Genomic DNA, 56,211 nt, shown 5'->3' on the forward strand with positions numbered 1-56,211 from the left:
AAGAACGCGGACGCCTTGCCGTCTTCGCCGTGCTTGTACGTGATGTCGTTGACGACAGTGCCAACAACGGTGATCACGGTGGAATTCCAGGACATCGGGTTCGCCTCCAGGTCGCGGGTTCGTGGTCCAGGTTGCTCCGGGGGCAGATGGCCGGGGTGGGGTGGCGGCGGATCTGTGGACAACTCGCGGGTTGTGGACAGGTCGAGATCTTGAACGGTCTCGGACCCCGGAATTGTCGGGGGCGCGTGCTAGGGCGGGACTCGACCGGAACCGAGTGAGTGAGCGCCCACTCATTGACATGAGTGAGGACTCACTCATACAGTTGCGGACGTGTCAGAGGAACCTCGCCGCCGCCGCGCCCCCGCGATGAGCCCGGAGGATCGCCGCGAAGCGATCGTCCAGGCCACGCTGCCGCTCGTCGTGAAGGCCGGCGCGAACGTCACCACCAGCCAGATCGCCGCCGCGGCCGGGATCGCGGAAGGCACGGTGTTCCGCGTCTTCAAGGACAAGGCGGAGCTGCTCGACGCGTGCATCCAGCGCGCGTTGCACTCCGACGAGGAGGTCGCACGCCTCGCGGCGATCCCGGCGGACGTGCCGCTCGAGGAGCGGCTCACCGCGGGCGTCGCGACGTTCAGCGGCTACCTCGACCGCATGTGGGGTGTCATCGGCGCGCTGCGCGAGTCCGGCTACCACCCCCGCGACGAGGACCACAAGAAGCACAAGGGCCCGCCGATCGGCATGCAACAGCTGTCCGAGGAGGTCGCCGGTCTCTTCGGCGACGCCGACCTGCGCGTCAGCCCCGACCTCGCCGGGCGGATGTTGCTCGGCGCGGTCTTCACGAACCGCATGGGCTCGGGTTTCGGCCAGACCGAGGCCGAACCCGCCGCCATCGTCGAACTTTTCCTGCACGGCGCACTCAAGGGGGAGACAAATGAGTGAGCTCATGATCGAAGCCCACGAGGTGAGCAAGAAGTTCGGCGACGTGAACGCACTCGACGGCGTGAGCGTCACCGCGAAGAAGGGCACCGTTCTCGGCCTCCTCGGCCACAACGGCGCCGGCAAGACCACGCTGGTCAACCTCCTCACCACGATGCTGCCGCCGTCCGGCGGCACCGCGAGGGTCGCGGGGTTCGACGTCGTGAAGCAGAGCCACGAGGTCCGCAGCCGCATCGGCCTGACCGGCCAGTTCGCCGCCGTCGACGAGCAGCTCAGCGGCCACGACAACCTGGTCCTGATCGCCCGCCTGCTCGGCGCGAGCCGCAGGCAGGCCCATCAGCGCGCGGACGACCTGCTGGAGCAGTTCGACCTCACCGACGCCGCCAAGCGCAACGCCAAGACCTACTCCGGCGGCATGCGGCGGCGCCTCGACCTGGCCGCGTCGCTGGTCGGCAACCCCGAGGTGCTGTTCCTGGACGAGCCGACCACCGGCCTCGACCCGGCCAGCCGCCTCGCGATGTGGGAGATCGTCGAGAAGCTCGTCGCGGACGGCACGACCGTGCTGCTCACGACCCAGTACCTGGACGAGGCCGACCGGCTCGCCGACCAGATCACCGTGCTGTCCCACGGCAAGGTCGTCGCGTCCGGCACCTCGGCCGAGCTCAAGGCCCAGGTCGGCCAGCGCACGGTCACGGTCACGCTCGACTCGGTGTCCGAAGTGGACCTCGCGTTGAAGGCCGTCGGCTCCGTGGGGCTCCATCCCGTCGCGGAGGGCCTCACGCTCACGACTCCCGTCAGCGCGTCACGCGACCTTGCGACGGTCGTGCGCGCGTTGGACGACAACGGCTTGGAGGCGCACGAAATCGGCCTCAAGGAGCCCACCTTGGACGACGTCTACCTCACGCTCGCCGCGAACTAGGGGGAAATCATGGCGACTCTGACCTGGCACGGCAGCAGCTACCCAACGCAAGTCCTCGTTCTGACCGGCCGTTCACTGCGCGCACTGCTGCGCACGCCCGCACTCGTCTTCTTCAGCATCCTGCAGCCGTTGATCATGCTGACGCTGTTCAGCCAGATCTTCGGCACCATCACGTCCACGGCGAACTTCCCGCCGGGCATGAGTTACATCAACTTCCTGCTGCCCGCGATCCTCGTGAACACCGCGATGCAGTCCTCTCTCGCGTCCGGCATCGGGCTCGTGCAGGACATGTCGAACGGTGTGCTCGCACGGTTCCGTTCGCTGCCCATCCGCCCAAGCACGGTTCTGTTGGCGCGTAACCTTTCCGACGCGGTCCGCACCGCGTTCCAGCTGGTGCTGATGATCGCGTTCGGCATCTTGGTGTTCGGCTTCCGCCCGGACGGCGGCATGCTCGGCACCCTCGCCGCGCTGGGCCTGGCACTGGTGGTCGGATGGGCGCTGAGCTGGGTGTTCATCGCGATCGCCGCCTGGGTGCGCAAGGCCGAGCTCATGCAGACCGTCGGCTTCCTGGCGATGTTCCCGCTGATGTTCGCGTCCAGCGCGTTCGTGCCGATCAACGGCCTGCCGGGCTGGTTGCAGGCGATCGCGAAGGTCAACCCGCTGACCTACGCGGTCGACGCCGCCCGCAGCCTCGCGCTCGCCCACCCCGTCACGGGAGTGGCCGGCGCGCTGGTCACGAGCGGCGTGATCGCGGCGATCGGCGCGTTCTTCGCGGTCCGCGGCTTCCGCAGGCCCCTGTCGGTCTAGACGAGGTGGGCCGGTCCGCACAGGTCGGCCCACCTTGTCTGTCCAGGACTAGTCGTCGCATTCGGCTCTCGGCGCAGGTGCGTCGAAGATGTCAACAACAAGCTCGGACGTGGTCGCAGATTCATGCGGATCATCACCGGCACCGTGCTCGACCGCGTGGACACGAACCCATCGTCCGAGTTCAGCTTGAGCTCTGGCTACCGTCAGGGCCGCACGGACAGGGTCACCACCTGTTGATTCACGACTCGTCCAGGTCCTCACGAGCTCTACCCCTGTGGGGAGGTACCAACTGCGCGGCTCCACGCTGCCGGGCACGAAGGCTTGGGCAGTCATCAGCTCGAACTCCCAGCCGGTTCTGCCGTCCTCTTCGATCTGGTTCTCCAGGCGCAGGCCTAGTCCCAACCAGTATGCGGAAGCGACGTGCCTTTCCAGCTCAGCATCGAGGCGACTGAAATAAGACAGCCTCAAGTTCTCAATCGGTCCGTACCAGCTGAATCTCTCTGGCATTGGCGGACACTGTTCGTTCAGAAACCGACGAACAGCCATCCGCACAGCATCCGGGACTCGCTCGAGCACCTTCTCCAGCGGACCGGGCGCGCGAGCGAAAAGGAACTCGTTCAACTCTCCGACGAGGTCATCAGTGAGGTCAAGATCGCTGCTGCTCAGTGCGGTCACGGCTACGAGGTGGTCCGTCTCGCCTGAGTCGAGCGCGAACAGCCGACTCTTACCTGGACTCTTGTGAGCCAGAAACTGGCTAATGGTCACAACTGCCTCCATCACGGCACGCGAAGCAGGCATGTGCCAGCTCCGCGAGGGTCTGTTGAGGCGTGTCAACGAGGCTACGGACCACGTCGCATGGCCTGGAAATGCTGTCGGTCGAGGTGCAGCCCCGACCGCATGGCACATCCAGGATGTCAGAACCTCGGTCCGATGACCCTTCCCCGATCAGGCGATTTCGCAGGCCCCTGTCGGTCTAACCCTTCTCGGAGATCTTCTTCAGCATCGCGTTGTAGGCCTCGAGGTCGGCGTCCCCATCGGCGTCGGCCTTGCGGTCGTACCGCTTCGCGTCCCGGCCGTCCTGCCGCGCCCACTGCGTGAGCAAGGCGACCATGACCACGAGCAACGGGATCTCGCCCGCCGCCCACGCGATGCCGCCGCCGAGTCGCTGGTCCTCCAGCAGGTTCTGCACCCACGGCAACGCCAGACCGCGGTAGAACTGCTCACCGATGACGGTCGCGGAGCTCATCAGGATGACGCCGAAGAACGCGTGGAACGGGATCGACGCGAACAACAGCCCCAACCGGCCGAGCGGCGGCAGCTTGTTCGGTGACGGGTCCACGCCGATCACAGGCCAGTAGAAGACATAGCCCGCGAGGATGAAGTGCGCGTTCATCGCGAGGTGCGCCCAGTGGAACGGCAGCGCGGCCTCGAAGAGCCCGGAGAAGTACAAGGCGTAGAACGAGCCGACGAACAGGGCGAGCGCCACGAAGGGGTTCGTCAGCAGCCGTGCGACCGGTGAGTGCACGAAGGCCAGCACCCACTCTCGCGGACCCGGCACCTCCTTGTTGACCGGCAACGCGCGCAACGCCAGCGTGACTGGTCCACCCAGCACGAACAGGATCGGCGTCAGCATGGACAGCACCATGTGCGCTTCCATGTGGACGCTGAACATCGCCGGCGCGTACCGGCCCATGCCCGACGACGTCGCGAACAGCAGCGAGAAACACCCGGACAGCCACGCGACGGTGCGGCCCACCGGCCACGTGTCACCGCGCTGGGAGAGCCTGCGCACGCCCAGGACGTAGAGCAGGGCCAGGGCCAGCGCCGCGGTTCCGAAGATCAGGTCGAAGCGCCAGTCGAACAGGATGGCCGCGAGCGTCGGCGGTCCGTCGAGGTCGTAGCCGATCGCGATCTCCGTGCGGCTGGGCAGTTCGCTGCTGCCGCCGGGAGGGGGCGTGCGGGCCAGCGCCACGGCCAGGCCGATGGTGAACATCATCAGCAGGATCTCGATGCCGGCGAGCTTCAGCAACGCGTGCGGCTTGCCGTCGGCCACGCCCTTCACGCCGCGTTCGCGCTGGAAGTAGCCGAACACGCCGAGCAGCAGCAGGCACGCGAGCTTGCCGAGCGTCAGCCAGCCGTAAGTAGACGTCACGAGGTCGACGGGCGTGATGCGCACCAGGGCGTTCACCACGCCCGAGACGGCCATCACGATCCAGCAGACCAGCGCGATCTTCGAGAACCTCGCCGCGGCGAGCGGGAGGTGCGCCCCGCCACGCCTGCCGTGCGCGAGCAACGCGATCAAGCCGCCCACCCACAACACCGCGGCGACAAGGTGGAACAACAGGCTGTTGGTCGCCATGTCGTGCGAGCCGCCGGACGACGAATGTCCCGTGACCGCAACCGGAACCAACGCGAAGACGGCACCGAACAGCAGGACCGTCGTCCATCCCCACGACAGCACCAGACGGCAGCCCAGCGCGAGCAACGCCACGATGATCGCCGTCAGCATCCACGCCTTCGACTGCTCCAGCAGCATCGCCGTCGCGACCATCTGACTGAAGGTGAACGAGCTCACCGGACGGTCGATCGCGGCCGCTGTGTTGAACGGCACCGACAGCAGTGCACCCACGAGCCACACGAGCGCGAACCACCCAGCGGTGCGCAGCGCCGCATAACCGTCCGCTGCGAGAGTGCCGGACTTCTGCGGTGGCACGAGGAACGCCGCCAACAACAACGAGCCGATGGTCACCACCGCACCCGTCTCGGTCAGCACGCGCACGATCAGCAGCCCTGCCGGAGGGTTGCTCTCGATCGAGCTCAGCGCGACAGCGGCGAGCGAGGCCACCGCGAAGCCGATGACGACGAGGGGCACCAAACCCGTTCTGGTGGAGCGTTCGATTGGCACGCCCCGGAGCCTACGACCCTCTGGTGTTGCGCCGTGTGAGACGTTCTCCCCTTCTCCTGCTCGTGCTGCTCTCGCTGACCGGTCGCACGTACTCCATCCAGGGCGAACCCATCGCGGCACCACTGCCCCATTGGCGATCGCCACGGCGCGCAAGCCGCTCAGCCTGGCAGCGCTCGAACGGATGCCGCCTGCCTGGCGGCCCTCCTGGCCAGCAAGGTCGTCGGGATGATCAGCGCCGTGACGAGCGCCACAAACCCGAGCGAGACCACGAGCGAGCTGACGTGCGCGAGCCCACCCACGATCGGCGGTCCCGCGAGAAATCCCGTGTAGGCAATGGTCGTCACCAAGCCCAGCTGGCGCTCGCCACCGCTGCCGTCCGCGCGTTTGCCTGTCTCGCTCGCGAGGTCCATGACCACGGGGAACGAGAACGCGAGGCCCAGGCCGGCCAGACCGAACCCGAGGTAGCCCGCCGCCGGGTGGGGCACCACGACCGCGAGCGCCAGGCCCGTCGCGGCCAGTCCTCCCCCTGCGGCGAGCAGGCGGTGCGGGCCCAGGCGGCGTTGGATCGGTTCGCCGAACCACCGTGCGAGCGCCATCGTCACGGAGAAGCCGGCATAGGCGTATGCACCTGCCGCGTCACTCATTCCGCGCTCACGCACCATGAACAGCGCCGACCAGTCCGCCGCCGCCCCTTCCGCGATGGCACTGCACAGCGCGATGCTCGCCAACAGCCAGAGGACAGGGCTGTTGAGCACGGGCGCGCGTTCGGTGACTTCTTCCCTATGACGCTCCCCTACTCCTCCGGGAATGCTCTTCGCGATGAGCGCGGTCACTAGGGCACCGGCAAAGGCCACTAGGAGGAAGTGCTTCATGAGAGTCCAGTGCGCGTGAGCGGCCGCGGCGCTGCCCAACGACCCGATAAGGCCGCCGACGCTGAATCCTGCGTGGAACTGCGGCATCAACGGCCGTTGCAGAGCGCGGACGACGACGACTGCGGCCATGTTCATCGACACGTCCATTGCGGCGATGCTCGCCCCTAGCGCCACAAGGCTCAGACCGAGTTGAAGCGGCGACTGCGACAACGCGAGCACGGGCAGAAGCAGCGGACTGAGGAGGCTGCTCGCTATCAGGACTCCACGCGATCCGTAGAGCGCACACACCCGTGCCGCCAACGGCGCCGTGAACGCCAGACCGACGCTCGCCCCGAGCAAGGCCAGGCCGAGACTGCCGACCTCCGCACCGACCTGCTCCGCGAGCGCGGGCACACGGGAGGCCCACGTGCCGAAGACGGCGCCGTTCAAGAGGAAGACGATGAACGTGGCCAGGCGTGGGGACATGCGCTCCAGCATGACTGAAGCGCTTCAGGAGCGCTAGCGGGCAGGGTGCGATCTCTCGCATACGATGCGTTAGTGGAGTCCGACCGCCGACGCAGGCCGACGCTGGACACCGTCGCCGCGGCCGTAGGGGTCTCCAGGGCGACGGTGTCGAACGCGTACAACCGGCCGGACCAGCTGTCGTCGTCGTTGCGCGAACGCATCCTCGAAACGGCGCGCTCCCTCGGCTACGCGGGCCCGGACCCGGTGGCCCGCTCACTCGCGACCCGCTCGTCCGCCGCCGTGGGTTTCATGCTGCCGCAGGGCCTGTCCGGCGCGTTCTCGGATCCGGCGCTGTCGATCGTGCTCGACGGCCTGGCCTCGACCGTCGACGGTCACGACCACAGCCTCGTGCTGATGCCAGGCGACGCCACGGGCGGCCCGCGCCCATCGATCGTGTCGCGCGCACAGGCAGACGTGATGGTCGCCTACTCACTGCCCGACTTAGCCCCGGCCCTGGACGCCGTCGCCGCCCGCGGCCTGCCGCTCGTGGTGATCGACCAGCCGGTACTCCCGGACTCGGCCCGAGTGGAGGTGCAGGACTACACGGGCGCGTCCGCCGCCGCCGCACACCTGCTCGGCCTGGGACACCTGAGGTTCGGCGTCCTGACGTTCGCCCTGCACCCGGACGGAGTATCCGGCCCGGTCTCGCACGAGCGCCGTTCGGCCGTGCCGTTCCGCGTGAGCCGCGATCGCCTGGGCGGCTACCTCGACACTTTGGAAAAAGGCGGGGTGAAACCGGACAATGTTCCGGTGTGGGAGGCGCGCGGCAGTGATCGCGAACTCGGACGACTAGGCGCGCGGTGGCTGATGACCCGCACGCCACGCCCGAGCGCCCTGCTGTGCACGTCGGACCAACTGGCCTTCGGCGCCCTCCAAGCAGCCCGCGACCTGACGTTGACCGTCCCGGGAGACATTTCGGTCGTCGGCTTCGACGACGTCCCTGAAGCGGCCTACAGCGACCCGCCGTTGACTACCGTGCGTCAACCCCTGGCCGACAAGGGCCGCAGAGCCGGCGAGTTGGCGCTGGAATTACTGGCCGGCGGGAGACCGCCGCGGCCGACGAGACTCGACGTTTCCCTCGTAGAGAGAGCCTCAACGGCCCCACGAACGTGATCCGCATCACGTTTAGACGGTTTTCATCACCCGTTTGGTCGTAGGGCGGAAACGGTCGATCGACTCCGGACGATGTGTCCGGTGGGGGCACCGGTGGCCACGCGTCGTGGTCGCTTTCGCACCCCTCCAGCCTCTGTAGCTCAGTGGAGAGAGCGAGGGACTTCTAATCCCGAGGTCGCAGGTTCGAATCCTGCCAGGGGCGCTGGAACATGTGGCCGCTGACCTGCATCGACAGGTCAGCGGCCGTTTTCGTTCTCGGTCACGGGCCCACTCCGTGGTGCTAGACCCACTTCGCAGTGACCGCGACGAAGTGATCCCTGACCGCCTGCTCGCTCGGTCCATCAGCGAACCTGACGCCCTCCAATGGTTCATAGGCGTCGTACCCACTCAACGACGGAGCCAGAACCACGCGCCAAGTCGTGGGGTCAACGGTCAGCAGATGCCTGTCGAACAGCAGGTGCACGTCAGCTCGCAGCAGGACGCCTTCGGTCAGGTTGTGGGTCTCGTGCTCGGCGAAGCCCCGGAGATGTGCTGCCTGCAGCACTTCGACTGGACAGGAGCCGGTGACCGCACACACGTGCCCGTAGCGCCGGATCAGGTTCTCCCGGAACCCGCTCTGTCCGTTGCGGACCATCGTCTTGGCTTCACGACGTCCGCCCTTGGGAGCCTTCCCACCCTGGCTGCCAGCGGAAGTCTTCTGGCGATGACGATGCGGCGCATCGCTTCGATCTTCGCCACGGCACGGGTCTCGGCCTCCTGAGAGGACAACGGCACGGCGATTCTCGCCAGCATTGCTTCCAGCTTGCCGGCGTCGAGCGCCCTGATCCCGTCAGGTGATGCCTCGCGGGTGCAGGCCTCGTCGAGGTCGTCGATGCCGATGGCCCCGTCCAACGGGCGCCATGTTCCTCCGTAGTGCAGGACGTGCTTGGCCTGGGCAGTGACGTCGGTGTTTCGCTCGATGCGGCTGATCCGGCCGAAGCCAAGTACGTTCTCGTCGTCGTAGAGGACGATCACGTGGCCTTCGCGGAGTTGCTCTGGATTGCCGGCGGCTCCGTCGTGGACATAGCTCGAGCCCGGCACGTTCGCGGTGAACACCGCCCATGCCTTGGCATCGTGCGCAGCCCGGATCTCGGCAGCCAGGCGGTGCATCTCGGCCTCGTCGGCGAGAAACTCGCCAACGATGACCTGGTCCTGCGCACCACCGCGGGTCTTCTTGCCCGTGTAGCCAGGCAGCCTGGTCATCAGGTCGAAGAGCTTGCGCTGCACGCTGCTGACCGACCGGAAGTTGAGTCCGCGGTCCTGCTGGGCGTGAATCGGTAGTCGCCTCAGGAACGCCGCGAGCTCCTGCACAGCCGGATCGTTGACGCGCTGAGCCACGCGGTCGTTCGAGAACAGCTGCGAACAGGCCAGGATCAGCTCGTCGCGCGACCACGTTGGCGGACTCAGCTTCTTGACCTTGAACTGCAACCCTTCCAAGGTCTGGTTGACGAGGGCGTCGTCAGCGACCTCCAGCGGTTTCAGCGCAGACCGGCCGGGCAGGTGACCGTGGGCGGCGGCTGCGATCACTCGCGTTCCACGCCTCTGGCCGCCGTCTGTGATCACGTAGTTGCGCGACAGATCGAAGCCGTAGCGCTCGCAGAACTCCGCCATCCCCATGCGGTCGTGTTCTGCCATTGCCGCGTGCACTGCATCTGCGGTGATATCCCCAAGCCCCACTAGAAGACGATTTCAACCAAACGCCGGGCAAGCAGCCGCCATCTGCAGCAATGAGGACTGCTGTCGAGCACCGAATGTGTGCCGCTGAATAATCGGCCCGTGGACAAGACGCGGTTGGGCACCGGGCTGGTCGTCGGCGTGCTCGTGGTGCAAACGGTGGCAAGCCTGCTGTGGAACCCCGACTCGACGCTGACCGGCATCGCCCTCGCCTTCAACGCCGTGGCCGCGGTGTCGACCTTCCTCTTCGTCAGAAGAGGCGGGCGGGCGGCGTGGGTCGTCGGTGGGTGGTGTGCCGGGTTCTTCGGGTGGCACGTGCTCGGGCTCGGTGAGCTGGCCGGCTGGTGGACGACCGGGCTGGATGCCGCGTTCCTCGTGGGTGGCGGGTATCAGGGGTCGGTCGTCTACCAGGCGGTGATGGCCACGGCGGCTGGGTTTGCCGTGCACCTGCTGTTGCCTCGTCAGCGCCAGGTTTCGGAGACGTAGGCGTCGAAGCTCTTGGCCGGGCGGCCCAGCAGGCGGGCGATGTCGTCTGACGGGGTGGCGAGGTGGCCTGCTCGCATGGTTTCGAACATGCCGTTCAGTTCGGTGGCGACCTCTTCGGGGGCGCCCAGGGCCAGCAGGGCCTCGCGGTATTCGGCTGGGGTCAGTTTGACCAGTTCGATTGTTCGGCCGGTGGCTGCCGCGATCTTGGCGACGGCCTCGGTGAACGTGACGCCCTCTGGGCCGCTGAGGTCGTAGGTCTGGCCGTGGTGGTCGTCTGTGGTGAGGGCTAGGGCGGCTACTTCGGCGATGTCCTGGACGTCCACGAACGGTTCTGGGGTGTCGTCCGCGGGGAGGGAGAGGCGGCCTGCCTCGATCTCGGGCTGCCAGACCTGTTCGGAGAAGTTCTGGTTGAAGTTGTTGGCGCGCAGGATGGTCCAGGGGACGCTGCCTTCGCGGACGGCCTTCTCGGCGGCGTGCATGCCCTGGAAGACGTTGGGCGGGGTCTTGTCCAGGCCTCGGCCCGAGAGCAGGACGAGGCGGCGGAGGCCTGCGGCCTGTTCTGCGAACGGGGCCGCGGCGGACGGGTCTTCCGGGGCGATGACGTAGGCGGCGGTGGCGCCGTGCAGGAACGGTTTCCAGGTCGACGGGGTGTTCCAGTCGAAGCCGGTCGCGCGGGAGGCCTTGCGCACCACCGCGCCGGTGGCTTCGAGGGTGCTGACGACGCGGCGGCCCGTCTTGCCGGTGGCGCCCAGGACGAGGATCTCTTCGGTCATGTCCCCAGCCAACCTGCCGGCGGCGACCGGGGACATGGGTGAGAGTTCATCGACGATGTTCGATCGTTCGGGCCGTATTGTGAGGGGCATGGAGCCGTTCGACGAACTGCTGCGCGGGGTGCGCGCTGATGGTGCCGGGGTGCACCGGACCGAGATCGACGGGGCGCGGGTGTTGCCCGGGCTCACGTTGTACGCGGTGGCGTCGGGTGAGATCAGCGTGCGCGGGGAGGTCGCCACGGCCGGGGACATCCTGGTGGTGCAGGAGTCCGTCGAGGCACGGGGGCGTGCGTCGGTGGTGAGCGGGACCTACGAGATCAAGGGAGCGGTGGCGCGGCGGCTCACGGCGGTGTTGCCGGACGCGTTGGTGGCGCCGGGGGGCGACGAGTGCGCGGCGTTCTACGCCGGTGTCGGCACGGACGGGCCGAGCATCATCGCGGATCGGTTGCTGGACTGGCTGATGGTGTGCGCGCTCAAGGAGTGGTTCGACCGCGAGCACGGTGACGGGTGGCTGGGCGCTCAGGCGGACGCGGTGGTGGGGCCGGTCCTGAAAGCCATGCACGCGCAGCCCGAACGCGCCTGGACGCTCGCCTTGCTGGCCAAGGAGGCCGGGGTGGCGAGGACGACGCTGGCGAGCAGGTTCGCCAAGCTGGTCGGGGTGCCGCCGTTGACGTACCTGACGGAGTGGCGGATGGCGGTGGCGGCCGATCTGCTCGCCGAGTCGTCGGCGACGGTGGCGTCGGTGGCGCGCAGGGTCGGGTACGCGGACGCGTTCGGGTTCAGCGCCGCGTTCAAGCGCGTGCACGGGTTCAGCCCGAGCGAGTGCCGCAGCCGGTGCGCCGAGAGCGCGTGACGTCCACACAACAACGCACGAAGTCGGCGGTGGCCTCACCTGCGTGAGGCAGCCAAGCCACGGCCACGTCGCTGGGACTCACGCCGGTCACGGGCACGTAGACGATGTCCGGCCGGGAGAAGAAGCGGGACGTGGACGCCGGCACCAGGGCGACGCCGCAGCCGGAGGCGATCGCGCCCAGGAACTCGTCGGGGTGTTCGGTCACGGCTCCGACGCGCACCTCGTGACCGTCCCTTTCGGACAACGCCAGCCAGTGCTCGCGCCACCTCCCCTTCAGGGCAGGGGCGACGATGACCGGGTCGTCCCACAACTCGCGGAACTCGACCGACGAACGGCCCGCCAACGGGTGCACTGAAGGCATTGCCACGCAACGGGACTCGCTGAACAACGTCCGCACGCCGAACGTCTCCTCGCCCGGAAAAGGCAATCGCAGCAACGCCACGGGCACCTCCGCCCCGGCGAGACCGGCCGTCGGATCCGACCACAGAGCCTGCCGCAGGTCCACGCGCCAGCCTGGCCGGACCCTGCCGAACGCGGTGACGATCGCCTGCGTCGCGTCGTTCGCCGCGCTGGCCAGGAAACCGACGCGCAGCACTCGGGCGGCACCGCGGGTCTCGCCCACCGCGGCGTCCCAGCCCGCGAGCACCGGCGGCACGCGCGCGGCGAGGGCGTGGCCCGCCTCGGTCAGCCTCATCCCGGTGCTGGACCGCGTGAACAGCCGAACGCCGAGCTGCGACTCCAGGTGCTTGAGTTGTTTTGTCAGCGATGGTTGCGACACGAAGAGCCGGTGCGCAGCGCGCGTGAGGTTGCCCTCCTCGGCGATGGCGGCGAAATATCTCAGCAGCCTCGTGTCCACGTCCATGCCGTCAGGCTATGGAGCCGGACATCAACCACAAGTGAGTACGCGCGAAAGTTGGTGGTCCACGAGTTCCACGGCCATTTCCGGCGACACCTGACCGATCAGCACCTGAAGCATCAGGCCGTCGACGAACGCCAGCAGCGCCATGGCATCCCGCTCGGCGTCGCCGCCGGGCCGCACCGCGGTGATCATGCCCGCCAGCCACGCCACCATCTCGCCGTTGCCCTGCCGCAACGGCTCCCCCAGGCGCGGCTCGACCACGGCCTGCGCGAGGAACGCGGCGAGCACCGGCGCCTCCGCACGGGCCGCGGGGCTCAACGGCAGCAGTTCCAGCAGGACCGCGCGGAGCAACTCAGCGGGATCTTCGACGGGAAGCGCACCGAACCGTGCCGCTACGCGAGAGCTGATGAGCTCGAACGCGAACATCAGCATCTCGTCCTTGGTCGCGAAGTAGTGCTGGACGCGCCCCATGGACACGCCGGCCTCCGCGGCCACGTGACGCAGGCTGACCGCGTCCAGACCCCGTGCGGCGATCAGCCTGCACACGGCGTCGCCGATCTGGCGCCGGCGCTCGTCGTGGTCGACCTGCTTCGGCATGCACCATCTCCAATGCAATCGCATTGCATCGTACCCCCGATACGTTTTACGATGCGTTCGCATTGCAAAAACGTGAAGGGGGACGTCATGCAACTGTGGGACTTCGCGGCGCTCACGTACTACCGCGTGCTCGACCGGTTCTCGGGGTCGCTCAACCGGCTCGCGATCGAGAAGCTCGGCCTCGGACCCGGTGACGCCGTGCTCGACATCGGCTGCGGCACCGGAGCGCTGATCCCCGCGCTCGTGGAAGCCGTTGGACCACAAGGACGTGTGGTCGCGATGGACTTCAGCGCGCGCATGGTGGCCATCGCCAGAAGGCGGGCGACGTGGCCGAACGTCGAGGTGCGCCAAGCCGACGCATGCGTCACCGATCACGGCGCCGGCCAGTTCGACGCGGCCGTGGCACTCGGGGCGTTCAGCGCGATGCCGGATGTACCGGCGGCGATCGCGAACGCGGCGGACGCGCTCAAACCGGGCGGGCGGTTGTTCGTGTTCGACGTACGGCTGAACAAGAAGACACGCACCACGAAGTTCATGCGCGCGGCCTACCGGGCGATCGCAGGGTTCACCGGCGCCGACGTCGTGACCGAACTCAAGAGGGTGTTCGAACGGGTCGAGCCGGTGTTCGCGGCCGAGGGCGAGACGACGACCATGGTCATCGCGACGAAGGTCATGGATACGGCCACCCGTTCGGCGTGCACACCTTCCCGTCCCGCGGGATGACCGCACCCTGGGGCACGCCGCCGGTGATGCGGACGATCTCGTCGTTGGCCACGCTGAACGTCTGCTGCATCATCACCGGCGCCGGGCCCCCGGCGACGCCACAGGGCTGATGGCCCTGCCCGAACGCGTGCCCGACCTCGTGGTTGACCACGTACGTCCGGTAGGAATTCAGGTCCGGCAGGAACGCGACGGCGCCGCGGACCCAGCGAGCAGCGCTCAAGAACACGAAGTTGCCGTCACGGCACGAGACGTCGACCGGGATCTCGAACCCGCACACGTTCCGCGCGGTCTGCTGCGACGTCAGCCGCACACGGACCGAGGCGGCACCGGATACGCGCTGCACCGAACGTGCGCCGCGAGCCGTCCAGCCGCGCGGGTCGGCGAGAGTGGCGTCCACGAACGCCGCGAACGCCTGCTCGTCGACCGTGATGCCGTCCTCGACCTCGACGGCGTAGGTGCGCAACGGTCCCGTGCCGACGACCGGTCCGTTTACCGGCACGACGTGGAACGTGCCGGCGCCCGCCAGCGAGAACTCCGGGCCGTCGGGCAGGTCCGAACTGGAGGCGTACACGCGGGGAGGTGGCGCGACCGAGGAGGACGGGACGGGGACGGGTGACACGGGCGAGGGCCTGGTGGTCGGAGCCGCCGCCGGGGACGTCTCGCCTGCCGGCTGGGCCGTCGTCAGCAGAACCGCCGTCAGACCGACGGCCGCCAGAGCCAGGTGCACCTTCATGACGGCAACGCTCGACGGAACTGATGAAGAACCTGTTTACGTCCCGCTTGACTGTCGTGAAGGACTGCATACTTCGAAGTGTGTGCGCCCACATTCTCGTCGCCGAGGACAACGTTCACCAGGCTGAACTCGTCCGCCGGTACCTGGAGCACGACGGGCACTCCGTGGTCGTCGTGCACGACGGGCGGGCGGCGATCGACGAGACCCGGCGCCGCAACCCCGACCTGCTGGTCCTCGACGTGATGATGCCGCTGGTCGACGGCATCGACGTGATGCGCGCCGTCCGGTCCGAGTCGGACGTGCCGATCGTGCTGCTCACCGCGCGGTCCACTGAGGACGACGTACTGCTCGGGTTCGACCTGGGCGCCGACGACTACATCACCAAACCGTTCCGGCCACGGCAGATGGTCGCGCGGGTGCGGACGATCCTGCGCCGCACCGGCCGTGCGCGCGAGACGAACGCCACGGTGCTCAAGGTCGGCGATCTGACCGTCGACCCGATCCGGCACGAAGTGCGCATCAAGGACGAACTGGTGAGCCTCACGCCCGCCGAGTTCCGCCTGCTGGCCAAGATGGCCGCGCAACCGCACCGGGTGTTCACGCGCGAACAGCTGCTGGAGGACGGGTTCATCACCGCACGCACGGTCGACGTGCACATGATGAAACTGCGCCGCAAGATCGAGCAGGACTCCCGCCGGCCGGAACGACTCCTCACCGTCTACGGCATCGGATACAAGCTCGTATGAAAAGCCTCCTCGTGCGGTTCTTCCTGTTCTCCCTGGTGATCGCGGCCTGCTCGATCGCCGTGACGGCGTGGCTGGCGAGCCAGGCGACGACGGGCGCGATCCGGCAGGAGCAGGGTGACGCGCTCGAGACGGACGCGCAGATCTTCGACGAGCTGGTGCGCTACGCGGCCACGCACAGGGACTGGGCGGGCGCGAAGTCCGATGTGGACGGTATCGCGCAGAAGTACGGCCGCCGCATCGCGCTGACCGACGGCAACGGCACGACGCTGGTCGACACCGGCGGCGAGAACGCGCCGCAACTGCCGATCACCCCCAAGGCACTGGTCGACCCGTTGAACGTCAACGGGAAGATCGACCCCAGGGCGGTCGGGCCGTTCAAGCTCAACGACGAGGAGTACCGCACGTTGCACGCCTACGCGGACCAGCTCCTCCAGTGCGCCAGCAGCATCACGCTCGTGGAAGCGCCCAACGGACGGCCGCGGCTGTCCAATCTCGGGCCCGGCGAGCTCTCGACCTGGGACGACTGCTCGGTCGGCTACCGGCTCTACACGCTCACGGTGACGGAGAAGGCCGCGTACGGGCAGCTCCAGGCGCTGTTCACCGCATGTCTCGACGAGCGCGCTCCCGGCGGCAGGAACTACGGCAAGTCACTCAGTCCCAACACCTTCGACTGGGAGATCACGACCGTCGACAACTCGCCGCCGGAGGTGGTGGCGTGCATGGACACCGCACGGCGCGAACAGCTCAGGCCGTACGTCGCGGCGCCGGCGCAGCTGTTCCTCACCTCACCGACCGGTGAGGAGCCGATGGCGATAGACCTCTCGACCACCGGTGCCACCCGGATCACACTGGTGGCGCTGGGAATTCTCGCGCTCGCCGGGTTCGCGTCGTGGGTCACCGCCACCCAGCTCGTGCGGCCGATCCGCGCTCTCACCGCCGCCACCAAACGCACGGCCGAAGGTGATCGGACGGCGCGGGTCGACGGTGGCGCCGGCGAGATCGGTGAGCTGGCCAAGTCGTTCAACGCCATGTCCGAGAGGCTCGCCGAGACCGAACGGCAGCGCCAGGCCATGGTCAGCGACGTCGCGCACGAGCTGCGCACGCCGCTGGGCAACATCACCGGCTGGCTGGAGGCGACGCAGGACGGGCTGGCCGAGCCGGACCCCCACCTGATCGACATGCTGCTGGGGGAATCCCTTCTGCTGCAACGGCTCGTGGACGACCTGCACGACCTGGCGCAGGCCGACGCGGGCACGCTCCGGTTGCACCCCGAGCCGATCGCGCTGGACGACGTCGTGGACCAGGTCGTCAACGCGCAGCAGAACCGCGAGATCCTGCTGCGCGCCGAGACCACGCCGGTGCACCTCAGCGCGGACCCGGTGCGGCTGCGGCAGGCACTCGGGAACCTCGTCGCGAACGCCGTGCGCTACACCCCGCCGGGCGGCGAGGTCGTCGTGAAGCTGTTCCCGTGGCAGGACAGGGCGATCCTCGAGGTCACGGACACCGGCACCGGCATCGCGCCGGAGGACGTGCCACACGTGTTCGACCGGTTCTGGCGGGCGGACAGGTCCCGCAGCCGCCGCACGGGTGGCAGCGGGCTCGGGCTCGCGATCACGCGGCACCTGGTGGAGGCCCACGGCGGCACGGTGTCGGTGACGAGCACGCTCGGCGAGGGCTCGACGTTCCGGATCAGCCTGCCTTCGGCATGAGGCCGAGCAGGTCCACGTTGATCATCCCGGCGGCCTGGGCGCCCTGCGCGGCGGCGACGATCACGATGGCCGTCGGGTCCGTCACGTTTCCCGCCGCGTAGACGCCGGGCACGCTCGTGCGTCCCTTGTCGTCCGTGCGCACGAACGGGCCTGCCATCGTCTCTGCGGTTTCGGCACCCAACGCCAGCAGGAACTCGTCACGCGGTTTGACCGGTGCGGAGTACACGAGCGCATCAGCCGGCACTCGCTTGCCGTCGGAGATCACCGCGACCAGCCGGTCGTCCTCGACCTCGACGGCGTCGACCGACGGGACGTGCGTGACGTCGTCGGACCACTGCCGGACCAGCGCGACCTTCATCTCCTCGCCGAACACCACGAGCTTCTGGTCGCGGACCTCGTACCCGTGGCAGTACGGGCAGCCGAAGACGTCCCGGCCCCAGCGTTCGCGCAGGTTGTCGGGCACCTCGTCGACCAGGCCGGTCGCGAACAGCAGGCGCTGAGCGTGCACCGTGCGTCCGGTGAGCTCCACCGCGAACCCGTCGTCGAGCTTGGTCACGCCGCGGACCTCGTCGTTGACGATCTCTCCGCCGTAGCCCTCGACCTCGGCCCGTCCGTGCTTGAGCAGTTCCAACGGCGAGAGGCCGTCGCGAGAGAGGTAGTTGTGCATGTGCGCGGCCGGGGCGTTGCGCGGCTCGGCACCATCGACCACGAGCACGCTGCGGCGCGCCCTGGTCAGCATCAGGGCAGCGCTCAGTCCGGCCGCTCCCCCACCAATGATCACCACTTCGTACGTCATGGTTCGAGAGTGCGGTCGACAGTCCAGTTTTGGCAAAGTAAGTTGCCGTTATGGCAACAACCGTGGGGCAACGGCTCGCCGCGCTGAGGGCCGAGCACGATCTGACGCTGGCGTCGTTGTCCGAGATGACGGGTATCTCGAAGTCGACGCTGTCCCGCCTCGAGACCGACCAGCGCAAGCCGACGCTGGAGCTGCTGCTGCCGTTGTCGCGGGCGTACCAGGTGTCGCTGGACGACCTGGTGGGCGCGCCCGAGGTGGGCGACCCGCGCGTGCAGATGAAACCGCGCGAGCTCGACCACGGCCGCGTCGGCATCCCGCTGACCAGGTCGATCGGGCCGCTGCAGGCGTGGAAGATGATCCTTTCCGACGCCGACCTGCACGAACCGCGCGTGCACGAGGGCTACGAGTGGTTCTACGTGCTGAGCGGACGGATCCGGCTGCGGCTCGGCGACAAGGAAGTGGTGCTGCGGGCGGGCGAGGTCGCCGAGTTCGACTGCCGCCAGCCGCACGCGTTCTGCAGCGCCGACGGCCGGCCCGCCGAGATCCTCAGCCTGTTCGGCAAGCAGGGCGAACGCATCCACACCCGCGCGGCGCCGCCCAACAGGTCATAGTGGAGGCATGTGCCGAAACATCCGGGTGCTCCACAACTTCGAACCGCCCGCCACGTCCGACGAGGTGCAGGCCGCTGCCCTGCAGTACGTGCGCAAGGTGGGCGGGGCGGCGAAACCGTCCGCGGCGAACCAGGCCGCGTACGACAAGGCGGTCGCGGCCGTCGCCGCGGCGACGCAGGAACTGCTCGACTCGTTGGTGACCACCGCGCCGCCCAAGGACCGCGAGGTCGAGGCGGAGAAGGCGAAGGCCAGGTCCGCGGAGCGGTACGGGCGTTAGGGCCTGTGTCGAAGTCCCGTGCGACGAGAGTCGCGCCTGAGGTGGTTCCTGGCGGTGCGGCCCTAGTTCTGCGCGCGGGTGTCGAGGTACATGCAGATCAGCTTGGCCGCGACGCCCGCGGAGCCGACGATGAAGGCCTGGTCGGGCCCGAGCGTCACGGCGATGGCCCACAGCAGGAGCGCGATCAGCACGAGGATGACCGTCACCTGCACCGCGTGCGGCCAGTGGCCGGGATGGGCCCGCCACCTCTCCAGCTGCCGCGGCTGCGGAACCTCGACGTCACCCGCTCTATCGGGTGAACGCTCCGCCTTGACCGCCATCGTGCTCCCTCGCCGTGATTCCTCCTGACGAACTCCATTCTCCTGAGTTGATCTTTCACGGAGTGTTACTTCCGCTGGTCTTGCGGTGAGCGTTCGGTGAGCGTCGGCGAACGGCAGACGAACGGTCATCCACGCGATCGGTTGCCGGTTCGTCACCGTCCGTTTACCGATTGCGATCTAAATCGCAACTCTGCGTGTCACCCACTCGGGTGGCCGTTAGACGCAAAGTGACGGTTACGCCGTTCAGAGCAGCGCCGTTTTTGTCAGACCCCTTCGATAACGTCAGGTGAAGCTCGCGGTACGAGGGGAGAAAACGTTGCCGGACAACAACGTCAGCGTCACCGCACTGTCGTTCACCGAGTACGTCATGAGCGGTCAGCGTGGACGCATCAACATCGTGTCGGAACAGCGGGGGATGTACCTGGCCGCCGACACGCGGGTCTGCGGGTTCTACAACCCGATCCGCGACGCCATGCGCCGAGCGGTCAACTCGACCGAGCCCGAGATCGAGCTCAAGAAGGCGATCATGAACGCCAACCGCACGGGGCAGCCGCGGGCGTTCGAGGAGATCGCCGACGGCTTCCTGCCCTGGCTGGCGTCGTTCAAGGCGACGGGGGTGCCGGTGGAGGGGGCCACCTACCGCGCCGGCGAGCTGACCCTGAAGGTGCGGCCGCACCTGGGGCTGCGCAAGAAGGACGGCACGACGTACGCGGTGCTCGTGCACACCAAGGAGGCGCCGCTGACCAGGGAGGCGGCGAACGTCGGGCTGCGGATCCTGCAGCACACGGTGGCGGACACGCTGCCCGGTGCCGTTCCGATGGTGCTCGACGTGCGGCGCGGCAAGGCGTATCAGATGCCCGCGCGCACGAACCTCGGGAAGCTCGACGTGCTGATCGCCGCCGAGGCGATGGGGTACGTGACGCACTGGAAGCTGTCCGGCCTGTTCGAGTCCGTCCAGGTCGGGTAGGGGGAAGGCGACGCGGTCCGCCTGGGGGGCCGGGCCGTGTCGCGGGACCCGCACCACGGGGGAAGGGGCGTCGGGGGCGAGGGCCTTCTCAGGTCGCTCAGGCAAGAGCCGAAGGGTGCGCCCGGGATGGTGAGGGCGGAGGCCGGAGAGCACCTGGGGTTCGCGTCTCCCGGCGATTCCACGACCGGAGCGAGCGGTCCGATCAGCAGGTCTTGAGCAACGCCGCCAGCGCGTCGTGCTCCGGCTGGTCCACCGTCAGCTTGTAGGTGATCTTCACCGAGATCCAGTGCCGCGCGTACGCGCACCCGTACGCCGCGACCGGCGGCTTCCACTTCGCCGGGTCCTGATCACCCTTGGAACGGTTGGACTTCGCGGTCACCGCGATCAGCTGGATGCCGCCGAGGTCGTTGGCGAACACCTTGCGCTCGTCGTCGGTCCACTTGTCGGCGCCCGACCGCCACGCTTCGGCCAGCGGCACCGTGTGGTCGATGTCGACCTCGGCGGCCTCCTTGATCACCACACCGTCGTAGACGCTGTTCCAGGTGCCCGAGGTCGCCTTGCAGTCCTTGTCCGTCTTCACGTCGGCGCCCTGGCGCTGCAGCACGATCTCCCTGGTGTCACAGGAGTTCCCCTGCGAGGCCCAGTGCGGGAAGCGGTCGCGGCTGTAGCCGGCCATCTTGTTCTCCGGCGCGATCTTCAGGGCGGCGAGGTCCGCCGATCCGGTCGGAACGGGCGCGGGCGTCGTGGGCGGATTCTCCTGCGACGACTGGAGATTCGTGAGGTACCAGCCCACTGCCACCAGCAGCACGAAGACCACCAGTGACGTCACCGCCGCGCGATTCATGCGCCCATGATCGACCATGCTGATCACGGGCCGGTCACCCGGCCCGCGATCAGCGCGTCGGGGCTACGGGCGCGAGGTCAGGTAGCCGCCCATGTGCTTGAAGTACTCGTGCGCCTCGAGCTCGGTGCCGTCAGCGGTGCGAACCTTCTTGACCAGCAACGCCTTGCTGGTGCCGCGTCGTGCCTCGGCCCCCGCGACGATCGTCACGCCGTCGCCCTCGCGGTAGAAGATCCGGCCGGGGGTGCCGCCGTAGACCTCGGCCGAGACGTCCGCCTCGATGATTTCCAGGCGCTGGCCGCGATGGAAGCAGAACGCGCTCGGGTACGGCGCACACTGCGCGCGCACCAGGCGGTCCAGCTCCTCGGCGGTCCACGTGAAGTCGATGCGCAGGTCTTCCTCGGCGCGCTTGTGGAAGAACGAGGCCTGCGAACGGTCCTGCTTCTGGAAGTCGGTGCGGCCGGACGCGATCTCGGCGAGGCCGTCGACGGTGATCGGGCCGAACAGCTCCAGCGTCTTCTCGAACAGCACCGCCGTCGTGTCGCGCGGGCCGACCGCGACCGAGCGCTGCAGCACGATGTCGCCGGCGTCGAGCGTGTCGTCCATCATGTGCGCCGTCACGCCGACTTCCTTCTCGTCGTTGAGAAGCGCCCAGATCAACGGCGAGAAGCCCGCGTACTTCGGCAGCAACGAGTCGTGCACGTTCAACGTGCCGTGCTTGGGCAGCGCGAAGACCTGCGGCGGGATCCAGGTCCGCCAGTTGCAGGCGACGATCACGTCGGGCTCGGCGGCGGCGAGCGCGTCGAGCAGTTCCTGGTCCTCCGGGCGTTCGCGGACCAGGACGTCGACGCCGTTCTCGCGGGCCAGGTCCTCGACCGAATCGCTCCACACCTTCTCGTACGCGCCCTCACCCTTGGGGTGGGTCACCACCAGGACGACCTCGTGCTCGGACGCCAAAAGTGCCTGCAGGGTGCGATGACCCCAGGTCTGGAACCCGAACATGACGACCCTCATGGGTGGTGTCCTCCTTCACTCCGGTGCGATACGGTCAGGCTAACCTAACTGACGGCTTGCGAAGACAGCTTAGGCTTCCCTAAGTTAGGTGCTCATGCATCCGATCTACGACATCGTCGGCATCGGGTTCGGTCCCTCGAACCTGGCGCTCGCCATCGCTCTCACCGAGCACAACGAGCAGGCCGAAACCCCTGTCACGGCGGTGTTCCTGGAACGCCAGGAGGCGTTCGGCTGGCATCGGGGCATGCTCCTGGACGACGCCACCATGCAGGTGTCGTTCCTCAAGGACCTGGTCACCATGCGGAACCCGACCAGCCGCTTCTCGTTCCTGTGCTACCTCCGGGACCGCGGCCGGCTGATCGACTTCGTCAACCACAAGAACCTGTTCCCGCTGCGCGTCGAGTTCCACGACTACTTCGAGTGGGCCGCCGCCCAGGTCGACGACGTGGTGTCCTACGGCACCGAAGCCGTTGCCGTGGAAGCGATCCAGGACGACCTGTTCGAGGTGACGGCGGCCACGGGTGACGTGTACCACGCCCGCAACCTCATCTTCGCCACCGGACTGCGCCCGACCGTGCCCGAGGGCGTCACGCTGTCGGACCGCGTGTGGCACAACAGCGAGTTCCTGCACCGCGTCGGCGAACTGGAGAACCCGAAGCGCTGCGTCGTCGTCGGCGCCGGGCAGAGCGCCGCGGAGGCCGTGGCGTACCTGCACCGCGAGTTCCCGGGCGCGGAGGTGTGCTCGGTGTTCTCCCGCTACGGCTACTCCCCCGCGGACGACAGCTCGTTCGCGAACCGGATCTTCGACCCCGAGGCCGTCGACCACTACTTCGACGCCCCGGACGCCGTGAAACGGCGGTTGATGGACTACCACCGCAACACCAACTACTCCGTGGTCGACGTCGACCTGATCGCGCAGCTCTACCGCACCGCGTACCAGGAGAAGGTGCTCGGCACCGAGCGCCTGAAGATGATGAAGATGACCCGGCTCGTCGCCGTCGAGGAGTCCGCGGACGGCGCACGTGCGGTGGTCCAGTCGCTCGTGACCGGCGAGCAGGAGTTCATCGACACGGACCTCGTGCTGCTCGCGACCGGGTACGACGAGGCCGCGCCGATGCTCGGTTCGCTGGAGCCGACCTGCCAACGAGACGAGGCGTCTCGTCTCGTCGTGGGCCGCGACTACCGCGTGCAGACGTCGTTGCGCGGCGGCATCTACCTGCAGGGCGGCACCGAGCACTCGCACGGCATCACGTCGTCGCTGTTGTCCAACGTCGCGGTGCGCTCGGGTGAGATCCTGGCGTCCGTGCTGACGAACACTCCCGTGCCGGTCCTCGCGACCGCGTAGAACTCACGGAGTGGAACTAGATCTCAAGCTGACGGGCTGCCGGGCCCTCACGATGGACCCGGCACGCCCCGCCGCGCACACGATCGGCATCTGGCAGGGCCGCATCGCCGGACTGGACGAGCAGGTCACCGATCTGCCCGCCGCCGAGACCGTCGACCTCGGCGGCGCGGTGGTGCTGCCCGGTTTCATCGACGCCCACACGCACCTCGCGTGGAACGGCCGCCGCACGATCGACATCACCGGCCTGACCACGGTCGCCCAAATCCTCGACCGCCTCACCACCCCCGGCACGGGCTGGATCGAGGCGTCCGGTTACGACCGCCGGATCATGGACCACCCGCTCACCGCACTTGATCTCGACCGGATCAGCGGCGACAGGCCGGTCTACGTCGCCGACCTCTCAGGCCACGCGTGCGTCGTGAACTCACGAGTGCTGAAGCAACTCCCGGGGATCGAAAGCGACGGCTGGCTGACCGAGAACGAGCAGCTCGCCGCCCGCACGTTGCGACTGCCGTACTCGCTCGACGAGATCACCGCCGAACTGCACGAGAGCGCGCGGCAGGTGCTGTCCGAGGGCATCACGATGTGCGCGGAGGCGGGCATCGGCGCGGGCCTGATCGCCAGCAGCCCGCTCGAAGCCGCCGCCTACCAACGCGCGAAGCTGCCGATCCGGGTGCAGCTCATGGTGTCCGCGCACGTCCTGCACGACGTGGCCGCCGCACCGTCCGACGGCATTCCACGCGCGATCGACCTGGGCCTGCACACGGGCTTCGGCGACGACATGCTGTCGTTGGGAGCCATGAAGCTGTGGACCGACGGCGGCATGATGGCGCGCACGGCAGCGTTGTCCGAGCCCTACCAAGGCACGAACTCCTCAGGCCAGCTCGCCGAGTCCGAGGAGCTCATGCGGGCCGCGATCATCGACGGCCACCACGCCGGCTGGCAGCTCGCGATCCACGCGATCGGCGACCGAGCGATCGACTTCACCTTGGACGCGGTCCAAGAAGCACAACGGCAACGCCCACGCCCCGACGCCCGCCACCGCATCGAGCACTGCGGCCTCGTCCGCCCCGAACAGCTCGCCCAAATCGCCGCTCTCAGCATGATCCCGGTCATCCAGCCGACGTTCCTGCACGCCTACGGCGACGACTACAGCGAGATCATGGGCGAACGCCGGGCCCCGTGGATGTACCGCGGCCGCTCGTTCCTCGACCACGGCATCACCGTCGCGGGCAGCTCCGACCGCCCGGTAGCGGACGGAGCCCCGTTGCGCGCCATCGAGTTCATGGTGAACAGGAACTCCTCGAGCGGCAGGCCGATCGGCCCGGACGAGGCGATCACCGTCGAAGAAGCGATCCACGCCTACACGCTCGGCAGCGCCTACGCGTGCCGCAAGGAGCACGTGCTGGGCAGCCTGACGCCGGGCAAGCTCGCGGACCTCGTGGTGCTCGGCGACGACCCGCGCACGAGCGACGCGATCGCGGACGTCCCGGTGCTGGCCACGATGGTCGGCGGCACCTTCAGCTTTCAGCGATCTTCTTGATGGCCGCCAGCCGCTGGTCCCACTGGGAGGCGAGCGAGGCCATCCAGGTGGCGGTGACGTCGAGCGCGCCGGACCGGACCGAGAAGTTGTTCTCCCGCCCGACGCGCTCGGACGCCACCAGCTCCGCCTTCTCCAGCACACCCAGGTGCTTCACGATGGCCTGCCTGCTCACCGGCAACTCGGCGGCGAGCGCGGACGCCGACACGGCCCCCTTCGCCGCGACCAGGTCGAGGATCCGCCGGCGCATGGGATCGGCGAGCGCGGCCAAGACGTCGTCGACCTGACTCACTCGCACACCCTTCTGCAACCGGACGGTTGCAGAACAGGCTACTGCAGGTGGAAGGTCGCGGCCAACGTCGTCAGGCGGTCGGTGATGTCGGCGTGGACGTTGGCACGACGAACCCAGTTCTGGCTGCCGGACGACGCGGACGGCAGCGCTCCGAGCGGCGCGACCGCGTCCGTGACCCCGTACTCCAGCCGGTACGCGAGCACCGCGATCGCCGACTCGAGCCAGAACGACGGGTCCGGCGTCGGGATCTCGCCGAGCCCGACCCGGAACCACACGGGCATCCGCGCGTACTGCCCGAGCGCCTCGGAGATGCGCCGCGCGGCCGCGTCCTTGATCTCGCCACGAGCCTTGTCCCCGGCGAGCACGGCCTCGGTGCGCCACTCCTCCCCGACGGCGTCCTCGTCGGCCTCCAGCCGCTCGGCGGCCCGTCGCGCGCTCGCCTCGTTCGCGTTGATCAGCCACTCCATCTGGCGAACCTCGTGCGACAACGCGTCCCGCTCGAAGCGGGGAACCCGCCCACTGTCCAGTTTGGACCGGGCGTCGTCCCGCCGCGCCTTGAGCCCGTCGAACTCGAGCACCTCCTGCCGGAGGTCGACGCGAGCGGGATCGGCGAGGATCTCCTGCTCGGCGTCCCACGCCTTGCGCAGGGCCTCGACCAGCGGCTCGACGTCACCGGACACCGCGTCGAGGTCGGCCAGCGGCCCGTCCCCGGCACCGGACAACCGCCGCTCCAGCACCGTCAGCCGAGCCGTGACGCGCTCGAGTTCGGCCGAGAGCTGACCGACGTGACTGATCAACGTGGCGACCTGCGGCTCGACCACGTCGAGCCGTTCCTTCTCCGTGGGCACGCGACCAGCGAACCGGACACTGAGGATCCGCAAAATGGGTACCCGCCGAATACACGCATTGGAGGCGTGGTTCCGCCCGGCCGTGGAACCACCCTCACGCACCGTCACAACATGGGTGAACCCGGACAAAACGAGGTATTAATAGAAAATGGCGACCTCCGTTACTGAGACCGAACGCAAGTACGAGGCACCATCGGACGCGAGTCTGCCGGACCTCACAGACATCACCGGCGTGGCGACCGGCCCGGAAGAGTTCGACCTCGAAGCCACCTACTTCGACACGTCCGACTACCGCCTGGCCCGCGCGGGCGTGACCCTGCGCAGGCGCACCGGCGGCTCCGACGAGGGCTGGCACCTCAAGCTCCCAGCGGGCGAAGACTCGAGGCAGGAACTCCGAGTCCCCCTGGGCAAGGCCACGAAGAAGCCCCCGAAGGACCTCTCCGCCCTGGTCCGCGCCCACACCAGGGGCCAGTCCCTGACCCCGGTGGCCGAGATCCGCACCAACCGCCGCCGCTGGCAACTGAGCAACGACACCGGCGAGATGCTCGCCGAAGTCGTCGACGACGTGGTCACCGCCCAGACCATGGGCTCCTCGACCACGACCACGAGCTGGCGCGAGATCGAGGTGGAACTGGGCGAAAGCGGCGACCGCGAACTCCTCGACACCGTAGAACGCCACCTCGGCGACGCAGGCATAGTCCCGTCGTCATCAAAATCCAAGCTCTCCCAGGTGATCGGCGTGAAGCGAGACGCGGGCCCCACCCTGGGCAAGAAACCAACGGCAGGCGACGTCGTGCTCGCCTACCTCTACGAACAACGAGCAGCACTCCAGAACCAGGACCCCCGAGTCCGCCGCAGCGAGGACGACGCAGTCCACCAGATGCGAGTGGCAACCCGCCGCATGCGCTCGGCCCTCCAAGCATTCAGCAAGATCATCGACCGAGACGAAACCCGAGCCCTCACAGAAGAACTGAAGTGGCTCGCCTCAGTCCTCGGCACCTCACGAGACCTGGAAGTACTCCACGAACGCTTCGAAACCGCCTTGCACGCCCTCCCACCAGAACTGGCGCTGGGCGACGTGGCAGCCCGCATGACCCGCTACTTCGCACCACTGGAAGCCAAGGCGCACCAGGACTCCGTCGCAGCCCTGGACAGCAAGCGCTACTTCACCCTCCTCAACACCATCGACACGCTCCTCACCGCACCCCCTCTCACACCTCTGGCGGCAGACAAGGCAAAGGACGTCCTCCCCCGCCTGGTGGAAAAGGCCCGCCACCGCCTGGACGTCCGAGTGCAAGCGGCCCTGTCCGCCAACAACAGCGACGAGCCCTTGCACGAGGCCCGCAAGGCAGGCAAACGCCTCCGCTACTCGGCCGAGGTGGCAGAACCGGCCCTGGGCAAACACGCCAAGGCGCTGCGCAAGCGAGCAAAGGACGTCCAAACCCTCCTGGGCGACCACCAGGACTCGGTAGTAGCACGCCCAGTACTGCTGGAACTGGGCAGGGGAGACGAAAACGGCTTCACCTTCGGCCTCCTCTACGGCCAAGAGGTAGAGCTAGCACACAAAACAGAAGCAGCACTCCCAGCCCTATGGCACAAGCTGAGCAAGGAACACCTCTAACACCTGATCACGCGATGCCGCAGGCGAGCCGTCTTTACCAAGCGCACTGGGTGGGGTGGCTTCGTCACGAGTCGTGCCATAGCTCTTGCTGCATGCAAGGAGGGGTGTCAACTCGACACGCTTTTCGTCGAGTTGACACCCCTCCTTGCATGTGGCCCGCTCTTGGCTCGGCTCGTGACGAAGCCACCCCACCAACGCAACCAGACCAAGCAACCGGCAGCCGCCCAAAGCAACAGGCGTGCCATCTACCCGCGAGCGGCGTGGACCCCGGCTTTGGATCAGATTGGCGGGGTCTGGGGCGGAGCCCCAGAGGCATTGGTCTGGACCTTGACACAGAAACCCGCCCCCTGCAACGGTGACTGAACGCCGCCACCACCCTCGCGCACCTCGGAGGACAGGCGTGACCCCAACCCGACTCCAGACGGCCCTGGCGGCCCTGGTGATCGCCGGATCAGGAGTGCTGGTGACCAACACAGCCGAAGCGGCACCCCCAACCACTCTCCAGGAACTGGTCCCTCAACCGGCCCAAGTCCAGCCCCGCCCGGAAACCTTCACCCTGACCCCACAGGCCAAGATCCAACTGGCCACGCAGACCGCCCGCAAGCCAGCAGAACTACTGGCCGGCATCCTCCGCAAGTCCACCGGCTACCCCCTCCCGATCACCGACAAAATCACCGGCGACGGCATAGTCCTCACCGCAGGCGCAGACCAAAGAACGGGCCCAGAGGGCTACCAGTTGGACGTGACCCCGAACCAGGTGGTGATCCGAGCCAACTCAACGGCAGGCCACTTCAACGGCATAGCCACCTTGCGCCAACTACTCCCGCCAAAGGCCGAAGCACCCACCAAACAACCGGGCCCGTGGCAGGTCCCAGGCGCAAGCATCCTGGACCACCCGAGGTACCACCACCGAGGCGCCATGCTGGACGTCTCCAGGCACTTCTTCACCCCAGCCCAGGTGAAGCGCTACATCGACCAAATCGCAGCGTTCAAAATCAACTACTTCCACCTCCACCTGAGCGACGACCAGGGCTGGCGCCTCGAAATCAACTCATGGCCAGACCTGACCAAGATCGGCGGCAGCACCGAAGTAGGCGGCCGAACGGGCAACCTCTTCTACACCCAAGCCGAATACAAGGACATCGTCGCGCACGCCCAATCCAGGGGCATCACCACGATCCCGGAGTTCGACATGCCGGGCCACACCAACGCGGCCCAGGCCAGCTACGCCAACCTGAACTGCGACAACAAGAAGCGCCCGCTGTACACCGGCACCGAGGTCGGCTTCAGCTCCCTCTGCATCAACAAGGACATCACCTACAAGTTCGTGGAAGACGTCATCAAAGAGGTCTCCGCGATCACCCCAGGCCCGTACCTGCACATCGGCGGCGACGAGGCCCTCTCAACACCAGACGCGGACTACACGACGTTCATGAACCGCGTACTCCCCTTGATCAAGAAGTACGGCAAAACCACGATCGGCTGGCACGAGTTCGTCAAGACCACCACGGACACGACCACGATCCCGCAGTTCTGGGGCACCACAACGACAGACGCGAACGTGGCCGCGGCAGCCAAGCGGGGCAACAAGATCCTGATGTCCCCGGCGAACAAGATCTACCTGGACATGAAGTACAGCAAGGACACGAAACTAGGCCTCGACTGGGCAGGCCTCGTTGAAGTCAAGGACGCCTACAGCTGGAACCCAGGCGCCTACCTGAACGGCGTGTCAGAAGCCAACGTCCGAGGCATTGAAGCTCCACTCTGGACGGAAACGATCAAATCCTCGGCAGACATCGAGTACATGGCGTTCCCCAGGCTCCCAGTAGCAGCAGAGCTGGGCTGGTCCCAGCCCAACATCCACAACTGGGACAGGTTCGCCCCACGCCTGGCAGCCCAAGCCCCGCGCTGGAAGATCCAGGGTGTCAACTTCTACCCGAGCCCCCAGGTCCCCTGGAAGCGCTAGAAGTACCCCTGCCCCCGGTCGGAGTAGCTGACCAGCAGGTGCTTCACCCGCCGGTACTCGGCGAGCACAGCAGTGTTCGCCGGGTACGCGAAGTAGTTGTTGACCCACACCCGCTCAGCCCGCAGATCCTGACCGACGTTGTGCGCAAGCGCCACATCGCGGCACCAAATACCGGCACCAAGCTGCGCAACAGCCTCGTTGGCGATCTTCACAGCATCGTCACGGTCGTCAAACCGAGTCACCGAAACAACAGGCCCAAGCACGTCCTCCGCGAACACCGACGAACGATGGTCACCCTCGAAGATCGTCGGTTGCACAAAAAGCCCGGAAGCCTCCCCACCCAAAACCAGCCGCGCACCCTCAGCCTTCCCACGCTCCACGTACGCAAGAACCCGATCGCGTTGCGCAAGACTCACGACAGCCCCGACCATGGTGTCCGTGTCGAGCGGGTCCCCCATCCGCAACGCCCGCGTGCGCTCGGTAGCGAGATGCAGCAGCTCCTCATAAACAGCGGTCTGGATCAACGCACGCGACGGAGCCGTCGCAATCTCCCCCTGGTTGGCCGCGAACATCGCGAACCCCTCCAGCGCCTTGTCCAGGAAGCTGTCGCGCTGCGCCGTGACGTCGCAAAAGAAGATGTTCGGGCAACGCCCAGCCACCGCAGGGTGGTCGTCCGCCCCAGTGACGACGTTGACAACACCAGGCGGCAACAGGTCGGCGATGACCCCCATCAGGACATGGATCGAAGCCGGCGTCTGCAGGGCGGGCTCCAGCACCACCGCGTTGCCGGCGGCCAGCGCGGGCGCGAGCACGCGGCAGGCGTTCATCAGCGGGAACGTCCACGAGATGCGCTCGTGCACGACGCCGAGCGGCTGGAACGAGCGGTAGTCGTACGAGTGGCGGCCGAGCTGCTCGACCTCGCCGACCTCGGCGCGGATGACGGCGGCGAACTGGCGGAACAGCTCGATCAGCATCGGGACGTCGGCGACCAGGGCCTCGCGGACCGGCTTGCCGTTGTCCCAGGTCTCGGCGACGGCGAGCTCGGTCGCGTGCTCCTCGATGCGGTCCGCGATCTCGCACAGCACTGTGGCGCGCTCTCGCGGCGTGGTGTTCCCCCACGCGCGTGCGGCGCCACTGGCCGCGTGCATCGCACGGGCGCGGTCGGCGTCGGTACCGCGGGCGACTTCGGTGAACACCTCGCCGGTCAACGGCGTGATGTTCTCGACGTACTCGCCGGTTACGGGCGACACGTAGTCGCCGCCGATGAAGTGGTCGTACCTAGCCCGGTACGCGACCACGCTGCCGGGCTGACCCGGTGCCGCGTACTGCGTCATCTTTCGACTCCCTGCCAGAGATGGCCCACCCGATACCAGAAGTGGGGGAAGTGAGAAAGTAGGCAGCAGAACGTTGCATGCTCGTTGCAAGCCGTGGATGGATCAGTGACCCACGAACCCGGGCAACACGCACTGTTGCTGAGTCGAGTCAGAGATGCCGTGTTGAGTGGTACTCACACGGTTGATTTGCCACGCTCAGTGATTTCCGCGTCGTGGCAACGGTCACTCGCCGCCAACGTCGATCCCGACCTGCACACCGCGCCGACGGTGTTCGCCGCCGACGAGCTTTCCGACCTGCGTGAACGGCACCCGCTGCACCCGACGCTGCCGTTGCTGCGCGAGACGCTGCTGGGCTTCGCGGAGGAGGCCGGGCACATCATGATCGTCGCGGACGCCCAGGGCCACGTCCTGTGGTGCGAGGGCTCCAAGCACACCCGAGGCAGCGCCGAGGAGGTCGGCCTGGCTGAGGGAACGCTCTGGTCGGAGGGTGCGGCGGGGACGAACGGCATGGGCACCGCGCTGGCGGTGAACTCCCCCGTCACGGTCCACTCGGCCGAGCACCTGGTGCGGACCTACCACCACTGGACGTGCGCGGCGAGTCCCATCCGGGACCCCGACACGGGCACCACGATCGGGGTCGTCGACCTCAGTGGCCCGATCGAGACCGTCCATCCCTCGATGGTGGCACTCGTCTCCGCGTCGGCCCGGCTCGCCGAGTCGGAGATGCTCGCGCGGATGCACGCCCAGGACGAGGAGCTGCGGGCGCGCAACATGCGGCACCTGATCGCGTTGCGCGGCGAACCCGGCGCGCTGCTCAGCTCCACCGGCCGGGTCGTCGCCGTCGAGCCGTACGGGCTGCTGCCCTCACGCGTCGACGTCTCCTCCGACCGCGTCGTGCTCCCGGACGGCCGCGAGGCGGTGCTGGAACCGCTCGCCCACGGCTACCTGCTGCGCATCCCCCGGCAGCGGCACGTCCGGCGCAGCGTGCTGTCGCTGTCGTTCCTGCTGCCCGAACCCAAGGTCGTGCTGGACGGCCGCGAGGTGCCGATCTCGTTGCGGCACGCGGAGATCCTGGCCGCGCTGACGTTGCAGGGCAGGCTGACGGCCGACCAGCTCGCGCTGCGCCTCTACGGCGAGCGCGGCAACCCCACGACTGTGCGCGCCGAGCTGCACCGGCTGCGCGCCCAGCTGGGCCCGGACGTGCTCGCGACCAGGCCCTACCGGCTCACCGCCGACGTCGAGACGGACTTCCTGGCGGTGCGGGCCGCCCTCAAGGACGCGGATGTTCCCCTGGCCACGAGCAGGTACCGCGGCTCGCTGCTGCGCCGCTCCGAAGCACCGGTCGTGCTGGCCGAACGGGACGACCTGGCGACCGGTGTGCGCAAGGCCGTCCTGTCCCGTGGCGACGCGAACGCGCTGTGGACGTTCACCCAGACCGACTCGGGCGAACACGACGTGGAGGCGATGGAACAGCTGGTCAGGCTGCTACCGCCGGACGACGTCAGGCTCGCCATCGCCACCGCCAGGCTCAGGAGACTCAGTCAGGACGATTGACAAGAGTCTTAATAACTGAATATCTTCCCGACTAAGAGACTTAGTAGGGGAGGGTGTCATGCGCGTACTCGTCATCGGAGCGGGGACCGGTGGGCTGTGCCTGGCCCACGGGCTGAAGAAGGCCGGCGTGGACGTGGCGCTGTTCGAACGCGACCGCACGCCGCGCAGCATGCTGATCGGCTACCGGGTCGGGATCAGTCCGGACGGGAGCAAAGCGCTGCACAGCTGCTTACCCCCGGACGTGTTCGCCGAGTTCGTCCGCACCACGGCCAGGCCGCCGAGGCACATCGTCATGCGGACGGAGAAGTACAAGGAACTCCTGGTCGGCGAGGTCGCGACGGACCGCGACGACAGCCGCAGCGAGAAGTCGGTCAGCCGGATCGCGATGCGCACAGCGTTGCTCGGCGGACTGGACGACGTCGTGCGGTTCGACAAGACGTTCCGGCACTACAGCCGCAACGACGACGGCACGGTCACCGCGTACTTCGACGACGGCACGTCCGAGACCGGTGACGTGCTGGTGGGCGCGGACGGCGCGCAGTCCAAGGTGCGCAAGCTGCGCCTGCCGGACGCGAAGGTGGTCGACACCGGCATCACGTCGATCGCGGGCAAGCTGCCGCTGACCGAGGAGAACGCGAAGCTGCTGCCTCCGCTGGCCGACGGCGGCATCACGCTGCTGTTCGGCACGCGCGGCGAGTTCGTGATCATCCACGTGATGCGCTTCGACGGGACGGGTGTCGAGGACGACTACATCATGTGGGGCTACGCGGCCGCGCACGACAAGTTCCCGGACATGAAGGGCATGAGCCAGGCCGAGCTCAAGCAGGTCGTGCTGGCCATGACCCCGAAGTTCCACCCGGACCTGCGCAGGCTCTTCGAGCTGGCCACACCGGAGACCGTGTTCCAGATCAAGGTCCGCACGTCCGAGCGCCCGCAGCCATGGCAGCCGGACAACGTCACGATGATCGGCGATGCGGTGCACCTCATGACGCCCGGTCGTGGCATCGGCGCGAACACGGCGTTGCGGGACGCGGAGTTGTTGTGCCGCAAGCTCGTCGAGGCCCACCACGGCAAGGACGCCATGCAGGCGATCGGCGAGTACGAGCGGGAGATGGTCGAGTACGGCTTCCAGGCCGTGGAGGCGTCGCGCGAGATGATGGACGGCACCAGCCTGATCCACAAGCCCGTGATCGGACGGGTCGCGGCGGCGTTCTCGCGGACCTTCCTGCGCGTGACCAACGCCGTGCCCGTGCTCAAGCGGAAGATGCTGGCCGAGGACGCGGCGGAACGTGATCACGTAAGTTCTGCGCATGAGGTTGTTCACGCCCGGTGAGGTCGTGGTGCGGCGTGAGGTGCTGCACGGCAAGGTCTGGTCGGAGATGCCGACCAGGGTGGTCGTCGACGAGCCGGGACTGCTCGCGGTGTTCGTGGAGCCGGGCACCCGGCTCACCTACCCCGACCACCACCACCCGCACCCGTGGGACAAGCCCGACCGCGGTTTCTGGCGCGGTCACGGCAAGCTCATGCTGCACCGCCCGCAGGACGCCTACTCCGTCGACCTGTTCTGGAAGGGCGAGGACAGGGCGTTCGGCAACTACTACCTGAACCTGCAGGCGCCCTACCGCCGCGTCAAGGACGGCTTCGAGACCCTCGACCACGCGCTCGACTACACCCTGGCGCCGGACGGCACGTGGGCGCAGCGCGACCTAGACGAGTTCGAGGAGCAGGTCGCGTCGGGCAAGTACTCCGCGCGGGAGGCCGAGGAGATCAGGGCCCAGGCGCTCGAGATCGAGAAGATGCTGGCGTCCGGCGAGATCTGGTGGGACACGGCCTGGGCGGACTGGCAGCCGTGAAGGTGCGGCCACTGACCTTCGACGCGCTCGTCGCCGTGATCGTCGACCAGGTGTCGGAGCTGGACGGGCGGGTGCGCGTCCTGATCGACGGCGCGCCCGCGGCCGAACCCGGCAAGCTCGCGGACGCCGTCGTGGAGCCGTTGCGCGCCTTGGGCCGCTCGGTGCGACGAGTGTCCCTTGAGGACTTCCTGCGACCGGCATCCGTGCGGCTGGAGCACGGCCGCACCGACTCGTACTCCTACCGGCACGACTGGTTCGACTACAAGGGCCTGCAACGCGAGGTGCTCGACCCGGCGGTGGACGGCAGGGTGCTGCCGTCGCTGTGGAACGCGGCGACCGACCGCGCCAGCCGCGCCGAGTACGTCGACGTGCCGGAGAACGGGGTCGTGCTCGTCGACGGCACCCTGATGCTCGACCGCTGGCTGCCGGCCGAGCTCACCGTGCACCTGTGGCTCTCCCCCGGCGCTCTCCGGCGCAAGACCGCGGAGGAGTGGACGCTGCCCGCGTTCGACGACTACGAGCCGGTGGCCGATCTCTTCGTGCGCTACGACCACCCCGAACGGCCCGGTCTGGTCGAGGCGTGAACCCGATCTCCCCCTGCGGACATAGGCGGGGCAGAGAGGAGGGTCCGTGACCGACGAAGAACTCTGGGGGCAGGTCCGGGCCGGTGTGAGCGAGGCGTTCGGGCAGCTGTTCGAACGCCACTCTCAAGCCGTGTTCGCCTACTGCCTGCGCCGCACCGGTACATGGGCGGTCGCCGAGGACCTGGTGTCCGTGGTGTTCATGGAGACCTGGCGCAAACGCACGTCCGTCACCGTGGAGGACTCGCTGCTGCCATGGCTGTACACCGTCGCGCTCGGCGTCACCCGCAACCACCAGCGCGCCCGCACGCGATACAGGGCCGCTCTGGGCAAGGTTCCGCCGCAGCACGCGGACGATGACCACGCCGATGACGTGGCACGGCGCGTGGACGCGGAGGCCAGGACTCGGGCGGTGATCGCGGAGCTGCGGAACCTGCCCGCCGGGGACCGGGAGGTGCTGGAGATGTCCGTGTGGTCGGACCTGACCCAGGCGCAGATCGCCCAGGTGCTCGGCATCCCGGTCGGCACGGTGAAGTCCCGACTCGCTCGCGCGCAACGCACCGTGCGTGGCGCCCTGGTTGAGGAGGCACTGTGATCAAGCCCGACATCCCGCAGATGGACCCGTTGCGACTGCAGGTCCGCAAGCACGCGCTGCTGAACGAGATCAGCTCGAAGCCGTCCCGCCGCTGGTGGCGCTTCGCGGTGCCCGCGACAGCGCTCGTGGCCGCGGTCGCCGCGGCGCTGGTGCTGTGGACGCCGACGACACCGGACGCCTACGCCTCCTGGACCGCCGAGCCGAGGGCTCCCGGTGACGTGGAGCCCGTGCTCGCGAAGTGCCGGGAGCGACTGGACTGGCACGACGAGCACGGCAAGGAGGAGAACCTGCCGGACTGGCCGTCCGCCCCTCGTGAGGTGTCGGTCGTCGATCAGCGCGGGAGCATGACGCTCGTGCTGTTCACCGGCCCGGAGGCGACGATGGAGTGCGTGCACACGCCGGACGGTGTCGGCATGACCGGTGGCGGCACCTCCAAGGGTCTCGAACCGCTCGGTGACAAGCTGTTCCGTTCGTACGGCGCAAGCATGCATTCAGAACGGGACGGCAGCAGGCCGATGCGCATCCTCACCGGCCAGGTCGACCCACGGGTCGGGAAGGCGGTCCTCGACACCAGGGACGGCCTGAAGGTGACGGCGACCATAGGCAAGGGCTGGCTCCTCGCGTGGTGGCCGAGCAAGGAGGACGCGACCTCCGTCACCTTGTACGACAAGGCGGGCACCGTCCTGGGGACAGAACCGCTCCCGACTCGGTAGTCTGCAAGGCATGTGGCGGCCGGAGACCAAGCAGCGAGCGCTGTTGATGCTCGCGGTCTTCCTGCCTGCCCTCTACGCCTTCACGTTGTTCTCGTCTCCGACCGAGGTCGTCGCGGCCGTGACCGCGCTCGCCCTCGCGTTGATCGTGGTCGTCGCGCTGGTGCCGCTGTCGGTGGCACCGGCGCGGTCGCTCTCCATCCGCGAACGAGCCCAGCGCACGGCACAGCTGCGTCTGCGAAACCCCGACGCCGCAGGCAAAGCCCGTCCTCGAGCACCGGGATGCCGGACGTTCTGACACGTCCGCTCGTCCTCAACTCAAGACGGAGAAACCTCCCTTGTTCGCTGACCTGGGCGCTGCCCTGGCGGGCTTCGGCATGCCCGCGCTCGCCATCGTGCTGTTCACCATCGTCGTGCGGCTCGCGCTGCACCCCTTCTACCGCGCCGCCGTGCGCGGGGAGAAGGCCAAGGCCAAGCTCGCGCCGGAGATCCAGAAGCTGCAGAAGAAGTACGGCAAGGACCTGATGCGGCTCTCCGAGGAGTCGCAGAAGGTCTACAAGAAGAACGGGGTGTCGATGTTCGCCGGCATGCTGCCGATGCTCGCGACGGTCCCGTTCTTCATGGTCATCTACCAGGTCGTGACGACGCCGAACCCGTTGCTGGAGGGCACGTTGTTCGGCGTCTCGCTCGGCACGCACTTCACGTCCGGCTTCGCGTGGGTGTTCTTCGTGCTGTTCGGGCTGCTCGCCGTGGTCGCCTACCTGACCGTGAAGTGGCAGCAGTCGCGGATGACGACCACGCCCCAGCCGGGCTTCATGACCGGGCTGATCAAGGTGCTGCCGTTCGGGACGATCCTCGTGGCGGCCTACCTTCCGCTGGCAGCCGGGTTGTACCTGCTCACCACGACGACGTGGACGATCGCGGAACGGGCGTTGCTCTACCGCATCCTGAGCTGAAGCTGGGCGATGAGCCGGACGAGCGGGTCGTCCAGGTCGAGATCGATCCGCTTGAGCCGGTACCTCAACGTGTTGGGGTGGACGTGCAGCTTGTCCGCTGCCGCGCGCACGTCGCCCAACGCGTCGAGGTAGGCGAGCAGTGACTTCGCGAGTTCGGGGTCAAGCGCGTCGATTCGCGGGTCCCGGATCCGCGGGTTGTCCTGCAACAGCGCGAGGATCTCGCTCACCAGCACCTGCGAGCGGACGTCGGCGAGCGTCGCCACCTCGACGTCGAGGTCGCGGGCCATCGCGTCCAGCACGCGTTCGGCCTCCTGGCGCGAGATCCGCGCGTCGTCCAGTGTGGACACCGTCGAGCCGACCGCGGCCTGCACCGCCGTGTGCAGGTGACGGCGTGCGGTGGTGACGATCTCCCTGGTCAGGCTCAGGAGCTGGGCATTCGGGGCGAGGTCCGGGAGCAGGACGTAGGTGCGGCCGCCGGACTCGCTGACCAGGGCGCTGCGCCGGTACGCCGCCGCGTGCACGGAGATCAGGCCGGTCATCTCGGCGCGGCGGAGTTCGTGTTCGCTGCGGTCGCCCTCGGCGCTGCGGACCGCGAACACCACGACGGCGGCGGGTTTCTTCGGGTCGGCGCCGATCTGGCCGGCGACGGTGGCGGCGTCCATGCGGCCGGTGAGCAACGCCGCCAGCAGGTTCTCGCGGAACCTCGATGTGGGCTGGTTGCGCTGCTGGATGAGGTGCGGGGCGGTGACGCGGGCGGCGCCGAGCAGCGCTCGTTCGGCCTGCTCGGCCAGCGGCTGGTCGCCCTCCTGCACCCAGATCGTGCCGAGCGGTTGCCTGCCCGCGTGGATGCCGACGGCGATGCGCCTGCGGATGCCCAGCTCGGGGCGTTCGTCGATGCGGACGACCTCCTCGCCCGAGCGCAGCAGGTTGTAGACGCCCCACTCGCGCAGCATCTTCAGGTACGGCTCGGGGCCCTGACGGCCGAGGATCGACAACCGGCGCAGCTCGTCGACCTCGTCGGACGAGCGGGAGTACGCGAGCACACGGCTCGCGGTGTCCTCGATGCTGACGATGCCGCCGGTCAGGGTGGCAATCGTTTGCGCGAGCGCGAACAGGTCCCCGAGGACCTCGCCGTCGTCGGTCGTCGTGGTCAGCACGCCCTTGGCGAGCGACTCCAGGTGGCCCCAGCGGACCTCGGGTCTGACCTCGAGCAACGCCACTCCGGCGTCCGTGGCCGCCTGTTCGAGCGTCTGAGACGACTCTTTGACCGCTACAGCCGCGGCCTTGGCCCGTCCGGCGGCTCTGATCAGCGGCAACGCGGCACGGCCTCGGGCGCCGATGAGCAGGGCGAGGTCTCCGGCCGCCACGTCCGGGGGGTCGTCCGGATCCATGATCACCACATCGCGCACGTCTACTTCCAGGCCCTGCGGGGCAACCTGCAGTTCGACGAGCGGATCGCCCAGCGCGATGAGAACGTGGCGGAGACTCGACACTGTTCGATCGTACATCTGACCTGGTGAATCTTGGCCTGTTGAACAACCGAGGCCAGGTCGCGCGGACTTACGGTTTGCGTACCGAACAAGCCCAGAAGGAGTTGCGAGTGGACGCGGTCACCCAGGTTCCCGCCCCGGTCAACGAGCCGGTCCTGCAGTACGCCCCCGGTACCCCGGAGCGCGCTGAGCTGCAGGCCAAGCTGGCCGAGCTGCAGAAGGAGCCGCTCGAGCTGACGTTGACCATCGGTGGCGAGCAGCGCATGGGTGGCGGGGAGCGTTTCGACGTCGTCCAGCCGCACAACCACCGCTCGGTCCTCGGCACCCTGGCCGGCGCGACCCAGCAGGACACCGTCGACGCCCTGGCCGCGGCCCGCGAGGCCGCCCCGGCGTGGCGCGCGATGTCGTTCGACGACCGCGCGGCGATCATCTTGCGTGCCGCCGACCTGCTCGCCGGCCCGTGGCGCCAGACGCTGAACGCGGCCACGATGCTCGGCCAGTCGAAGACCGCGATCCAGGCGGAGATCGACGCGGCGTGCGAGCTGATCGACTTCTGGCGCTTCAACGTGCAGTTCGCCCGCAACCTGATGGCCGAGCAGCCGATCTCCTCCCCCGGTGTGTGGAACCGCACGGACCACCGTCCGCTCGAGGGTTTCGTCTACGCGATCACGCCGTTCAACTTCACCGCCATCGCCGGCAACCTGCCGACCGCGCCCGCGCTGATGGGCAACGTCGTGCTGTGGAAGCCGTCGCCCACCCAGTCGTTCGCCGCGCACCTCACCATGCGGCTGCTGGAAGAGGCGGGCATGCCGCCCGGCGTCATCAACCTGCTGCCCGGTGACGGTCTCGCGGTGTCCGAGGTGGCGCTTTCGTCTCCTGACCTCGCGGGCATCCACTTCACGGGCTCCACGCCGACGTTCCAGAAGCTGTGGGCGCAGGTGGGTTCGAACATCGCTTCGTACCGCTCGTACCCGCGGATCGTCGGCGAGACCGGTGGCAAGGACTTCATCCTGGCCCACCCGTCGGCCGACCCGGACGTGCTGCGCGTGGCCATGATCCGCGGTGCTTTCGAGTACCAGGGCCAGAAGTGCTCCGCCGCCTCACGCGCCTACGTGCCGCGCTCGGTGTGGAACAAGATCAAGGACCGGTTCCTCGACGAGGTCAACGCCCTGACCTACGGCGACGTCACCGACTTCTCGAACTTCGGTGGCGCGGTGATCGACCGCCGCTCGTTCGACAAGCTGTCGGGCGTGCTGCAGACCGCTCGCTCGGACTCGTCGCTGGAGATCGCCGCCGGTGGCACCGCGGACGACTCGGACGGCTTCTTCGTCCGGCCCACCGTGCTCGTCGGCTCCGACCCCACGAACTCCGTTTTCACCACCGAGTTCTTCGGCCCGGTGCTCGCGGTCCACGTCTTCGAGGACGCGGACTACCTGACCGTGCTCAAGCAGATGGAGAGCGCGGCGCCCTACGGTCTGACCGGCTCGATCATCTCGCGTGACCGCGCCGCCGTGGCGCACGCGCAGGAGGAGCTGCGGTTCGCCGCCGGCAACTTCTACGTCAACGACAAGCCCACCGGTGCCGTCGTGGGCCAGCAGCCGTTCGGCGGCGGGCGCGCGTCCGGCACGAACGACAAGGCGGGGTCGGTCCACAACCTGCTCCGCTGGGTCAGCCCGCGCTCCATCAAGGAGACCTTCGCGGCGCCCACCAACCACCTCCACCCGCACCAGGGCTAGACCAGGCCCTTCTGAGTGAGGGGAACGTCGTTGCGCCACAAGCACTTCGACGTTCCCCTCACCTTTCACACCCTGAGGACGTGAACCATGTTGCGCTCCAGCCTCCTCCTGGCGTCCCGCAGCGCGGGTGCCCGCAAGCTCGTCGAGTCGACGCCGCTGACCCGGCCCGTCGTCGAGCGGTTCGTCGCCGGTGCCGACGTCTCCTCCGCGATCCGGGCGACCGCCGAGGTGCTCGCCGACGGTCGTCTGGTGACCCTCGACCACCTCGGTGAGGACACCTTCGAGGAGTCGCAGGCCAACGCGACCGTCGAGGCGTACCTGACGCTGCTGGCGCGGCTGGAGGCACAAGGGCTGACCGACGGCGCCGAGGTCTCGGTCAAGCTGTCGGCCGTCGGCCAGTCGCTGGCGGTCGACGGCGAGAAGATCGCGCTGGAGAACGCCCGTCGCATCTGCACGGCGGCCGCTGTCGTCGGCACGACCGTGACGCTCGACATGGAGGACCACACCACCACGGACTCGACGCTGAGCATCCTGCGCGAGCTGCGCGTCGACTTCCCGTGGGTCGGCGCGGTGCTGCAGGCCTACCTGCACCGCACCGAGCAGGACTGCCGCGACCTGGCGTACTCCGGTTCGCGCGTGCGGTTGTGCAAGGGCGCGTACCAGGAGCCCGCTTCCGTTGCGCACCAGGACAAGCACGAGGTCGACCTGTCCTACGTGCGGTGCCTGAAGGTGCTCATGGAAGGTGATGGCTACCCGATGGTCGCCTCGCACGACCCGCGCCTGATCGCGATCGCCGCCGACCTGGCGTCCGCCCGATCCAAGGACTCCTACGAGTTCCAGATGCTGTACGGCATCCGGCCCGAGGAGCAGCGCCGCATCGCCGCCGAGGGCAACCGCATGCGCGTGTACCTGCCCTACGGCGACGAGTGGTACGGCTACTTCATGCGCCGTCTCGCGGAGCGTCCGGCCAACGTGGCGTTCTTCGCGCGCTCGCTGCTCACCAAGAGCTGAGGTCCTCGGCCGTCTCGAGGGCGAACTGCAGTTTCACCGGCTCACCGGCTGCGCGGAGGACGTCGACCGCGCGGCGGGTGAGCCGAAGTGCTTTCTCCGTCTCGTGCTTCGTCTCCGCGCAGAGCCGGCCGTAGATCGTCAGCGCGTCGGCGTAGTCGGCGTTCGCGTCGAGGTCGAGCCCGGACATGTGCCACAGCACGATCGCGCTGTGCGCGGTGCCGCGCGCCTCTTCCTTCCGTTCCGCGGCGCGGAGTCGGCACACGTGCCGCTGGAGCGCATCGAGGTAGACGGTGGGTGCCGTCTTCGGCCGCAGTGCCCGGCAGATCTCGACCGTGAACTCGGACATCCGCACCGCGCGGACGTGGTGGTCCGAATCGGACAGTGCGCGGGCCGTGTTCTGCAGCGGTGGCGCCAGTTTCGCGCCGAAGAACTCGACGAGCTGCGACGGCAGTCGGTGGCAGAGGTCGAGGCACTCGTCGGCCGAGTCCATCGCCCGGCCGTCCTGGCCGTGCTGGAGTTGTTGCTGGACCAGGATCGCCAGGGCGATCACGAGGCTCGCCTGGTTCCAGACGAGGTCCTCGGCGACCAGGTCCCGGTACACCTCGACGGCTTCCGCGGCCGCGTCGACGTCGCCCACGACCTTGGCGACGTTGAGCAGGGCGCCGCCCAGGCCCTTGCGGTCCCCGATCTCACGCCACAGCATCACGGCCTCGCGCGCGGTGAGCGCGGCGTCGACGTCGTCGGTGAGTTCCAGCAACGCCTGGCTGCGTCGCGTCAGCGCGTCCGCGAGTTCCTTGCCGAACGTCTTCGGGTGCGCGACGGCGAGGCGGCGGAACAGGTTCACGGCCTCCTCGAGCGTCTCGTTCGAGGCCTCGGCCCTGCCCAGGTCGAGGAACATGGTGCCCGCCGTGACGAGGTTGCGGGCGAGCTCCGGTTCGAAGCGCGGGTCCTCCTGCGCGACCACCCGCCAGTTCGCGATGGATAGCTGCATCGAGTCGGCCGCGTGCTGCCGGTTGCCCTCCATGTGGAAGCGGCGGGCCATCACGGCGGCGACCCTCGCGAAGTCGGCGCGGAAGAGCGCCGGGTGGTTCTTCGCGAGCTCCTGGAAGAGCAGGGTGGCGCGGCTGATCGCGGTCATCGCGTCCTCGTCGCGGCCGAGCGTCTGGTAGCGGTAGCTGATCTGCTCCAAAGCCGAGGCGAGCTGCGGGATGGTCTCCGGGTCGGCCTCCGCGATCGTGCGCCAGAGGTCGATCGCTTCCTCGGAGACGGCGAGCACCTCGTCGTTGCGCTGAGCGTTGATGAGCCGCAGACCCAGGTCTCCCAACGCGTCCGCGAGCAGCGGGCGGTTCTCTGGGTCCTTCCTCGCGAGCTCGCGGTAGCACCCGACCTCGGCCTGGGAGGCCTCGACGGACTCGTGCCGCAGGCCGCACAACATCGTTCTGGCGCTGAGCATCCCGTACATCTCGGCGCGTTCCAGGACGTCCTCGGCGCGCTCGATCAGGCGGCGCGTGAGGATCGACGGGATCGCGTCGGTGGCGAACCGCTCGTCGCGGAAGACCTCGCGGGCGATGGTCTCGACGGTGGCGAAGGACCCGATCTCCGCGGCGGCGCGGAGGCTGTCGCGGGCCATGTCGCGCACGACCGCCGGGGTGCCCGTGACGAGCTCGTCGAGCCTGGTGCGCAGCTGCGGCCAGCGTTGGGCGGCACGGGCCAGCAGGTCCGGGTCCGGGGTCGCCGGGGTGGCGACGGCGAGGTAGTCCTCGGCGATGCGGCCGGTCTTGCGGCCGTCGTCGCGCTTGAGCAGCTGCCGCACGAGCTGGGTGCGGTTCACGTCGCACGGGTCGCCGTGCACCGCGGTCAGCGCGGCCATGTGCAGGTCGAGGACCGTCTCCTGGGCGATGTTGGGCGGCGGCTCGTCCGGGGCCGTGACGTCGAGGTGCTTGGCGAAGTGCTGGCAGGCGAGCGTGAACGACTCCTCGCGGTTCTCGAGCGTCGCGGCGAGCTCGACGGCCATGACCTCGTGGTCGAAGTCCGCGATGCGCTGGCGGGTGGAGGACCACCACCAGCCCGTCGTCCTCGACGCGAGCAGCACCCGCGTGCGCGCCGGTCCGTGCCGGAGCGTGTCCTGCAGCTGCAGGAAGACGTCCTGCCACCGCAGCCGGTCGGCGTCGTCGATGACGAGCAGCCTGCCGTGCGTCTCGCTGTCCCAGTGCTCCTCCTGGAAGCGCTGGAGCAGCCTGGTCTTGCCCGCGCCCGCCGGGGCGTGCAGCAACAGGGACGCCTGGGGCACGGCGCTGTCGCGCCAGAGCGTGAGTGTGTGCAGTTCGGATTCTCTGCCGTGAAAGGGGACCACCTGATGGGTGGGATCCAGCAAAGCGGCGACGCTGAGTGCTCGGTCCACCAATTCATAGTCGACCGCAGGTCAGGCCAGGGGTAGCAAGACCACACCATCGTGGACTTTTCCTGTTTTTCCTTCACTCCTTTGTTGTCTGGATTGGAGAAGCTCCAATGGCTACCCACGCTCTGCAAACGTTTCCAGTTCAGCCTGGACTGAAACTGTCAGACCCCCTCGGCACAATCTGGGGTGTGCTGGTCGCCCTCGTTCTGGACGCGGACGGTGCGGGGCGGTGGCAGAAGCTGCACGACGACGGGACTCCGGCGGGTCCCGCGATGGTGGCTTCGTCGCTCGCCTCGGCCGTCGCGTCGCTGGAGCGCGCCCGGCCGCGCTGGGTGTGGGCGGACACGTCCGAGGTCTACCCCGTCCTGCTGGCCGCCGGGGTGCGCGTCGACCGGTGCTGGGACCTGCACCTGACCGAGGCGTTGCTGCTCGGGGTCGAGGGCCGGCACCGCGAGCCGAAGGAGCTCGCGGGGGCGCTGGCGCGGGTGCTGGGGCTGCCCGCCCCGGCCGACGCCGGGCCGCCGAAGAAGGACGACGCGCTGACGTTGTTCGGGCCGGAGCCGGTGGTGCTGCCGGGCGACACGGACCCGTTGGCCGCGTTGTCGCTGGTTTTCCGGGCACAGCAACGGAATCCGGCGCTCGGGCTGCTGATCGCGGCGGAGTCGGCGTCGGCGCTCGTGGCGGCGGAGATGACGTTCCACGGGCTGCCGTGGCGGGAGGACGTGCACAACAGGTTGCTGCAGGAGGTGCTCGGGCCGCGTCCGGCACCTGGTCAGCGGCCGAAGCTGCTGCAGGCGCTGGCGGACGAGATCCAGGAGGCGTTCGGCGGCCGGGAGATGAACCCGGACGCACCTGCGAGCATCGTGAAGGCGTTCGCCAGAGCCGGCATCGAGGTGCCCTCGGCGCGGCGGTGGGTGTTGAAGAAGGTCGACCACCCCGCGGTGAAACCGTTGCTGGACTACAAAGAGCGCGCACGGCTGTGGGTAGCGCACGGCTGGTCGTGGCTCGACACGTGGGTCGAGGACGGGAGGTTCCGGCCGGACTACGTCGTGGGCGGGGTCGTCACCGGGCGCTGGGCGTCGCGGGGCGGAGCCGCGTTGCAGATCCCGCGACTGATGCGGCAGGCCGTGATCGCCGACGACGGCTGGTGCCTCGTCGCGGCGGACGCCTCCCAGCTCGAACCGCGGATTCTCGCTGCCCTGTCAGGGGATGAGCGGTTGATCGAGGTCTGCGGGGACGACGACCTCTACGCGGCGCTGGCGCGGGACTCGTTCAAGGGCGAGCGGCCGCGGGCGAAGATCGCGATGCTGTCGGCGATGTACGGCGGCACCTCGGGCGAGGCTGGGCCGCTGCTCGCCGTGCTGCGCAAGAGGTTCCCGATCGCGGTCGGGTACGTGGAGGACGCCGCGCGGGCCGGTGAGCAGGGCAGGATGGTGCGCACGCGGCTGGGTCGCACGTCGCCGACGCCGTCCGCGGCGTGGCAGGAGCTGACCGGGGGCGCCGACGAGTCTGGCGAGTCGTCGAGCTCGTCACGGCAGGCGGCGCGGAACTGGGGGCGGTTCACCCGGAACTTCGTGGTGCAGGGCAGCGCGGCGGACTGGACGGCGGCGTTGCTGGGCGTGCTGCGGACCAAGCTCCCCGCCGACGCGCACCTGGTGTTCTTCCAGCACGACGAGGTGCTCGTGCACTGCCCGCGGGCCGACGCCGACGCCGTGGTCGAGGCGATCGCCGCCGCCGGACGCGAGGCGACACGGCTGCTGTTCGGCGAGACATCGGTGCGCTTCCCGATGAACGCGGTGCCCGTGACCTGCTACGCCGACGCGAAATAAGTCCAATCGAAACGGTGGTCTTCTCGGCGTTGGTCCGAACGGGCGCTTGTTCTTACGCCGTGAGAGCGCTCTCATAAGTGGACTGCACCCGTGACAAGGAGGTCACTCGCGCATGAAGCAACGCCGCCGCGTGCTCGCGGCCACGACAGCGCTAATTGCCGCGGTACCCCTGGCGATCGCCGCCATGTCCGCCAACGCCTCGATCCCACCCCCTGCGTCGGGATGGACGCAGGTGTGGGGTGACGACTTCAACGGTTCCAACGGATCGCTGCCGTCGAGCTCCAACTGGATCATCGACACCGGCCACGGTTACCCCGGCGGACCTGCCAACTGGGGTACGGGCGAGATCCAGAACTACACGAACAGCACGAACAACCTCAAGCTCGACGGCAACGGCAACCTGCGCATCACCGCGTTGAAGGACGGCGGTGGCAACTGGACGTCGGCGCGCATCGAGACCCAGCGCTCGAACTTCAAGCCCGCGGCCGGCGGCAAGCTCGCCATCGAGGGCCGCATCCAGATGCCGAACGTCACGGGTGAGGCAGCCCTGGGCTACTGGCCCGCGTTCTGGACCCTAGGCGCGCCGTACCGCGGCAACTACTGGAACTGGCCGGGCATCGGCGAGTTCGACATCATGGAGAACGTCAACGGCATCAACTCCGTGTGGGGCGTCCTGCACTGCGACGTCGCTCCCGGCGGCGCCTGCGGCGAGTTCACCGGCATCGGCAACTCGCGGACGTGCCCCGGCGCGTCCTGCCAGTCCGCCTTCCACACGTACCGCTTCGAGTGGGACGACGCCGCGAAGACGTTCACGTGGTTCGTCGACGGCCAGTCGTTCCACCAGGTGACGCAGGCACGTGTCGGCGTCAACGTGTGGAACGCGATGACGTCGCACGCGGGCCACTTCATCCTGCTCAACCTCGCGATGGGCGGCGCGTTCCCGAACGCGCTCAACAACAACCAGCCGACCCCTGTCGCAGCCACGCAGTCCGGGCACTCGATGGTCGTGGACTACGTGGCCGTCTACTCGGCTGGTGGCACCGTCCCGACCACCACCACTACGACCACGACGTCGAACCCCGGCGGTGGGGGTTCCGCGTACAACGAACTGCAGGCGGAGAACGCTTCCGAGCGCTCCGGCGGTTCCGTTGCGCCCGGTGATGGTGGCTCGGGCGTGCACCAGATCGCGAACGGCGGCTACCTGAAGTTCTCCGGCGTGAACTTCGGCACCGGCCCCGCACGCCAGTTCAACGCCCGCGTCGCCTCCGGTGCGGGAGGCGGGGTGAGCGGACTGGTCGAGGTGCGGCTCGGGTCGCGCACGGCGACTCCGGTCGGGTCGTTCGCGGTGGGCAACACCGGTGGGTGGGACGCGTGGAGAACCATCCCCGCGAACATCTCGAACGTCACCGGTACGCACGACGTGTACGTCACGTTCACGAGCGGGCAGCCTGCGCCGTACGTGAGCGTGAACTGGGTGAAGTTCGGAACCTGACCCCTGGATTCGGGGTTCGCTGGCCCCGTCCGCTACGATGTCATCCGTACGACACGGATGATTAGCTCAGCGGGAGAGCACTACCTTGACACGGTAGGGGTCACTGGTTCAATCCCAGTATCGTCCATTCGAGAAAGGGCCCGGTCTTCTGACCGGGCCCTTTCTGTGTTCTCGAACGGGTAGCGTCGGGCTGTGTATGCCGAACGCCCCGCTCCCGCGGGTCTGGCTTGCCTGTGGACGCGCACGGTGTCGTCGCCGACCGTGCAGCGCGTGGTGCCGGACGGGTGCACGGACCTGATGTGGACACCTGCGACCGGTGCGCTGTTCGTCGCCGGTCCGGACACTTCCGCTCAACTCGCTTCCGTGGCGCCCGGCACGCTGTACGGCGTGCGGTTGCCGCCGGGGGCGTTCCCGTCGGTGTTCGGAGTGCCCGCGCATGCCGTTCGTGACCTGCGGGTGCCGTTGGCCGAACTCGTTCCCTCCGCTCGGCTCGACTCGTTCTCCTCGATGGTGGAGTTCTGCGCTTCGCGGGTCGTCGTCGATCCGGCGTTGGCCGCTACCGCTTCGCTGCTGCGGTCCGGTGATGTCGGTGCCGTTGCCTGGGAGATCGGGCTGAGCTCACGTCAGCTGCGGCGGCGGTGCCTGGATGCGTTCGGCTATCCGCCCAAAGTGCTGCAGCGGGTGCTGCGGTTCGACGCGGCGCTGCGGCTGGCTTGGGGTGGGATGCCGTTCGCCTCGGTGGCTTTTGAGGCCGGTTACGCGGACCAGGCGCACCTGGCCCGCGAAGTGCGTGCGTTGGCCGGCGTGTCCCTGGGTCAGCTGATCCGGCCGTAGCGGCGCAGCGTCAACAGGGCGTCGACCGTGGCGATGGAACGCCATTCGAAGTTCGTGATCGGCGTGAACGCCGGGAAGCCGAAGTTCCAGCCGCCGTCCTCCTGCTGACCTTGCTGGAGTGCGTCGAGGTCTGCTTCGAGCTCCTCGTCGGTGAACCAGGCTCGGGCGAGGCTGGTGGGTTTCTGCGCGTACGCGTGCGGGGCCAGTCCTTCGCCCGCGGCGTATCCCTCGGTGCTCAGTTCGAGGTGCTTGAGCTTGTCCGCCGCCAGTTCGGCGCGGGCCCGGTCCGGCACCTCGTCGAGGAACATCGCCGCACCCCTGAGCTCGTACGGGTGGGTCTGGTCGAGCTCGTCCACGTGGAGCCAGCAGTAGTCGGTGGCCCTGTCGAGCCACGGGTCGGTGACTTTCAACGCGTGCAGCGCGGCGACGATCTGACTGGTCAGGAGCAGCCCGCCCTGGTCGTCGGCTTGGACCCACGGCGCCTTCGGGTGGTCCTTGGAGGTCGACATGCCGAACGGGACGCTGCCGTCGGGACAGGTGACGTTCAGCCAGGTCAGGATGCTTTCGGCATGTTCCGGGGCGTTGACCTCGGCGAACACCTGGAGCGCGCGCAGGGCGTGCAGTGGCTGGCTGGTGGGCCCGCGGTGGTCGGGTTCGAGCCCGTACCCGTACCCGCCGTCGTCGTTGCGGTAGGCCAGCATCGCCCTGACCACATCCGCTGCGCTCCCGCCGTCGAAGGCGTGCTCGAACCAGCGTTGTTCCAGCGTGCGGGCGTTGAGCCAGAGGAAGGTCCTCGCTTGTCCGATCATGGCTCGAACCTATGCCGGTGACCGCGCGGGGTCTTGGACGAAACGGCCATGTGACCTGAACTGCTGATTCGTTCGCCTCCGCAGGGAACCGGTCCTATGCGAAAATCCTCTGAGTGGGGTGTGGAGTTCTGAGGGGAGCTGGCCAGGATGCTGATGTTCGACGCGCTCGTACCCGTGAAGACAGCCGGGTCCGTCGGTAAGGGTGTCGGTGCGGCACTCGGCGCGGCCGCTGGTGCAGCGGCAGGCGCGGGCGGTGGCGGAGTCGCGAAGTTCAGCGTCGAGCCGGAGCAGGCCCAGAAGATGATCGACGGCCTCAAGGAAGCTCTCCGGGAGCTGCTGAAGCTGCGGAGGGCCAGCGAGAAACTCAAGCTCTCCGGCGCCCCTGGCCCTGATCCCTACAGCGGATACGCGACTCTCGCCATGCGCAAGACTGCGGGTGCTGAGCCCGGCGGCTACCAGTGGGCGAACGATCAGGCCGTGAAGGCGCTGGAACAGACCATCAAGAACATCGAGAAGGCCCTCGCCGAGTACCGGGCCACCGACGAAGCGGCGTCGACCGCGATGAAGGGCTGACACGATCTTGAAGCGCATGACCGTTCTGCTCACCGCCGTGCTCGCTTCCGTGGCTTTGGCGGGGTGCACGGGCAATCAGACCGGAGGCAACCCGACCACGGCTGCCCCGACCGGCGACGGGCAGACGAGCAGCCAGCCCACCAGCGACGCGTCCGGCACTGACCTCAGCATCACCAAGTTCGTCAGCGACCCGTGCGGCATCCTCACCACCAGCCAGGTCGCGACGCTCGGTTCTGTTCAAGCGCCTCAGGCCGGAACAGCCGAACTCGGACCCAACTGCGTGTGGGACGGCACGGATCCCATCAAGAACTCCACGTACGAAATCTCTGTGAGCAAGGGCAAGGACTTCGAAGCCCAGGTCGGGAACGTCAAGAACAACGGAGTCTTCGTCGACAAGAAGCTGGACGGCATCAGGGTCATCTCCACCGACCAGACGGACGGATCGATCGGCTGCTTGACCTTGATCCGAGCGTCGAAGACCGATTCGGTCGCGGTGCAGATCTCCAGCGCCACGGACGAGCGCGCAACGAAGAAGCCCTGCCCTGAGACCGAGCGCGTAGCGCAGCTGATCATCACGAACCTGAAGGGGTAGCGAGATGGCTGGGGACGAGCCGAACATCACTGGTTTCGCCTTTCTTCCCTTCGCAGGTGGCGAAACGATCTACAAGTGGTTCGAGAACGGCGCAGGGCCGAGCCAGAGCACCTCGCTGATGTCAGAGGGCTGGCGTGATCTGTCGAGCGGCCACGGCGACGTCGCCCAGCTGATCGAGAAGGCGGTGCGCGACTCCGGTGCCGCCTGGGAGGGCTCCGCCGGCGACGCGGCGCGTGGTGGAACTTCACCGCTCGCGACGTGGGCCACGGTCACGGGCGACTCGGCAACTCAGGCGAGCACGACCGCCGACACGGTCGGCAGCGCGTACGCCGATGCCAAGAACTCGATGTCCAAGCCGCCGACCGTGCCGGACAAGCCGTTCCTGAACGACTACCGGCCGTGGGACACGGACTACGACAAGGCGCTCGAAAAGAACCAGCAGGTCAGCGAGCAGAACATCCGCGCGTTCAACCAGTACGCGGGTGCTGTCAACGCGAGCATGAGCAACCAGCCGACGTTCATCGCGCCCACCGCGACCGACGGCAGCGTCCAAGAGGGTCCGCCCGACAGCAAGTACCGGATCGACGAGGTCGGCCCCAACGGCAAGAACCCGCCGCCGATCGGCAGCAACCCCCCTCCCGGCGGCGGTGACCGCAGCGGTGGCGGGGACACCAACCTGTCCGGCTGGAAGCCGCCGGGCACCGGCGGTGGTGACGACACCGGCACGGCTGGCGCCAACGACACCCGGTACACCCCTCCGCCCGTCGACAGCGGCCGCCCGCCTGCCAACATCGGCGTGCCCATCCAGCCGCCGGACGGCGTGTTCAACCCGAACGACCCGCGCAGGCCCGGCGGTCCGCTCGACCCGAACAACCCCCGCAATCGCCCTGGCGGACCCAACGGGCCTGGTGGGCCTGGTGGCCGTGGCATCGGCGGGCCTCCCGGTGGGCCCGGTGGTGGTGCCGGTCGCGGTGGTGGCGGCGGCGGTGGTGGTCTTGGTGGGCCTCCCGGTGGACCCGGCGGTGGTGGCCTCGGTGGTGCCGCGGCGGCCAAGGGCATGGGTGGTCCGGGTGGCATGGGCGGCGGCTTCGGTGGCGCGGCCGGTGTTGCCGGTAGCGGTGCCGGTGCTGGTGGTGCTGGTGGCTTCGGGCCCGCTGGTGCCGGTGCGGCGGGTGCCGCCGGTCGTGGTGGTGCGGCCGGTATGGGCGCCGGCGGTATGGGTGCCGGTGGCCAGCGTGGTGACGGCGCGGAGGACTCGGAGCACAAGTCCGCTTCGTACCTGCAGGAGACCGAGGACATCTTCGGTGACGGAACGATGGTCGCTCCGCCGGTCATCGGCGGATAAGGGGGAAACGTGCTGCGGAGCAGGGTCGCCATCCCTGTCACGGCGCTGTACCAGGCGTGGCAGGCCGCGGGCCTGCCGACGCTGCACCGTGCGTTGCTCGCTCAGGTCGACTTCGACGAGGGACTCCTCGAGTCGGGTGACGTGAGCGAGCTCGAACGGTTGCAGAGGTCGGCGTGGGCGCAGCTCGAGCAGTACGGGCTCGCGCGCGGCGGGCAGATCCACCCGGATCTGACGAACGCGCTGCGGCTCGTGGTCGAGGCCGGCGTGGAGTACTACGCGTTCTTCAGCCTGAAGGACGGTCCGCAACAGAGCGTGCTGGTCGTGTCGAACGGTCAGGACGCGCTGCGGATCCTGCTGACGCCGGACCAGCAGTTCGTGCTCGAACCGGTGCGGCCGGAGGAGGCACCGCAGGCGTTGGTCGGCGCGCTGCCGCCCACGCCGGCGGGCAAGGGCAGTCCGATCACGCTGCCCGAGGAAGCCCTGCAGCAGAAGCGGCAGCCGTCCTACGAGGACACCGGCTCGTTCCTGCAGCAGAGCAGGCCGACGAGCACGCCGAACGACCAGCTCGTCGCGCAGCTCAACGAGATCATGTCGCAGCCGCGCACCGGCGGCGGCCAGGTCTTCTCGGCCAAGCGCGACCACCTGGGCCGCAAGCAGCGGTGCGCCAACCCGCTGACGTACATCGACACGCCGAGCGGGCGGTACCTCGCGGCCAAGAGCGACGGCTGGCTGCGGGTGCAGCCGGCGGACTTCGGCACGCTGGCACACATGACCGCCACCATGCCGTAGAGATCGAAGGACGTCGGCCGGGTCTCCGGCCGACGTCTTGTCAGGAGAACCGCAGCGCGTCCGGCCCCAGGTCGGCCGGGCTGCGGTGACCCGACAGCCCGAGCGTCAGGTCGAAGTCCGCGAGCAGGCTGCGCAGCACGTGCCGCACACCGACCTGACCGCCGTGCGCGAGCCCGTACGCGAAGGGCCGCCCGACCATCACGGCCTTGGCCCCCAGCGCCAGCGCCTTCACGATGTCGGCGCCGGTGCGGATCCCGGAGTCGAACAGCACGTCCACCTGCTCCCCCACCGCCTCGACGATCGACGGCAGCGCGTCCAGCGACCCGACCGCGCCGTCGACCTGGCGACCGCCGTGGTTCGAGACGACGACACCGTCCATTCCGTACTCCACGGCCTTCCGCGCGTCGTCCGCGTGCTGGATTCCTTTGAGGACGATCGGCCCGTCCCAGTGCTCGCGCAGGAACGACAGCTGGTCCCACGACTTGTCGGTGCCGGTGAACAGCTGCACCCACCGCAGGATCGCCATCGGCATGTCCTCCTCGGGCGACTTGTGCAGTCCGGCACGGAAAACCGGGTCGCTGAACGGGATCGCCGTGCCGACACCGCGCAGGAACGGCAGGTACGCCTGGTCCAGGTCGTGCGGCCGCCACGCCAGCGTCCACGTGTCCAGGGTGACGACCAGCGCTGTGTACCCGGCCTTGCGCGCCCGGTCCAGCAGCGACGCACACACGTCGGGGTCGTTCGGCCAGTAGAGCTGGTACCAGCGCGGCCCGTCGCCGGAGGCTTCGGCGACCTCCTCGATGGTGTGCGAGGAAGCGGTCGACAACACCATCGGCACGCCGAGCTCGGCAGCCGCACGCGCCGTCGCCAGCTCACCGTCCGGGTGCAGGATCGACTGCACGCCAACGGGTGCGAGCATCACGGGCGCCGGCAGCTCGGTACCCAGCACCGACACACCCAGATGCCGTTCGGTCGAGTTCGTCAGCATCCGGGGCACGATCCGGACGCGGTCGAACGCCTCGCGGTTGGCCCGCACGGTGGCGCCCGACCCCGCACCTCCCGCCACGTACCAGAACGGACCCGGTCCCAGCCGGTCGCGCGCGGACTGCTCCAGCGCGTCCGGGTCGGTGGTGAACGGCGGCACCGCACCACCGAGCCCCTGCAGGTAGATCTCGTTCTGGTACGAGGCGAAGGAGGTCATGCCGCCTACTTTGCTACGAAACCGGCAGCACGCACTAGACCCGCGCGGCGGCGGGGCGCTTCTTCGCGACCACCTTCCTGGGCCAGCGCGACTCGAGCCAGATCGCCACGGGCGCGGCGGTGACCACTGTGGACACCGTGCCGGCGACCAGACCGATCAGCAGCGCGACCGCGAAGTTCGCCAGTGAGCCGTCACCGAGCACCAGCAACGCCGCCAGCACGAACAGCACGCCGATGCCGGTGTTCACGGTGCGCGGCACGGTCTGGACGACCGCGTCCGAGACGACGTCCGGGTACAGCGCCTTCAACCGGGAGCCGCGCAGTTCGCGCAGGCGGTCGAAGACGACGACCGAGTCGTTGACCGAGTAGCCGATCACGGTCAGCAGGGCGGCGAGGAAGACGCCGTCGGCCGTCTTGCCCATCCACGCGAAGATACCGACCAGCACCAGCACGTCGCTGAGGAGCGCGGCGACCGTGGCGAGGCCGAGTCGCCAGTCGAAGCGCACGGCCAGGTAGCCGAGCTGCGCGAGGACGGCGATGGCCAGGCCGATCACGGCGTTGCGGCGCAGTTCGGACGAGAGCGACGGGCCGATCAGCTCGTTGCTGGACTGGCGGGCTCCGCCGTCGACGGCCGAGGAGACGATCTGCCCCAGCCGGGACGAGGTGGCCTCGTCGATCGGACTGGTGCGCAGCGACACCTCGTTGCCCGAGGACGAGACGACGACCTCGGAGAACCCCGCGTCGGACAGGGCGGTGCGCACGCGGCCCGCGTCGATCGGGCCGCCCGCGGTGAAGTCGAGCATGCGGCCGCCGGTGAACTCGACACCCAGGTTCAGGCCCCGCGCGACGAGGCCCGCACCCGCCACGAGCACCACGGCACCCGCGCTGATCAGCCACAACGACGGACGGCGGTAGAGCAGGACGGACAGCCGCCGGCGGACGAAGCCCAGCGTGTGCAGGCCGCTCAACCGGGGACGACGAGCGACGAACTTCAGGCCCATGGCCCACACCACCAGCACGCGGGAGAGCACCAGGGCGCTGAACATCGACGCCAGCACACCGATGGTCAGCGTGACGCCGAAGCCGCGGACCGGGCCCGTGGCCAGCCAGAACAGCAGACCGGCCGCCAGCAACGTCGTCACGTTCGAGTCGGCGATCGCACTCAACGCGCCGCGGAAGCCGCTCTCGGAGGCACGCCGGAGATTCGGTTTCCGGGCGTACTCCTCCCGCGCTCGTTCGAAGATCAGGACGTTCGCGTCGACCGCCATGCCGATCGCCAGCACGAAGCCGGCGAGGCCCGGCAAGGTCAGCGTCGCCCCCACCGCCAGCAGCCCCGCGTACGCGACGCCCGCGTAGCCAACGAGCGCGACGACGGCCAGGAACCCGGCCAGGCGGTAGGCGAACATGAGGAACAGCGAGGTCAGGGCGATGCCGATGATGGCGGCCTTGGCGCTGGCCTCGATGGCCTCCGCGCCCAGGGTGGCGCCGACGGTGCGCTGTTCGATCACCTCGACCGGCACGGGCAGCGCGCCGGAACGGATGACGAGCGCGAGCTCCTTGGCCTCCGGCTGGGAGAAACGGCCGGTGATCGTGGTCGCGCCACCGGCCTGACCGGCGCCGCAGGGCGTATCGAGGCTGACCTCGGGCGACGAGATGGGCTTGCCGTCCAGCACGAACGCGATCTGCCGGCCGGGCGTGCCGGACGGCTCGCAGGCGGCCTCGCCGGTGACCTTCTGCCAAGTCTTGGAGCCCTCGCCCTGGAACTGGATGTTGACCACGAAACCCGCGCCCTGCGGGTTGCGCGTGGACTGGGCGTCGGAGATGCCCTCGCCGGTCATGACCGTCTGACCGTTGCGCTGCACGGTGAGCTGCGCGGTCTGGCCGAGGACCTTCACGGCCTCGGCCGGGTCCTGGACGCCGGGCAGCTCGACGACGATGCGGTTCTCGCCGGAGCGGGCGATCACCGGTTCGGCGACGCCCAGCGCGTCGACGCGGCGCCTCAGCACCTCCATCGAACGGTCGGCGGCGTCGGAGTCGCCCTTGGCCTCGAGGACGATCTGGGTTCCGCCACGCAGGTCGAGGCCGAGGCGGGGATCGGTGGTGAGCAACAGGAATGCGGATGCGACGAGGACCCCGAGCGCTGCGAGAGCACGCAGGAGGAGACCCCGTCGCGCGGTGTCGCGCGACATGGGTGAAAGGACCTTCCGGAGTGGGTTGCTGGAAAAGGGATTCAGCGACCGGAAGGCGGTGAACGAGCGGGCTGCGGGGTCCAGCGGATGCCCTCGGGCGTGCGGTGCACGCGCCGGGCGAAGGAGACGACGAACCGCAACGGCAGCGCGGGCTTCGCGACGGGCGGCACGTCGGAGGCGACCTGGGCCTGCGGCACCTGGGCTGCCTGCACGTTGTGCGGCTTGGGCGTCGTGACCGGCAGGTTCGCGAAGTCGTGGCCGTGCCGGACGACGGAACCGGCGGTGACGGGCTCGGCGGGCGCGGCGACGATGAACAGCTGTCCGAGGAACAGCAGGAACGCGAGCGCGACCGCGTTGCGACGCATCACCGCTTCCTGCCTCCACCGACGTAGACGAGCGCTCCCCCCACGACAGCGCATAACCAGGAAAGCACAAGTGGCTGCATCGTCGTAGCCCCGAAGAACAACGCGACGGTCCAGCCGAGGAGGACCACGGCCGAAACCGCGAGCAGCGAGACCGTCACGGCGAGCTTGCGCAGGCTGAAGAGCAGCTTGAACGGACGCAGCCGCAACGCCACGACCAGGCAGCACAGCACCAGCGCACCGGTGAAGAACCCCAGGTAGGGCGTCGGCCGGGGCATGCCGGCGATCAACGCCAG

57 protein-coding genes and 2 tRNA genes (2 of these 59 running past the window's edge) are annotated in these 56,211 nt (G+C 68.4%); 35 read left to right on the forward strand and 24 right to left on the reverse strand.

Features of this window, described 5'->3' with window-relative positions; genetic code table 11:
• Positions 1-77, reverse strand: the start of a protein-coding gene (gene ssb, locus IEY88_RS30670; RefSeq protein WP_189158375.1) for a single-stranded DNA-binding protein. 319 nt of this gene lie to the left of the window's left edge; the window shows 77 of its 396 coding nt (coding positions 1-77); the start codon lies at positions 75-77; the stop codon falls past the left edge of the window.
• Between the two features lie 253 nt (positions 78-330).
• Here ssb and IEY88_RS30675 point away from each other — a divergent pair, with 253 nt between their 5' ends.
• The 3 genes from IEY88_RS30675 to IEY88_RS30685 are packed head-to-tail and all read left to right on the forward strand — an operon-like array spanning position 331 to position 2,662.
• Positions 331-939, forward strand: a complete 609-nt coding sequence (locus IEY88_RS30675; protein ID WP_229693931.1) for a TetR/AcrR family transcriptional regulator — start codon at positions 331-333, stop codon at positions 937-939.
• Entirely contained in the window at positions 932-1,855 is a 924-nt protein-coding gene (locus IEY88_RS30680; RefSeq protein ID WP_189158376.1) for an ATP-binding cassette domain-containing protein, read from the forward strand. Before IEY88_RS30675 ends, IEY88_RS30680 begins: the two co-directional genes overlap by 8 nt.
• Positions 1,856-1,864: 9 nt before the next feature.
• Positions 1,865-2,662, forward strand: coding sequence for an ABC transporter permease (locus IEY88_RS30685; protein WP_189158377.1), 798 nt, complete (start codon positions 1,865-1,867; stop codon positions 2,660-2,662).
• Between the two features lie 48 nt (positions 2,663-2,710).
• On the opposite strand, the gene IEY88_RS30690 is transcribed toward IEY88_RS30685, so the two are convergent.
• From IEY88_RS30690 to IEY88_RS30700, 3 genes are all read right to left on the reverse strand, one after another.
• The gene (locus IEY88_RS30690; RefSeq protein ID WP_189158378.1) at positions 2,711-3,427 is read right to left on the reverse strand and encodes a hypothetical protein; all 717 of its coding nucleotides are present in this window, start codon (positions 3,425-3,427) and stop codon (positions 2,711-2,713) included.
• 208 nt (positions 3,428-3,635) lie between these two features.
• Positions 3,636-5,567: a bifunctional copper resistance protein CopD/cytochrome c oxidase assembly protein gene (locus IEY88_RS30695; RefSeq protein WP_229693933.1), complete on the reverse strand. Its 1,932-nt coding sequence runs from the start codon at positions 5,565-5,567 to the stop codon at positions 3,636-3,638.
• 158 nt (positions 5,568-5,725) lie between these two features.
• Positions 5,726-6,904, reverse strand: a complete 1,179-nt coding sequence (locus IEY88_RS30700; protein ID WP_189158379.1) for an MFS transporter — start codon at positions 6,902-6,904, stop codon at positions 5,726-5,728.
• A 72-nt stretch (positions 6,905-6,976) separates the two neighbouring features.
• On the opposite strand from IEY88_RS30700, the gene IEY88_RS30705 reads away from it, so the two are divergent.
• Both IEY88_RS30705 and IEY88_RS30710 read left to right on the forward strand, forming a co-directional pair.
• The gene (locus tag IEY88_RS30705) at positions 6,977-8,056 is read left to right on the forward strand and encodes a LacI family DNA-binding transcriptional regulator (protein WP_189158380.1); all 1,080 of its coding nucleotides are present in this window, start codon (positions 6,977-6,979) and stop codon (positions 8,054-8,056) included.
• Positions 8,057-8,185: 129 nt separating this feature from the next.
• Positions 8,186-8,258 (forward strand) — tRNA-Arg (locus IEY88_RS30710).
• Between the two features lie 78 nt (positions 8,259-8,336).
• On the opposite strand, the gene IEY88_RS30715 is transcribed toward IEY88_RS30710, so the two are convergent.
• Together IEY88_RS30715 and IEY88_RS30720 are read right to left on the reverse strand one after the other, a co-directional pair.
• Positions 8,337-8,690: an HNH endonuclease signature motif containing protein gene (locus IEY88_RS30715; RefSeq protein WP_189158381.1), complete on the reverse strand. Its 354-nt coding sequence runs from the start codon at positions 8,688-8,690 to the stop codon at positions 8,337-8,339.
• Positions 8,651-9,772, reverse strand: coding sequence for a ScoMcrA-related endonuclease (locus tag IEY88_RS30720; protein WP_189158382.1), 1,122 nt, complete (start codon positions 9,770-9,772; stop codon positions 8,651-8,653). The genes IEY88_RS30715 and IEY88_RS30720 overlap by 40 nt, the downstream gene beginning before the upstream one ends.
• Before the next feature lie 99 nt (positions 9,773-9,871).
• Here IEY88_RS30720 and IEY88_RS30725 point away from each other — a divergent pair, with 99 nt between their 5' ends.
• Positions 9,872-10,255, forward strand: a complete 384-nt coding sequence (locus IEY88_RS30725) for a hypothetical protein (RefSeq protein WP_189158383.1) — start codon at positions 9,872-9,874, stop codon at positions 10,253-10,255.
• On the opposite strand, the gene IEY88_RS30730 is transcribed toward IEY88_RS30725, so the two are convergent.
• The gene (locus IEY88_RS30730; protein ID WP_189158384.1) at positions 10,231-11,028 is read right to left on the reverse strand and encodes an NmrA family NAD(P)-binding protein; all 798 of its coding nucleotides are present in this window, start codon (positions 11,026-11,028) and stop codon (positions 10,231-10,233) included. The two genes, IEY88_RS30725 and IEY88_RS30730, sit on opposite strands and share 25 nt — an antisense overlap.
• 88 nt (positions 11,029-11,116) lie before the next feature.
• On the opposite strand from IEY88_RS30730, the gene IEY88_RS30735 reads away from it, so the two are divergent.
• A complete protein-coding gene (locus IEY88_RS30735) occupies positions 11,117-11,878 on the forward strand; it encodes an AraC family transcriptional regulator (protein ID WP_189158385.1) in 762 nt (253 codons plus the stop codon).
• Here IEY88_RS30735 and IEY88_RS30740 read toward each other — a convergent pair.
• Together IEY88_RS30740 and IEY88_RS30745 are read right to left on the reverse strand one after the other, a co-directional pair.
• On the reverse strand, positions 11,835-12,740 hold the full coding sequence (locus IEY88_RS30740; RefSeq protein WP_189158386.1) for a LysR family transcriptional regulator: 906 nt from the start codon (positions 12,738-12,740) through the stop codon (positions 11,835-11,837). The genes IEY88_RS30735 and IEY88_RS30740 overlap by 44 nt on opposite strands.
• 24 nt (positions 12,741-12,764) lie before the next feature.
• Entirely contained in the window at positions 12,765-13,334 is a 570-nt protein-coding gene (locus tag IEY88_RS30745) for a TetR/AcrR family transcriptional regulator (protein ID WP_189158387.1), read from the reverse strand.
• 87 nt (positions 13,335-13,421) lie between these two features.
• Between IEY88_RS30745 and IEY88_RS30750 the strand changes: the two genes are divergently transcribed.
• Entirely contained in the window at positions 13,422-14,057 is a 636-nt protein-coding gene (locus tag IEY88_RS30750) for a class I SAM-dependent methyltransferase (protein WP_189158388.1), read from the forward strand.
• Here the strand turns inward: IEY88_RS30750 and IEY88_RS30755 are convergent.
• Complete coding sequence (locus IEY88_RS30755) at positions 14,005-14,790, reverse strand: DUF3152 domain-containing protein (RefSeq protein ID WP_189158389.1); 786 nt, start codon at positions 14,788-14,790, stop codon at positions 14,005-14,007. The genes IEY88_RS30750 and IEY88_RS30755 overlap by 53 nt on opposite strands.
• A gap of 80 nt (positions 14,791-14,870) precedes the next feature.
• On the opposite strand from IEY88_RS30755, the gene IEY88_RS30760 reads away from it, so the two are divergent.
• Positions 14,871-15,536, forward strand: a complete 666-nt coding sequence (locus IEY88_RS30760; protein ID WP_189158390.1) for a response regulator — start codon at positions 14,871-14,873, stop codon at positions 15,534-15,536.
• Positions 15,533-17,245: a sensor histidine kinase gene (locus IEY88_RS30765; protein WP_189158391.1), complete on the forward strand. Its 1,713-nt coding sequence runs from the start codon at positions 15,533-15,535 to the stop codon at positions 17,243-17,245. The genes IEY88_RS30760 and IEY88_RS30765 overlap by 4 nt, the downstream gene beginning before the upstream one ends.
• Here IEY88_RS30765 and IEY88_RS30770 read toward each other — a convergent pair.
• Positions 17,226-18,041, reverse strand: a complete 816-nt coding sequence (locus tag IEY88_RS30770) for an NAD(P)/FAD-dependent oxidoreductase (protein ID WP_189158392.1) — start codon at positions 18,039-18,041, stop codon at positions 17,226-17,228. The genes IEY88_RS30765 and IEY88_RS30770 overlap by 20 nt on opposite strands.
• Before the next feature lie 50 nt (positions 18,042-18,091).
• Between IEY88_RS30770 and IEY88_RS30775 the strand changes: the two genes are divergently transcribed.
• Both IEY88_RS30775 and IEY88_RS30780 read left to right on the forward strand, forming a co-directional pair.
• Positions 18,092-18,652: a helix-turn-helix domain-containing protein gene (locus tag IEY88_RS30775; RefSeq protein ID WP_189158393.1), complete on the forward strand. Its 561-nt coding sequence runs from the start codon at positions 18,092-18,094 to the stop codon at positions 18,650-18,652.
• A gap of 7 nt (positions 18,653-18,659) precedes the next feature.
• Positions 18,660-18,929 carry a DUF2277 domain-containing protein gene (locus IEY88_RS30780; protein ID WP_189158394.1) on the forward strand — a complete coding sequence of 90 codons (270 nt, stop codon included), beginning with the start codon at positions 18,660-18,662 and terminating at the stop codon, positions 18,927-18,929.
• 62 nt (positions 18,930-18,991) lie between these two features.
• On the opposite strand, the gene IEY88_RS30785 is transcribed toward IEY88_RS30780, so the two are convergent.
• Positions 18,992-19,249 carry a hypothetical protein gene (locus IEY88_RS30785; protein WP_189158395.1) on the reverse strand — a complete coding sequence of 86 codons (258 nt, stop codon included), beginning with the start codon at positions 19,247-19,249 and terminating at the stop codon, positions 18,992-18,994.
• A gap of 286 nt (positions 19,250-19,535) precedes the next feature.
• Between IEY88_RS30785 and IEY88_RS30790 the strand changes: the two genes are divergently transcribed.
• Positions 19,536-20,216, forward strand: coding sequence for a hypothetical protein (locus tag IEY88_RS30790; RefSeq protein WP_229693935.1), 681 nt, complete (start codon positions 19,536-19,538; stop codon positions 20,214-20,216).
• Positions 20,217-20,418: 202 nt separating this feature from the next.
• Here the strand turns inward: IEY88_RS30790 and IEY88_RS30795 are convergent, their stop codons facing one another.
• Both IEY88_RS30795 and IEY88_RS30800 read right to left on the reverse strand, forming a co-directional pair.
• Positions 20,419-21,060, reverse strand: a complete 642-nt coding sequence (locus IEY88_RS30795) for an HNH endonuclease family protein (RefSeq protein WP_189158396.1) — start codon at positions 21,058-21,060, stop codon at positions 20,419-20,421.
• A gap of 63 nt (positions 21,061-21,123) precedes the next feature.
• Positions 21,124-22,071 carry a methionyl-tRNA formyltransferase gene (locus IEY88_RS30800; protein ID WP_189158397.1) on the reverse strand — a complete coding sequence of 316 codons (948 nt, stop codon included), beginning with the start codon at positions 22,069-22,071 and terminating at the stop codon, positions 21,124-21,126.
• A 94-nt stretch (positions 22,072-22,165) separates the two neighbouring features.
• Between IEY88_RS30800 and IEY88_RS30805 the strand changes: the two genes are divergently transcribed.
• Positions 22,166-23,416, forward strand: a complete 1,251-nt coding sequence (locus tag IEY88_RS30805) for a lysine N(6)-hydroxylase/L-ornithine N(5)-oxygenase family protein (protein ID WP_189158530.1) — start codon at positions 22,166-22,168, stop codon at positions 23,414-23,416.
• A gap of 10 nt (positions 23,417-23,426) precedes the next feature.
• Positions 23,427-24,959, forward strand: a complete 1,533-nt coding sequence (locus IEY88_RS30810) for an amidohydrolase (RefSeq protein WP_229693937.1) — start codon at positions 23,427-23,429, stop codon at positions 24,957-24,959.
• Here the strand turns inward: IEY88_RS30810 and IEY88_RS30815 are convergent.
• Positions 24,937-25,248 carry an ArsR/SmtB family transcription factor gene (locus tag IEY88_RS30815; protein ID WP_189158398.1) on the reverse strand — a complete coding sequence of 104 codons (312 nt, stop codon included), beginning with the start codon at positions 25,246-25,248 and terminating at the stop codon, positions 24,937-24,939. The two genes, IEY88_RS30810 and IEY88_RS30815, sit on opposite strands and share 23 nt — an antisense overlap.
• Positions 25,249-25,286: 38 nt before the next feature.
• Positions 25,287-26,096 (reverse strand): hypothetical protein, encoded by an 810-nt coding sequence (locus IEY88_RS30820; RefSeq protein WP_189158399.1) that lies wholly within the window; start codon positions 26,094-26,096, stop codon positions 25,287-25,289.
• Between the two features lie 148 nt (positions 26,097-26,244).
• Between IEY88_RS30820 and IEY88_RS30825 the strand changes: the two genes are divergently transcribed.
• Positions 26,245-27,717, forward strand: coding sequence for a CYTH and CHAD domain-containing protein (locus IEY88_RS30825; protein WP_189158400.1), 1,473 nt, complete (start codon positions 26,245-26,247; stop codon positions 27,715-27,717).
• 400 nt (positions 27,718-28,117) lie between these two features.
• Complete coding sequence (locus tag IEY88_RS30830; RefSeq protein ID WP_189158401.1) at positions 28,118-29,683, forward strand: beta-N-acetylhexosaminidase; 1,566 nt, start codon at positions 28,118-28,120, stop codon at positions 29,681-29,683.
• Here IEY88_RS30830 and IEY88_RS30835 read toward each other — a convergent pair.
• Entirely contained in the window at positions 29,680-31,017 is a 1,338-nt protein-coding gene (locus IEY88_RS30835; RefSeq protein WP_189158402.1) for an aldehyde dehydrogenase family protein, read from the reverse strand. The two genes, IEY88_RS30830 and IEY88_RS30835, sit on opposite strands and share 4 nt — an antisense overlap.
• 105 nt (positions 31,018-31,122) lie before the next feature.
• On the opposite strand from IEY88_RS30835, the gene IEY88_RS30840 reads away from it, so the two are divergent.
• From IEY88_RS30840 to IEY88_RS30875, 8 genes are read left to right on the forward strand one after another with little or no spacing between them, the layout of a single operon-like run.
• Positions 31,123-32,571 (forward strand): GAF domain-containing protein, encoded by a 1,449-nt coding sequence (locus tag IEY88_RS30840; protein ID WP_505744127.1) that lies wholly within the window; start codon positions 31,123-31,125, stop codon positions 32,569-32,571.
• 58 nt (positions 32,572-32,629) lie between these two features.
• The gene (locus IEY88_RS30845) at positions 32,630-33,904 is read left to right on the forward strand and encodes an FAD-dependent oxidoreductase (RefSeq protein WP_189158404.1); all 1,275 of its coding nucleotides are present in this window, start codon (positions 32,630-32,632) and stop codon (positions 33,902-33,904) included.
• Complete coding sequence (locus tag IEY88_RS30850; protein ID WP_189158405.1) at positions 33,882-34,424, forward strand: ribonuclease FAU-1 family protein; 543 nt, start codon at positions 33,882-33,884, stop codon at positions 34,422-34,424. Before IEY88_RS30845 ends, IEY88_RS30850 begins: the two co-directional genes overlap by 23 nt.
• Positions 34,391-35,008 (forward strand): nucleoside/nucleotide kinase family protein, encoded by a 618-nt coding sequence (locus tag IEY88_RS30855; RefSeq protein WP_229693939.1) that lies wholly within the window; start codon positions 34,391-34,393, stop codon positions 35,006-35,008. The genes IEY88_RS30850 and IEY88_RS30855 overlap by 34 nt, the downstream gene beginning before the upstream one ends.
• Before the next feature lie 46 nt (positions 35,009-35,054).
• The gene (locus IEY88_RS30860; protein ID WP_189158406.1) at positions 35,055-35,600 is read left to right on the forward strand and encodes an RNA polymerase sigma factor; all 546 of its coding nucleotides are present in this window, start codon (positions 35,055-35,057) and stop codon (positions 35,598-35,600) included.
• Positions 35,597-36,313, forward strand: coding sequence for a hypothetical protein (locus IEY88_RS30865; RefSeq protein WP_189158407.1), 717 nt, complete (start codon positions 35,597-35,599; stop codon positions 36,311-36,313). Before IEY88_RS30860 ends, IEY88_RS30865 begins: the two co-directional genes overlap by 4 nt.
• Positions 36,314-36,323: 10 nt before the next feature.
• Positions 36,324-36,608: a DUF6412 domain-containing protein gene (locus IEY88_RS30870; RefSeq protein ID WP_189158408.1), complete on the forward strand. Its 285-nt coding sequence runs from the start codon at positions 36,324-36,326 to the stop codon at positions 36,606-36,608.
• Between the two features lie 40 nt (positions 36,609-36,648).
• Complete coding sequence (locus IEY88_RS30875) at positions 36,649-37,266, forward strand: YidC/Oxa1 family membrane protein insertase (RefSeq protein WP_189158409.1); 618 nt, start codon at positions 36,649-36,651, stop codon at positions 37,264-37,266.
• Here the strand turns inward: IEY88_RS30875 and IEY88_RS30880 are convergent.
• Entirely contained in the window at positions 37,248-38,774 is a 1,527-nt protein-coding gene (locus IEY88_RS30880; protein WP_189158410.1) for a PucR family transcriptional regulator, read from the reverse strand. The genes IEY88_RS30875 and IEY88_RS30880 overlap by 19 nt on opposite strands.
• A gap of 92 nt (positions 38,775-38,866) precedes the next feature.
• On the opposite strand from IEY88_RS30880, the gene pruA reads away from it, so the two are divergent.
• Entirely contained in the window at positions 38,867-40,492 is a 1,626-nt protein-coding gene (gene pruA / locus IEY88_RS30885) for an L-glutamate gamma-semialdehyde dehydrogenase (RefSeq protein WP_189158411.1), read from the forward strand.
• Between the two features lie 87 nt (positions 40,493-40,579).
• Positions 40,580-41,503 carry a proline dehydrogenase family protein gene (locus tag IEY88_RS30890; RefSeq protein ID WP_189158412.1) on the forward strand — a complete coding sequence of 308 codons (924 nt, stop codon included), beginning with the start codon at positions 40,580-40,582 and terminating at the stop codon, positions 41,501-41,503.
• Here IEY88_RS30890 and IEY88_RS30895 read toward each other — a convergent pair.
• Complete coding sequence (locus tag IEY88_RS30895) at positions 41,490-43,904, reverse strand: hypothetical protein (RefSeq protein WP_189158413.1); 2,415 nt, start codon at positions 43,902-43,904, stop codon at positions 41,490-41,492. The genes IEY88_RS30890 and IEY88_RS30895 overlap by 14 nt on opposite strands.
• 185 nt (positions 43,905-44,089) lie before the next feature.
• On the opposite strand from IEY88_RS30895, the gene IEY88_RS30900 reads away from it, so the two are divergent.
• From IEY88_RS30900 to IEY88_RS30915, 4 genes are all read left to right on the forward strand, one after another.
• Complete coding sequence (locus IEY88_RS30900) at positions 44,090-45,730, forward strand: bifunctional 3'-5' exonuclease/DNA polymerase (protein ID WP_229693941.1); 1,641 nt, start codon at positions 44,090-44,092, stop codon at positions 45,728-45,730.
• A 112-nt stretch (positions 45,731-45,842) separates the two neighbouring features.
• Complete coding sequence (locus IEY88_RS30905; protein WP_189158415.1) at positions 45,843-47,222, forward strand: carbohydrate-binding protein; 1,380 nt, start codon at positions 45,843-45,845, stop codon at positions 47,220-47,222.
• A gap of 55 nt (positions 47,223-47,277) precedes the next feature.
• Positions 47,278-47,349 (forward strand) — tRNA-Val (locus tag IEY88_RS30910).
• A gap of 65 nt (positions 47,350-47,414) precedes the next feature.
• Complete coding sequence (locus tag IEY88_RS30915; protein WP_229693942.1) at positions 47,415-48,056, forward strand: helix-turn-helix domain-containing protein; 642 nt, start codon at positions 47,415-47,417, stop codon at positions 48,054-48,056.
• Here the strand turns inward: IEY88_RS30915 and IEY88_RS30920 are convergent.
• The gene (locus IEY88_RS30920; protein ID WP_189158416.1) at positions 48,038-48,865 is read right to left on the reverse strand and encodes a hypothetical protein; all 828 of its coding nucleotides are present in this window, start codon (positions 48,863-48,865) and stop codon (positions 48,038-48,040) included. The two genes, IEY88_RS30915 and IEY88_RS30920, sit on opposite strands and share 19 nt — an antisense overlap.
• Before the next feature lie 147 nt (positions 48,866-49,012).
• On the opposite strand from IEY88_RS30920, the gene IEY88_RS30925 reads away from it, so the two are divergent.
• Genes IEY88_RS30925 through IEY88_RS30940 form a run of 4 tightly spaced genes read left to right on the forward strand, consistent with a single transcriptional unit; the run spans position 49,013 to position 52,164 of the window.
• On the forward strand, positions 49,013-49,438 hold the full coding sequence (locus IEY88_RS30925) for a hypothetical protein (RefSeq protein ID WP_189158417.1): 426 nt from the start codon (positions 49,013-49,015) through the stop codon (positions 49,436-49,438).
• 16 nt (positions 49,439-49,454) lie between these two features.
• Positions 49,455-50,030 (forward strand): DUF3558 domain-containing protein, encoded by a 576-nt coding sequence (locus IEY88_RS30930; protein ID WP_189158418.1) that lies wholly within the window; start codon positions 49,455-49,457, stop codon positions 50,028-50,030.
• Positions 50,031-50,034: 4 nt separating this feature from the next.
• Positions 50,035-51,375, forward strand: a complete 1,341-nt coding sequence (locus IEY88_RS30935) for a PPE domain-containing protein (protein WP_189158419.1) — start codon at positions 50,035-50,037, stop codon at positions 51,373-51,375.
• A gap of 9 nt (positions 51,376-51,384) precedes the next feature.
• Entirely contained in the window at positions 51,385-52,164 is a 780-nt protein-coding gene (locus tag IEY88_RS30940; protein ID WP_189158420.1) for an ESX secretion-associated protein EspG, read from the forward strand.
• 40 nt (positions 52,165-52,204) lie between these two features.
• Here the strand turns inward: IEY88_RS30940 and IEY88_RS30945 are convergent, their stop codons facing one another.
• The 4 genes in view from IEY88_RS30945 to IEY88_RS30960 are tightly spaced (at most 41 nt apart) and all read right to left on the reverse strand, a layout consistent with a single transcriptional unit that may run on beyond the window.
• Positions 52,205-53,365, reverse strand: a complete 1,161-nt coding sequence (locus IEY88_RS30945) for a lactate 2-monooxygenase (protein WP_189158421.1) — start codon at positions 53,363-53,365, stop codon at positions 52,205-52,207.
• A gap of 34 nt (positions 53,366-53,399) precedes the next feature.
• Positions 53,400-55,553: a protein translocase subunit SecD gene (gene secD / locus IEY88_RS30950; protein WP_189158422.1), complete on the reverse strand. Its 2,154-nt coding sequence runs from the start codon at positions 55,551-55,553 to the stop codon at positions 53,400-53,402.
• 41 nt (positions 55,554-55,594) lie between these two features.
• Complete coding sequence (locus tag IEY88_RS30955; RefSeq protein ID WP_189158423.1) at positions 55,595-55,918, reverse strand: hypothetical protein; 324 nt, start codon at positions 55,916-55,918, stop codon at positions 55,595-55,597.
• Positions 55,918-56,211 carry the 3' end of a tetratricopeptide repeat protein gene (locus tag IEY88_RS30960; RefSeq protein WP_189158424.1) on the reverse strand. 657 nt of this gene lie beyond the right edge of the window, so only the last 294 of its 951 coding nucleotides appear in the window; its start codon lies beyond the right edge, outside the window — the gene reads right to left on this strand; its stop codon occupies positions 55,918-55,920. The genes IEY88_RS30955 and IEY88_RS30960 overlap by 1 nt, the downstream gene beginning before the upstream one ends.

Source organism: Lentzea pudingi, from assembly GCF_014646255.1.
Lineage (GTDB): Bacteria > Actinomycetota > Actinomycetes > Mycobacteriales > Pseudonocardiaceae > Lentzea > Lentzea pudingi.

Bases quoted from the DNA above. Each gene is read 5' to 3' on its own strand.
- IEY88_RS30935 (WP_189158419.1), top strand. From the start codon at position 50,035: ATGGCTGGGGACGAGCCGAACATCACTGGTTTCGCCTTTCTTCCCTTC.
- IEY88_RS30735 (WP_189158385.1), top strand. From the start codon at position 11,117: ATGGAGCCGTTCGACGAACTGCTGCGCGGGGTGCGCGCTGATGGTGCC.
- IEY88_RS30700 (WP_189158379.1), bottom strand. From the start codon at position 6,904: ATGTCCCCACGCCTGGCCACGTTCATCGTCTTCCTCTTGAACGGCGCC.
- IEY88_RS30845 (WP_189158404.1), top strand. From the start codon at position 32,630: ATGCGCGTACTCGTCATCGGAGCGGGGACCGGTGGGCTGTGCCTGGCC.
- IEY88_RS30825 (WP_189158400.1), top strand. From the start codon at position 26,245: ATGGCGACCTCCGTTACTGAGACCGAACGCAAGTACGAGGCACCATCG.
- IEY88_RS30920 (WP_189158416.1), bottom strand. From the start codon at position 48,865: ATGATCGGACAAGCGAGGACCTTCCTCTGGCTCAACGCCCGCACGCTG.
- IEY88_RS30765 (WP_189158391.1), top strand. From the start codon at position 15,533: ATGAAAAGCCTCCTCGTGCGGTTCTTCCTGTTCTCCCTGGTGATCGCG.
- secD (WP_189158422.1), bottom strand. From the start codon at position 55,553: ATGTCGCGCGACACCGCGCGACGGGGTCTCCTCCTGCGTGCTCTCGCA.
- IEY88_RS30780 (WP_189158394.1), top strand. From the start codon at position 18,660: ATGTGCCGAAACATCCGGGTGCTCCACAACTTCGAACCGCCCGCCACG.
- IEY88_RS30835 (WP_189158402.1), bottom strand. From the start codon at position 31,017: ATGACGCAGTACGCGGCACCGGGTCAGCCCGGCAGCGTGGTCGCGTAC.
- IEY88_RS30745 (WP_189158387.1), bottom strand. From the start codon at position 13,334: ATGCCGAAGCAGGTCGACCACGACGAGCGCCGGCGCCAGATCGGCGAC.
- IEY88_RS30850 (WP_189158405.1), top strand. From the start codon at position 33,882: ATGAGGTTGTTCACGCCCGGTGAGGTCGTGGTGCGGCGTGAGGTGCTG.
- IEY88_RS30770 (WP_189158392.1), bottom strand. From the start codon at position 18,041: ATGACGTACGAAGTGGTGATCATTGGTGGGGGAGCGGCCGGACTGAGC.
- IEY88_RS30905 (WP_189158415.1), top strand. From the start codon at position 45,843: ATGAAGCAACGCCGCCGCGTGCTCGCGGCCACGACAGCGCTAATTGCC.
- IEY88_RS30685 (WP_189158377.1), top strand. From the start codon at position 1,865: ATGGCGACTCTGACCTGGCACGGCAGCAGCTACCCAACGCAAGTCCTC.
- IEY88_RS30945 (WP_189158421.1), bottom strand. From the start codon at position 53,365: ATGACCTCCTTCGCCTCGTACCAGAACGAGATCTACCTGCAGGGGCTC.
- IEY88_RS30890 (WP_189158412.1), top strand. From the start codon at position 40,580: ATGTTGCGCTCCAGCCTCCTCCTGGCGTCCCGCAGCGCGGGTGCCCGC.
- IEY88_RS30740 (WP_189158386.1), bottom strand. From the start codon at position 12,740: ATGGACGTGGACACGAGGCTGCTGAGATATTTCGCCGCCATCGCCGAG.
- IEY88_RS30955 (WP_189158423.1), bottom strand. From the start codon at position 55,918: ATGCGTCGCAACGCGGTCGCGCTCGCGTTCCTGCTGTTCCTCGGACAG.
- IEY88_RS30800 (WP_189158397.1), bottom strand. From the start codon at position 22,071: ATGAGGGTCGTCATGTTCGGGTTCCAGACCTGGGGTCATCGCACCCTG.
- IEY88_RS30730 (WP_189158384.1), bottom strand. From the start codon at position 11,028: ATGACCGAAGAGATCCTCGTCCTGGGCGCCACCGGCAAGACGGGCCGC.
- IEY88_RS30925 (WP_189158417.1), top strand. From the start codon at position 49,013: ATGCTGATGTTCGACGCGCTCGTACCCGTGAAGACAGCCGGGTCCGTC.
- IEY88_RS30785 (WP_189158395.1), bottom strand. From the start codon at position 19,249: ATGGCGGTCAAGGCGGAGCGTTCACCCGATAGAGCGGGTGACGTCGAG.
- IEY88_RS30680 (WP_189158376.1), top strand. From the start codon at position 932: ATGAGTGAGCTCATGATCGAAGCCCACGAGGTGAGCAAGAAGTTCGGC.
- IEY88_RS30795 (WP_189158396.1), bottom strand. From the start codon at position 21,060: ATGAATCGCGCGGCGGTGACGTCACTGGTGGTCTTCGTGCTGCTGGTG.
- IEY88_RS30750 (WP_189158388.1), top strand. From the start codon at position 13,422: ATGCAACTGTGGGACTTCGCGGCGCTCACGTACTACCGCGTGCTCGAC.
- IEY88_RS30805 (WP_189158530.1), top strand. From the start codon at position 22,166: ATGCATCCGATCTACGACATCGTCGGCATCGGGTTCGGTCCCTCGAAC.
- IEY88_RS30930 (WP_189158418.1), top strand. From the start codon at position 49,455: ATGACCGTTCTGCTCACCGCCGTGCTCGCTTCCGTGGCTTTGGCGGGG.
- IEY88_RS30715 (WP_189158381.1), bottom strand. From the start codon at position 8,690: ATGGTCCGCAACGGACAGAGCGGGTTCCGGGAGAACCTGATCCGGCGC.
- IEY88_RS30755 (WP_189158389.1), bottom strand. From the start codon at position 14,790: ATGAAGGTGCACCTGGCTCTGGCGGCCGTCGGTCTGACGGCGGTTCTG.
- IEY88_RS30775 (WP_189158393.1), top strand. From the start codon at position 18,092: ATGGCAACAACCGTGGGGCAACGGCTCGCCGCGCTGAGGGCCGAGCAC.
- IEY88_RS30870 (WP_189158408.1), top strand. From the start codon at position 36,324: ATGTGGCGGCCGGAGACCAAGCAGCGAGCGCTGTTGATGCTCGCGGTC.
- IEY88_RS30880 (WP_189158410.1), bottom strand. From the start codon at position 38,774: ATGTACGATCGAACAGTGTCGAGTCTCCGCCACGTTCTCATCGCGCTG.